Genomic DNA, 57,242 nt, shown 5'->3' with positions numbered 1-57,242 from the left:
ATGGGCCAGGATGGCGCCGTTATCGGCGGGCAACTCAAAGCCCGCGTCGTACAGAATCTGCATGCGGGCCTCTTCCATGAGGCGGAAATACAGCGTGTTGTTCAGATGATTCAAGGCGTCAGAGTCGCCCCAACGCAAAGGCAATTCCACTTGATGGGTATCGCCCACCGCCAGAATCCGCGCAGACAGATTGTCCGGGTTCACCAATTACTCCTGAAGGCTAAAAGAAATACGAAGGCGTGCACGGCCTCCGCCTGCAATACAATCGCCGATAATACTTCCAGCCAAATATGGAATACATACGGGGAGCTTTGCAAATGTCTGAACGCGAGTCGATGGAATATGACGTGGTCGTGGTTGGCGGTGGACCCGCCGGCCTGGCCACCGCAATCCGTCTAAAGCAGCTGGCCGCTGAAAAGAATCAGGAAATCGGTGTCTGCGTCCTTGAGAAGGGTGCGGAGCTGGGTGCGCACATCCTGTCTGGCGCCGTGATGGACCCGCTGGCCCTGACCGAGCTTATCCCCGACTGGAAGGAAAAAGGCGCGCCGTTGAACGTGCCCGTCACGCAGGACAAGTTCCTGTTCCTGTCCCAGAACGGCGCACGCGCCACGCCGAACTGGCTGCTGCCCCCCTGTTTCCACAACGAAGGCAACTACATCGTCCGCCTGGGCGACGTCGTCAAGTGGATGGGCGAGCAGGCCGAAGCGCTGGGCGTGGACATCTTCCCGGGCTTTGCCGCGGTTGAGGTGCTGTACGACGAAAACGGCGCTGTCCGCGGCGTGGCCACCGGCGACATGGGTGTCGCCCGCGACGGCTCGCACACCGACCACTACCAGCCCGGCATGGAACTGCATGCGCGCTACACCGTCTTCGGCGAAGGCGCGCGCGGCCAGTTGGGCCGCCAGCTGATCGAACGCTTCAAGCTCGACGACGGCCGCGACCCGCAAGCCTACGGCATCGGCATCAAGGAAATGTGGGAAGTCGACCCGGCGCAATCCAAGCCGGGCCTCGTCATCCACACAGCCGGCTGGCCGCTGGATTCCGACACCTACGGCGGTTCGTTCCTGTACCACCTGGACAACAACATCGTGGCCGTCGGCATGATCGTCGGCCTGGACTACGCCAACCCCTGGCTGTCGCCGTTCGACGAATTCCAACGCTACAAGACGCACCCCGCCATCCGCGGCACGTTCGAAGGCGGCAAGCGCATTGCCTACGGCGCGCGCGCCATCACGGCAGGCGGCCTGCTGTCCTTGCCCAAGCTGACGTTCCCGGGCGGCGCGCTGGTTGGCTGCGAAGCCGGCTTCCTGAACGCGTCCCGCATCAAGGGCAGCCACGCCGCCATCAAGTCCGGCAAGCTGGCCGCCGAAGCCGCGTTCGACGCGCTCGTCGCCGACCGCCGCCAGGATGAGCTCACCGCCTACCCGAAGGCCTTCGAAGCCTCGTGGCTGCACGCCGAATTGAACAAGGCGCGCAACTTCAAGCAGTGGTTCAAGAAGGGCCGCACCATCGCCACGGTAATGACAGGCGTTGAGCAACTGCTGCTCAAGGGCAAGATGCCCTGGACCCTGCGCCACAGCAAGCCCGACCACGCCTGTCTGCAACCGGCATCGCAATGCGCCCGCATTGACTACCCGAAGCCCGACGGCAAGCTCACCTTCGACAAGCTCAGCTCGGTGTTCATCTCGAACACCAACCACGAAGAAAACGAGCCTATCCACCTGACCTTGAAAGACCCGTCTGTACCGGTGCAGGTCAACCTGGCCAAGTACGGCGGCCCGGAAGCGCGTTACTGCCCCGCTGGCGTGTACGAGTTCATCAAGGACGACCACGGCGCCGACCGCTTGCAGATCAACGCGCAGAACTGCGTGCACTGCAAGACCTGCGACATCAAGGACCCCACGCAGAACATCGTCTGGGTGGCGCCGCAAGGCGGCGAAGGTCCGGTGTACAGCGGCATGTAATCAGGGCTAGGGCGCCCCCGGCTAGGTGCCCCCGGCTAGGGGCGCCCGGCCAGGGGCGCATCCCCTGCCACAAGGCACCTCTTGGGGTGCCTTTTTTTCAGGCGGCACATCATGACTGAACGCATATTGCTCATTGGCTGCGGCGATCTTGGCCAGCGCGTGGCCCGGCGTTTCCTGGCGCGCGGCGACCACGTGCACGCACTGCGCCGCCACCCGCCCGCCGACGACAGCGGCATCCAATGGCTGCAAGGCGACATCACGCGCGCCGACACCCTGCCCACGTTGCCGCAAGGCGTGACGCGGCTGATCCACCTGCCCGCCCCGGGCGGGCGCGACGAGGCCTTGTATCGCGGCGTTTTCATCGACGGCGTGCAGAACGTGCTGAACGCATTGGATACGTCCGAACTCAAACGCGTGGTGTTCGTGTCATCCAGCGCGGTGTACGGCGAACACCAAGGCGACTGGGTCACCGAAGACACGCCGCCCGCGCCGCAAGGCTTCAACGGCAAGGTGCTGCTTGAAGCGGAAGCCGCGCTGGCCGCGCGCGGCCTGTCGTCCACCGCGCTGCGGCTGGCGGGGCTGTACGGACCAGGCCGGCTGCAATTGATCGAGCGGCTGCGCAGCGGCGCGGCAGGCGCGCCGACACAGCCTGAACATTGGGCCAACCGCATCCACATCGACGACGCGGCCGCCGCCGTGGTGCATCTGGCGCTGTTGCCCAAGGTTGATCCGGTTTACATCGGCTGCGACGACACGCCGCTGCCGCTGCACACGCTCTACGCCGAGCTTGCAGCCATGATCGGCGCACCCGCGCCGCGTATCGCCCCGGCCCCCGCCAATGTGGGCAGCAAGAAGCTTAGCAACGCACGGCTGCGCGCCAGCGGCTTCACGCTGCAATGGCCAGATTCCCGCCAGGGGTACGCGGCGCTGCTGGCGGACACGGGCTGACACCGGCACAGTTCGGCGTGCATCGAATCGTTGATGGCAAAGGTGGCGAATACTGTCCCGATCTGATTTGCTCAAGGAACCCACCCCATGATCGCCGTGATATTCGAAGTTGAACCCGCCAACGGCAACCCCGATCCCTATCTGCACATTGCCGCCAGTTTGATCGACGAACTCAAGACCATCGACGGCTTCATCTCGGTGGAACGTTTTCAAAGCCTGAGCACGCCGGGCAAGCTGTTGTCCCTGTCGTTCTGGCGCGATGAAGACGCCGTCAAGCGCTGGCGCTCGCTGGAGTCGCACCGCCGCGCCCAGGAAGCGGGACGCGGCGGCGTGTTCCAGAACTATCGGCTGCGCGTGGCGCAGGTGCTGCGCGACTACGGCATGAACGCCCGCGACGAAGCGCCCGCCGACAGCCGCAGCCGGCACGGTTGATGCGTCAGGCGGCTACCGTTTCGGCCAACGCCACGCTGGCAGCCAGCGCAACGCGATGCGTGGCGCCGGATGCCGCCACCGCCGTCATGGCAGGCGCGGCCACGTCCGCGTTGTGGGACGGATCAAAGTAGTCCGCATCGGCGCGGCGCGCGCCAGCAGGCAGGTCGCGCACTTCCACACGGAATCCTTCCGCCGCATTGCCGCGCAATTCGGGCACGGCCTGCAACAGCCGGCGCGTGTACGGATGCGTCGGATGATCGAACACTTCGTCGCGCGATCCTTCCTCGACGATATGCCCGCGCAACATAACGACCACGCGGTCAGCGATCTGCTCAACCACGCCCAGATCGTGCGAGATCAGCAGGCAGGCAAAGCCATAGGAACGCTGCAAAGACATCAGCGTTTCCAGCACCTGCTTCTGCACGGTCACGTCCAGCGCCGACACGGGTTCATCCGCGATGATCACTTCCGGCCGCATCACCAGCGCCCGCGCAATCGCAACGCACTGGCGTTGCCCGCCCGACAGCTCATGCGCATAGCGCTCGGCATAGCCGTCGCCCAAGCCCACATCGCGCAACGCCTGATCCACGCGCTGTTGCCGGGCATCTGGCGTGATGCCCGCCTCCAAACGCAGCCCCTCGCCCACCAGCGCGCCGATGGTCATGCGCGGATCGAGCGACGAGTACGGGTCCTGGAACACCATCTGGATGCGGCGGCGCGCCGTGCGCCAGATGCTGCCCTCGCCGCCAGGCGGCAACGCTTGGCCATCCAGCGCAATGCGCCCCTGCGCCTGCGGCACCAGGCCCAGAATCGACATCATGACAGTGGTCTTGCCGCTGCCCGATTCGCCAACAATGGCCAGCGTCTCGCCCGGGGCCACCTGAAAGCTCGCCTGATGCACGGCGCGCACGGTGCGCTTGCGGCGCCAGCCGCCACGCACGGCGTAGTCGATTGCCAAGCGCTCCACTTGCAGAATCGGCGCAGCGGTTACGGGCGCACGCGCCGGGCCGCGCTTGGGCAGCGCATCCAGCAGGCTCAAGGTGTACGGGTCCGCCGGACGCGACAGCACTTGCGACACCTCGCCCATTTCCACCGCGCGGCCCCGGCACATCACCAGCACGCGCTGCGTGTAAGCGGCCACCAGCGCCAGGTTGTGGCTGATGAAGATCAGCGCCGTGCCTTGCTCGCGCGTCAGCTCGACCATCAGGTCCAGTACTTCCTTTTGCACGACGCAATCCAACGCCGTGGTGGGCTCATCGGCAATCAGCAAGCGGGGTTTCAACAGCATCACACCGGCCAGCAGAATGCGCTGCCGCATGCCGCCCGAGAACTCGTGGGGATACCGCTTCATGCAATCGCGCGCATCGCGCACCCGCACGCGTTCAAGCATCTGGATGGCGGCGTCCCACGCCGCGCGGCGCGTCATGCCTCGGCGCAAGACCAGCGCTTCGATCAATTGTTCGCCCACGCGAAACGCCGGGTTCAAGGACACCATCGGTTCCTGGAACACCATGCCGATACCGGTGCCGCGCGTGGCCTGCCAATCGCGCGCGCTTTGCGGCAGCACGTCTTTTCCGTCGAACAATGCCTGGCCGTGGGTGATGCGCGCGGCATCCGGCAACAAGCCCAACAGCGCCTTGCCGATCAGCGTCTTGCCGCTGCCGGATTCGCCCACGATGGACAACGATTCGCCCGCATGCAGATCGAACGACACGCGGTTGACGACGGGCGCGGCGTCGCGCTTGCCGGGAAAGCGGATTTCAAGATCGCGGACGGCCAGCAGGGGCTCGGACGTCGCGCCAGGGTTCAAGCCACGAGCGTTCATGCCATCACTCCACGCATGCGGGGGTCCAGCCGGTCGCGCACGGCATCGCCCAGCAAGTTGATGCCCAGCAAGCTCAACGAAATCATCGCGCCGGGAAACAGCGCCAGCCAGATCGCCTGGTCCATGGCGTTGCGGCTTTCGGACAGCATGCCGCCCCAAGTGGCCAGCGGCGGCGGCACGCCCAGACCCAGAAAGGACAGCGCGCTCTCCGCCAACAGCGCCGAGCCGAAAATCGACGTCGCAAAAATCAGCAAAGGCGCCACGCAGTTGGGCAGAACGTGGCGAAACACCGTCCACAAGCCGCTATGCCCCGTGGCGCGCGACGCGATGACGAAGTCGCGCTGCCGCAATGACAACGCCGCGCCGCGTGCAATGCGCGACACCGACGGCGAATACGCCAGGCCCAGCGCCAGAACGACGCCCCACTTCGACGGGCCGAGCACCGTCATGATGCCCAGCGCCAACAGCAAGCCGGGAAACGCCATCATCGACTCAACCAGCACGCTGATGCCGCGATCCACCCAGCCGCCCGCATAGCCCGCCGCAACGCCAATCGTCGTGCCCAGCACCAGCGCCAGCAACACCGAAAATACGCTGACCGCCACGCTGACGCCCGCGCCCGCCATCAGCCGCGACAGCACATCGCGGCCGAACTCGTCGGTGCCCAGCCAATACTCTGCCGACGGCGGCGAAAAGCGCGCCAGCAGGTCGCCTTCCAGCGGATCGTGCGGCGTGTACACCAGCCCGACCAGCGCCAGCAGCACCACGCCCCCGACCAACACGCCGCCCAGGACGGCATTGGTGTGTTTGAAACCCGGTTTGATACCCGTCATGACGGTTCCTATTGAAGCTTCACGCGCGGGTCGAACAGCGGATACAGCAGATCCACCACCAGATTCACCGCCACGTACAACAACGCAATAAACAGCAGGCAACCCTGCACCACGGGGTAGTCCCGCGCATAGATGCTTTCCACCAGCAGCCGGCCGATGCCGGGCAAGGTGAACACGGTTTCGATGACCGCCGCGCCTGACAGCAGATGGCCCAGCATCAAGCCGATGACTGTCAGCGTGGGGCCGAAAGAATTCGGCAGCACGTGGCGCAGCATCACGCGTTTCTCAGGCAGGCCCTTGGCGCGCGCATGCGCCACGTATTCCAGCCGCAGCGTCTCGATGGTGCTGGCGCGCATCATCCGCGTGATGGCTGCAATTTCCGTCAACACAATCGCGCATACGGGCAGCACCAGATACTTCAGCGCGCCCACGCCGCCTTGCGCCAGGGATTCAAAGCCATACACCGGCAGCCAATTCAGCTTTACGCCGAACAGCCAGATCAAGAGGATGCCCACCCAGAAGCTGGGCATGGACACGAACAGAATGGAGGTGGACACGATGGCCGTATCGGCGCGCCGGTTCTGCCGCCACGCCGCGATCATGCCGGCGGGAATGGCCACCAGGCAGGCCAGCAAAGTGGCCGTCAACACCACCTGCGCCGTCACCGCAAAATGCGTCAACACCAGATGCATGACGGGTTCGCGCCGGGCGATCGACATGCCCAGATCCCCCTGGAACGCGTTCGTGACCCAGATCAGGAACTGCTTGGCCACCGGCTGGTCCAGCCCCAGCGCGTGGCGCATTTCGGCCAGCAGCGCGGGGTTGTCGATGTCGCCCAGCATCAGCGACGCCGGGTCTCCGGGAATGGCGCGGATCATCGCGAACACCAGCACCGTCACCACGATGACCGTGGGCACCGCCGCCGCGATGCGCTTCGTTAGATAGCCCAGCACGGCGCCTCAGTTCTTGGTGACGTTGAAAAAACGCGGCTTGCGCAGCGGCCAGCCGGTAAAGCCCTGCAACTGGCTCGACACAACGACATAGCCCGGCTTGTTGTAGTACATCAAAAGCGGCGTATCGCGCAGCATCAGCGTGTGCAGCTTGTCGAACGCCTGCTTGCGCACAGCCGGGTCGGATTCGGCTTCGATGCCTTCCAGAATGGCGGCGGCTTCGGGGCTTTCCCATTGCGCCATGGGCGTCTTCGCCTTGTCGCCGATCACGTCGCGGAACATCAGCGCGGGCTCGGTGCGCGCGGAATAGGCGAACGCCATCAACTGGAATTTGCCTTCGCGAAAATTCGTCACCTGCGTGCCCCACTCCAACATGTCCAGCTCGGTCTTGATGCCGGCCTTGTTCAGCAATTGCTGCGTGACGACGGCCACGCGATACAGGTACGGGTAGCGCTTGTTGGCTTGCAGCTTCAACGATTCGCCGCGGTAGCCGGCGGCCTCCAGCAGGCGCTTGACCTCTTTCAGATTCTTTTCGTAACCCGCGCGGTCAGCGTCCGAGTAATAGACGCTTGCCGCCGGCACCAGCGACGGGTTGTAGGCGGCCTGGCCGTTGTTCAACGCGCGGGCGATGGCCGGAAAATCCAGCGCCAGCGCAATGGCGCGGCGCATGTTCGCATCCGACAGCAACGGCGCGCGCGTCTGCATCAGCAGGTTGACGGTGTCCAGCCCTTGCTCGGTGACGATGTTCCAGCGCGGGTCTTTCGCGGGCAAATTGTCTTCGTCGGCGTTGTAGGCATCGACCTGGCCCGCCATCAGCGCCGCCTTCTGCGCGGCCGCGTCGGGAATCACCACGAAGCGCACATTCGCCGATGCCGTCTTCTTGCCGGCCATGCCGCTGGCCGCTTCGCTGCGCGGTGTATAGCCCGCGTACGGCGTCAACAGGACGTATTGCTCTTTCTTCCATTCGGCCAGCACGTACGGGCCGGTGCCGACCGGCTTGACCCAGTTGCCGTCGGCGCCCACGCTTTTCGGGCTAAGCACCGGCATCGGGCATTGCACACTGGCCATCTGATCCAGGAACAGCGCGTAAGGCTGGTCCAGTTTGAACACGACGGTGGCCGCGTCGGGCGTTTCCACGCCGACGACCTTGGCGCCCTTGGTGCCGTCGTACAGGTTCTTGCAGCTGTACTCGGACTTTGCGCCGGTCAGGTAGTCGTAGCTCCATTTGACGTCGGCCGAGGTCATGGGAGAGCCGTCATGGAACGTCACGCCGGGGCGCAACGTGAAGGTGTAGCTGCGCTTGTCGGCGGACAGCGTCCAGCTGTCGGCCAGCATCGGCGCCACGCTCATGTCGGCACGCAACGCGACCAGCGCTTCAACCACATGCGCCAGCACGTTGTCGGTGGAGGTGTTGCGCGAGCGGCCGCCCGGCACGGACGTCGGCGTGCCCGAGCCTTCCGCATAGCGGATCTCGGGCATGGGGGCCGGGGTTTGCGCTTGGGGTTGCGCTGGGGTTTGGGTCAGCCCCGGCAGGCCCGTGAAGGCGCCGGCCAGGGCTGCGGATAACATCAGCACGCGCTTTACGCGCAAGGCTTGCAGAGTCATGGAATGTCCTTAAAGCGCGGCTCAGAACAGCCGGTACTCAACGAAGTTGCGGCCTTCATAGGGCTTGCGGGCGATCCACATCACGCCACTTTCCGGCTCCATGAGGGTGGTGGCCACCGTGGCCGAAATGCTGTCGAAGCTGGCGGCCTTGGGCGAACGCAGCACGCCATCGGGCGCGGCGAAGTCGTCCGCCAGAATGCGTTTGACGGTGTCCCAGTCAACGCTGCCTTGGGCGCGGGCCAGCATGGCTTGCACGCGCCGCTGGCGGTAGATGGAATCGGGGTTGGCGGCCAGCCCCTTGTCGAACAGCTTGGCGCGCGCGGGCGGGCTCACCCAATGGTTGGCGTGCACCAGCAGGCCGTCTTCGGGCGTGACCCAGAAGATTTCGTCGGGCGCGCACTCCAGGTCCACGGCCTCGCCTTGAGCCTGCGCCAGCATCAGGTTGTTGGAGCAGAAGCGGCGCGACGCCCACAGCACTTTCATGGCGTTGCAAATGTTGGTGGATTCCAGCATCTTGCGGCGCACCAGCACCAGCGGCACGTCGGCCGGGCGCTGGTAGTCCTGCTCGCAGGACAGGAAATTGCCCGATAGCGATACGCCCGCGCTGTTGAAGCCGTGGCGCGCCAGGCTGCCTGCTTCGGTGAACATCAGCAGGTCGGGGCCGTCTTCGCGGCGCATGCGCAGCACGATGCCGGTGTCGACGCATTCTTCACGCCAGTCCCAGTTATGCGCGTGCATCAACTTGCCGCCCGCCGCGGCTTCGGGCAGCACGATGAGGCCAGTGCAGCCATCGTCCAGCCCTTTTCTGGCACGGCCCAGCTCGGCGTGGCCGAACATCATTTCGGTGCGGCAGTTGATCACCACCACGTCTTCCAACGTCTGGCCCGCCCCGTCGGCAATGCCGCGCAGCTCTTCCAGATAGGCGGCGTCGTAGTCCCCCACCACCGGCACCATCGCGGCGGCCAGTTCCTTCAGACGGGCCGCGCTCACGCCACGGCGCTCCAGCTGGCCCCGGTACAAGGCCACGCTGCGCGCCACGCGCTCCGGCACGGCGGCGCCATGCTGGCGGCCACGTTCATAAGGACTGCCCTGGACGTCGACCAGGGGAAACGGGGTAGGCATTGTCACGCTCGCAACACTCCGAATAAGGCCGGCCAAGCGGCCTGCAAGAAAACGGTCAGAATCGACGGCCAGATTTTGTACTAATATAGATAAAAGTTCAATATTAGGGTTTGCCCAGCCTGACCGAAAAAGAGCGGTATCCACTACGGTTCCCAAGTGCGGGTCTCAAGTAACATTCTTCCTTTGCTGCCCACGCCACCTCCCCACGCGCCATGTCCACCGCCGCCCCTGCTCGCCCCACGCCGCTGCAAGTCGACCTGGCGCGCCATATTGCGCAAGACATCGTGGCGCGGCGGCACCAGCCGGGCGACCACCTGTCTGAAGAAACCCTGGCCGCGGCCTATGAGGTATCGCGCACGCCGGTGCGCGGCGCGCTGCGGCTGCTGGCCGCCCAGGGCCTGATCACGCACCGGCCGAACAGCGGCTACACGGTGGCGGAACACGCGGCGGGATCGGCGCCCGCCATCGAAGGCGCAGGCCCGTCGCAAGACGAGCTGACCCGCCGGCTGATCGATGACCGCGCCGCGCGCGAGCTGCCCGAAACCTTTACCGAACGCGATCTGCTCCAACGCTATGACGTGCCGCGCAGCGTGCTCGCCAAGACCTTGCTGCAACTGTCGGCAGATGGGCTGATCGAAAAACGCAAAGGGCACGGATGGCAGTTCGCGCCATCGCTGGAAAGCGCCGAGGCGCTTAGCGAGAGCTACCGTTTCCGCATGACGATCGAATGCGCGGGCCTGCTGGAACCCACGTTCCGCGTAGACAAGGCGGCGCTTGCGCGCATGCGCGCCGCGCACGAAGCCCTGATTCAGCGCGACGATGCCGGCATTTCGGCCACCGAGTTCTTCGGCCTGAATGCGTCGTTCCACGAATTGCTGGCGCGCTTCTCGGGCAACCGCTACATCCTGCAAGCGGTGCAGCAACAGAATCAATTGCGCCGTCTGGAAGAACACGCGGCGTTCTATCGCGACGCCCGCTTCGTGAACTCCAGCAACGAACACCTGCAAATCATCGAAGCGCTGGAAGCCGGCGACCAGGAATGGGCGGCGCAACTGATGCGGCGCCACCTGAAGACGTCGCTCCAAGCCTCCTGATTCCCCTGCGATTTGACCTGCCCGCCCCTCTGGCCGGGCAGGATGGCGCACGCCTGTATGCAGCGGCTGCCTGACTGCCAGTATTGTATTTATAGTTTCTTTAATACAAAATAGCCGAACCTGAACTTACCCCAAAGCAGGATCGTCATGTCTTCAACCCCCACCCTTCCCTCTCATTCCGACGCCTACTGGATGCCGTTCACTGCCAACCGGCGGGTCAAGCGCAATCCGGTTCTGTTCGCCGCCGCCGAAGGCATGCACTACATCCGCCCTGACGGCCGCCGCGTGCTGGATGGCATTGCGGGCCTGTGGTGCGTGAACGCGGGCCATCGGCGCCCGGAAATCGTGGAGGCCATTTCGCGCACGGCGTATGAACTGGATTACGCGCCCTCGTTCCAGATGAGCCACCCGCTGGCCTTCGAACTGGCCGATGCGTTGTGCGAGGAAGCGCCTGCCGGCTTTTCCAACGTCTTCTTTTCCAACTCCGGATCGGAGGCGGTGGACACCGCCCTTAAGATTGCGCTGGGCTATCAGCGCGCACGCGGCCAGAGCCAGCGCGTGCGGCTGATCGGGCGCGAACGGTCGTATCACGGCGTGGGCTTCGGCGGCTTGTCGGTGTCGGGGATTGCCGGGCATCGCAAGCCCTTCGGCAATCTGCTGCCTTATGTGGACCACCTGCCGCACACCTATGACCGCCAGCAGATGGCTTACACGCGCGGCCAGCCGGACTGGGGCGCCCACCTGGCCGACACGCTGGAACGCATCGTGGCCCTGCATGACGCATCGACCATCGCCGCCGTCATCGTTGAACCGGTAGCGGGTTCCACGGGCGTCATCGTGCCGCCGCGCGGCTATCTGCAACGGCTGCGCGAAATCTGCGACGCGCACGGCATCCTGCTGATTTTCGATGAAGTGATTTGCGCGTTCGGCCGTATCGACGGCGCCTTCGCGTCGCCGTACTTCGGCGTCACGCCCGACATCATCACCAGCGCCAAGGGCCTGACCAACGGCGCCATTCCGATGGGCGCCACGCTGGTGCGCCAGCACGTGTACGACGCCTTCATGCAAGGGCCGGAAAGCGCCATCGAGCTATCGCACGGCTATACGTATTCGGGCCATCCGGTGGCCTGCGCCGCCGGGCTGGCCACGCTGGATATCTGCCGCCGCGAAGGCTTGTTCCAACGCAGCCAGGAGTTGTCGCGGTACTGGGAGGATGCGGCGCACAGCCTGAAGGGGCTGCCGCATGTGGTCGACATCCGCAATATCGGCCTGCTGGCCGCCATCGAGCTTGCACCGCTAGAAGGCCAGCCCGGCCAGCGCGCCTATGCCGTGCACAACGCCTGCCTGGAACGCGGCTGCCTGATCCGGTCGGCGGGCGACACCATGCTGCTGTCGCCGCCGCTGATCATCGAGCGCACTCAGATCGACGAGCTGTTCTCGGTGCTGGCGGACGTGTTGCGCGCCAGCGCCTGAAGGGCCGGCCGCCGTTCAGCGAAGGTGCTTCGCCACCGCCTGGATGACCCGCTGCACATCGTCAGCGGACACTTCCAGGTGCGTGACCAGGCGCGTCGGGCCGTCATAAACGGCGCGCAACAGGATGTCTTCATTGGCGAGTGCGGCCGTCAAGGCATCACAGCGGGCCGGTTCGAATTGCACGAACAGCATGTTCGTGTCCTGGCTCAGCACCTTGACGCCACGAATGCCGCGCAAGCCCTCGGCCAAGGCACGGGCATTGGCGTGGTCGTCGGCCAGCCGGTCCACGTTGTGCTCCAGCGCATACAGGCACGCCGCCGCCAGCACGCCCGACTGGCGCAGGCCGCCGCCCAGCATCTTGCGCCAGCGGCGCGCGCGCGAAATCAGCCCCTGGCTGCCCACCAGCACCGAACCCACCGGCGCGCCCAACCCTTTCGAAAAACAGATAGAGACCGAGTCGAACGGCTCGCACATATCAGCCAAGGGCTTGCCGCTGGCCACGGCCGCGTTGAACACGCGCGCGCCGTCCAGGTGCGTGCCCAGGCCCACCGAACGCGCCCAGTCGGTTGCGGCCTGAATGTAGCTGGCCGGAATCAGCTTGCCGTGGAAGGTGTTCTCCAAGGCCAGCAAACGCGTACGGGCGAAGTGCGGATCACCTTCAGGCTTGACCGCCGCAGCCAACTTTTCCAGCGGCAGCGAGCCATCTTCCGCGTGTTCGATCGGCTGGGGCTGGATGCTGCCCAACACTGCCGCGCCGCCGCCTTCGTACTTGTAGGTGTGCGCCAGCTGGCCCACCAGGTATTCGTCGCCCCGGTCGCAATGCGCCATCAGCGCCGCCAGATTGCTTTGCGTGCCAGACGGGAAGAACAGGCCGGCCGCCTTGCCGGCACGCTCAGCCACCGCCGACTGCAAGCGGATCACGGTGGGGTCGTCGCCCATCACGTCGTCACCCAACGGGGCGGAAACCATCGCCTGCAACATGGCCGCGGATGGCCGGGTGACAGTGTCGCTACGCAGATCAATCATGGGAAGTCCTTGGGGAAATAGAAGAGGATTCAGAGGCGGAATGCAAAGGCGGAATGCAGAGGCGCAATCAGGGTGCAAAATCAGGATGCGCAATCAGGATGAACGCGCGGCAGGCGCGGCACGGCTCACAACAAATATGCCGGCCAGGATCAGCACCATGCCGCCCAGCTCCCCCATCGAGGGGCGTTCGGACAGGACCACCCACGCCAGCAGCATGGCCACAACCGGCACGCCAAGACTCGACAGCCCGGCAATCGACGCGGGCACGCGGCGCACCACCTGCAACCACAGCAGCCAGCCCGCCGCCGTGGCGATCAGCACGATATAGGTCATGCCCGTCCACAGCTGCCAGCCCCACTGCGCCGTTATCTGCGGAACCAGATAGGCCACAGGCACCATGACCAGCCCGCCAAACAACATCTGCCAGGCGGTAAACGTCATCACGTCGGGCGCGTGGCGCTCGAACATGCGCTTGGACAGCACCGTGCCAATACCCCAGCACAAGCCGCTGCCCAGGCCCAAGAGTACGGGCCGGATATCGCCCAGCCCATTCCAGGGTTCCACAAAGCAGACCAGTCCGATGGCGGCCAAGCCGATGCCCAGGCCGTGACGAATCGACGGGCGCTCACCCAGCAGCCACCATGCAAACAGCACCACCCAGAACGGCATCGTGTACGCCATCAGCGACACCTTGCCCACGCCGCCCGACACCAGCGCGGTCTGGACGAACCCCTGAAAGCCCGCTGTCTGCGTCAGGCCGATCAGCAGGGTCAGCTTCCAGGGCGGCATGCCCAGCGGACGCCGGGTGACGATGGCCATCGCGAACAGCACCAGGCTGCCCACCACGTAGCGCAACGCCACGAAGTCGAAGGGGCCGATGTAAGGCACGATCAGTTTCATCGCGATCCAACTGCCCGCCCAGACCACGATGGTGCTGAACATCAGGGCTAGCCCTGCGCGATCGAAACTGCTGCGGCTCACTTCCATGGCTCCGTCTTGTAAGGGGAAAAGAAAAGACGCCCGGACCAGCGATTAACCGGTGCGGGCGTCTGACATTATGCTCCTGTCATAAAGAGCGTAACGGGCCATTCATGGCCAGATGCGATTACAAGGGCTTGGCCAGCTGCTCCAGAATGGCCGGATTTTCAAGCGTGGACACGTCTTGCGTGACTTCCTCGCCCTTGGCCACGACACGCAGCAGGCGGCGCATGATCTTGCCCGAACGCGTCTTGGGCAGGTTGTCGCCAAAGCGGATGTCCTTGGGCTTGGCGATGGGGCCGATTTCCTTGGCCACCCAGTCGCGCAGCAGCTTGGCGATGGCTTGCGCCTCTTCGCCTTCCGGGCGCGCCTGCTTGAGCACCACAAACGCCACCACGGCTTCGCCGGTCGTGTCGTCGGGGCGGCCGACCACGGCGGCTTCAGCCACCAGCTCGTGCGACACCAGCGCCGATTCCACTTCCATCGTGCCCAGACGGTGGCCCGACACGTTCAGCACGTCGTCGATGCGGCCCATGATCCAGAAATAGCCGTCCGCGTCGCGTTGCGCGCCGTCGCCGGCCAGGTAGTAACCGCGCAGTTCCGACGGAAAATAGCTCTTCTTGAAGCGTTCCGGGTCGCCCCAGATGTTGCGGATCATCGCGGGCCACGGGCGCTTGATGACCAGGAACCCGCCATTGCCCTTTTCGACGTCGCCCCCGGTTTCATCGACGATGGCGGCGGCGATGCCCGGCAGCGGCAGCGTGCACGAGCCCGGCTTGGTCGGCGTGGCGCCCGGCAGCGGCGTGATCATGTGGCCGCCGGTTTCGGTCTGCCACCACGTATCGACGATCGGGCAGCGTTCGCGGCCGACGTTCTTGTGATACCAGATCCAGGCTTCGGGGTTGATCGGTTCGCCCACCGTGCCGATGATGCGCAGGCTGTCCAGGTCGTAGTTCTTGGGATGCGCGTCGGGCGTGGCTTCGGACGCCTTGATCAGCGAACGAATGGCGGTCGGCGCGGTGTAGAAGGTGGTGACCTTGTGGCGCGCGATCATGTCCCAGAAGCGGCCGGCGTTGGGATACGTGGGCACGCCTTCGAACACCACCTGCGTCAGGCCGGCGGCCAGCGGGCCGTAGGTGATGTAGGTGTGGCCGGTCACCCAGCCCACGTCGGCCGTGCACCAGTAGACGTCGTCCTTGCGGGCGTCGAAGGTCCACTTCACCGTCAGCAGCGCCCACAGCAGATAGCCTGCCGACGAATGCTGCACGCCCTTGGGTTTGCCCGTGGAGCCGGAGGTGTAAAGAATGAAGAGCGGGTGCTCGGCGTTGACCGGCACGGGCTCGCAGGTGTCGGGCTGGTTGGCCTCGACGTCATGCATCCAGAGATCGCGGCCTTCGTTCCATGCCACCTTGCCGCCGGTGCGGCGGTACACGATGACTTTGGAGATGGCCTCGCAACCGCCCATGGCGATGGCGTCTTCCACGGCGGGTTTCAGCGGAATGGTCTTGCCGCCGCGCACCTGCTCATCAGCCGTGATGACCAGCGACGCGCCCACGTCCACGATGCGTTCTTGCAGGCTCTTGGCCGAAAAGCCGCCGAACACCACCGAGTGCGTCACGCCCAAGCGCGCGCAGGCCTGCATGGCCACGACGGCTTCAATCGACATGGGCATGTAGATGATGGCGCGGTCGCCCTTCTTGTAGCCCAATGCCTTCAAGCCATTGGCGAAGCGGCACACGCGCGCCAGCAGTTCGCGGTAGCTGACCTTGTTCACCGTGCCGTCATCGCCTTCGAAGATGATGGCGGTCTTGTCGGCGTTGCCGTTGGTCAGGTGCACGTCCAGGCAGTTGGCGGAGACGTTCAGTTCGCCATCGCCGAACCAGCGGTAGAACGGGGCGTCGGATTCGTCCAGCACCTGCGTGAACGGCTTGGTCCATTGCAGGTTGTCGCGGGCCTGGCCAGCCCAGAAGCCGTCGAAATCGTTCTCGACCTGGGCGCACAGCGCGTTATAGGCGTCCATGCTGGGAATCGCCGCGCCCTGCGCCGCACGCTCGGGCGGCGGGAAGACGCGGGTTTCTACCAGTACGGACTCAATAGCATTCGACATGATCTTGTCTCCAATCGGTGATTTTGTTGTTGATGCCGCTGTTTTGCATTTTTCTTATTCACCCACCACCGTATCGCCACGCTCTTACGGGCACCTTACGCAAAATGCGGGCCGGAGCCCGCAAACCCGCCTGAACGCAGCAACCTGACGATGCGGACTTAAGGCAAACACGCCGAAACGGCGTTGACTCAAGCGGCACAACAAGCAAACAACGCACCTGCATAGCAGTGCAAAGCAAACAGCTTGAGGCATCGCGTGCTGCACGCGATGCCTCGAAGGCAGTTCATAAGGATAGCAGCCCGATCAGGCGCGCGGCACTGGGCGCGCGTGAAGATCAGATGAAGATCACATCAAGATCAAATGACGATCAGATCGCGGCGCGGCGGGCCAGGCCGCGCTTCATGTCTACGCGCGACAAGAGGATGAGTCCGCCCACGAAGAACAGGCCCGTCACCAGGATGGCCAGGCGATGATCGCCGTGCGTCAGCCACGTCACCATGCCGTAGGTCAGCGGACCAATGACAGCGGCCAATTGCACCGCAAAGGTCCACAGCGAGAAGAACTCGGCCAGGCGTCCGGCAGGCGCCAGCGCGCCGGTCATGGCGCGGCCCGCGCTTTGGGTCGTGCCCATGCACAGCCCGGCCAAGGTGGCGGCCACCCAGAACACGGGCGCGGTCGTGGCCGCGTACGCCACCAGCACCATGACGATCCAGCCACACAAGGTAATGGCCAGCGCGGGCTTATGGCCGATGCGGTCTTGCACATAGCCGAATGAAAACGCGCCCACCGCTGCGCCGATGTTCACCGTGAACACCAGCAGCATGATCTGCGGCGTGGTGAACCCCATGACCTCGGACGCGTAGACCGCGGCCAGCGTGATCACCACCGCAATGCCCGCCTGATAGCAGGCGATGCACATCAGCAGCCGGCGGAATTCGGGATAGTGCTGTCCGGTCTCGCGCCACGCATAAGCCAGTCGTTTGAGCATGTGCAGCGCTTCGGGCTTGTCTGCCTGCGGGCGCGTGCGTTCCTTCAGCATGAAGAAAGACGGCAGCGCGGCCAGCGCAAAGACGGTGGCCGTTACGACGATGACCCACGGCACGAAATGTTCCGCCGTCATGCCACGCGCTTCGGCCTGCGTCACCACAACCAGCGACAGCCCCAGCGTGAGCATGCCGCCGAAATAACCGAAGCTCCAGCCCCAGCCCGACACCCGCCCCAGCGCTTGCGGCCGGGCCAGTTCAGGCAGGAAGGCGGCCACCACGGATTCCCCCACGCAGTAGCAATAGTTGGAGACGACGATGGCGGCCAATGCCAGCCAGACATCGCCTGGCCCCGCTTGCGTCAACACCAGTGTGGCCGCCACGCAGCCGATGGTGCTGGTGTAAAGCAGGCGGCGCTTGCTGCCGTTTGCGTCCGCGCGCGCACCCAGCGTGGGCATCGTCAGCATGATGAGCAGATAGGACAGCGACAACGCCGCGGTCCAGGCCAGCGTGGCCCATGGGGCACGCCCACCGACCACGCCAACGAAATAGGTGCTGAACACCGCCGTGAGGATCACGGTGGTGTAGCCGGAATTCGCGAAGTCGTACATGGCCCAGGCCCAGACTTCGCGTTTTTTCACGCCGGGGTTCAACGGGCTGGCGCCCGTGTCCCCGGCGTTCGGCGCGGAACCGTCAGGCGACGGCTCCGGCAGGTTCGTCTGACTCACAGGCCCAGCGCGGCGATGCCAGCTTGAGCGATCAGCACGTCTTCGGTCGACTTCACGCCCGACACGCCGACTGCGCCCACCACATGGCCGTTGACGGTAACCGGCACGCCGCCTTCCAGCATGCCTTCGATCAGCGGCGCCGACAGAAACGACACGCGGCCGTTGTTGATCATTTCTTCGTAGATGCGCGATTCACGGCGGCCCAGCGCGGCGGTCTTGGCCTTGGCGGGTGCAATGTGCGCCGAGATCGGGGCGGCGTCGTCCAGACGCAGCATGCCGAGCAGGTGGCCACCGTCATCGACCACCGAAATGGTCACGGCCCACTTGTTTTGCACGGCGTGTGCTTCGGCCGCGGCGAGGATCTTCTTGACGTCTTCGGCGCTCAGCACGGGTTTGGTATTCATTGCAGCGACTCCTTGATCTGTTCCAGGGCGGTTGGGTCTTCAATGGTCGTCAGGTCTCCGGGATCGCGGCCTTCGCACACGGCGACGATCGCACGGCGCAAGACTTTGCCGGATCGGGTCTTGGGCAACGCGCCCACAAATCGGATCCGGGCGGGTCTAGCCACCGCTCCCAGCTGATCTTCCACCAGCCGCATGATATCGCCTTCCAGCTGCTTTGCCCCTTCGGCGGTCTCGGCCCCGGCGGGATTCTTCAACACCGCGAAGGCCATCGCCACCTGGCCCTTCAACGCATCGGCCACGCCCACCACCGCGCATTCCGCAATTCCGCTATGGCTGTTGACCGATTCTTCAATCTCGCGGGTGCCCAGCCGGTGGCCCGCCACGTTGATCACATCATCGGTGCGGCCCAGGATGAACCAGTAGCCGTCGGCGTCCACCCGCCCCCAATCAAAGGTCGAATACACCTGGCGCCCGGGGATGGACGTGAAATAGGTCTGCACAAACCGTTCGTCATCGCCCCAGATGGTGGACATGGCGCCCGGCGGCAGGGGCGGCACGATGGCCACGACGCCCTTTTCGTCCGGCCCCAGGTCTTCGCCGGTGGACTCGCTGACAATGCGCGCGTCGAATCCATAGACGGGAAACGAGGGGCTGCCAAAGCGGGTGGGCACGTTCTCCACGCCGGGCTGGGCCGACAGAATGGGCCAGCCGGATTCGGTCTGCCAGTAGTTGTCGATGATGGGCTTGCCCAAGCCGTCGGCAATCCAGTGCGCGGTCGGCTCATCCAGCGGCTCGCCCGCCAGGTACACAGCGCGCAGGCTGGAGACGTCGTGGCGCTTGAGCAGCGCCGGGTCCTGGCGTTTGAGCACCCGCACGGCCGTTGGCGCCGAAAACAGCGTGTTCACGCCAAACTGCTCCACCAGCTTCCACAGAATGGCGCCGTCGGGGCGCACGGGCGTGCCTTCGTACAGCACGGTCGCCTGCCCGGCGATCAAGGGGCCGTACACAATATAAGAGTGGCCAACCACCCAGCCGATGTCGCTGGTGCAGAAAAAAGTGTCGCCCGCACGGCCGTTGAACAGGTATTCCATGGATGACGCCAGCGCCACGGCATAACCGCCCGTGTCGCGCTGCACGCCCTTGGGCTTGCCGGTGGTGCCAGACGTATAGAGGATGTAGCTGGGCTCGGACGATTCCAGCCACTGCACCGGCACCCGCGCACCGCGATGGCGCGCACGCAACGTCGCGTAGTCCAGGTCACGGCCCGCCACGGGTTCAAACGGCGCCAGGCCGCGGTCAAACACGACGACGGCGGCAGGCGGCGACTTTGCCAGCCCCAGCGCCCGGTCAAGCAGGGGCTTGTACGGCACGACCTTGCCCCCGCGCGACCCGCCATCCGTACACACCACCACCTTGGGCGCCGCGTCGTCGATGCGCTGGGCCAGGTTGACTGACGCAAAGCCGCCGAACACCACCGAGTGCACCGCGCCAATGCGGGCGCAGGCCAGCATCGTGAACACCGCTTCCGGCACCATCGGCATGTACAGCAGCACCCGGTCGCCCCGCCCCACGCCCAGCTCCTTGAGCATGGCGGCTGCGGCGTTGACCTCTTCGTAGATGTCCTGGCGCGTGTAGATCTGTTCGCGATCCACCTCGGTGGACACCCAGATCAAGGCGGGCTTGTCAGCCTGCGTGGGCAGCCAGCGGTCGACGGCGTTGTAGCAAAGATTGGTCTTGCCGCCTACAAACCACTTGGCGAATGGCGGTTTGGAGAAATCCAGGACAGACTGAAACGGCGTCTCCCAATGCACGCGCCCGGCCTCCTCGCGCCAGAACGCATCGCGGTCATGCAATGATCTGTAATGGAAATCCCGGGTTTTTTGCATTTGTGTCTCCTGGTATTGTTCATACGCCTTAAGGCTGATTGATTTCTTCTCGAATCTTTTGGTCATTCTGGTAGGCGAACCTTGCACGAGGCTTGCCACAAGTCAAAAAGTTCCGCCAAATGTCCACGCTGCATGGAATCATTACCGATCTGTCCAAGAACGGTAGTGAAAGTTTGGTAGAATCCCCGCGAAGTTGTAGATAATTGTTGATTTTGCTGACATTTCGGCCCGATCCACGGCTAATCCCGTGGTTTTTGCTGTCATCCGGCAGGTCATCCCAGGCGAATGCATCGACACTCCATAATCGCGCGATTCAATTCATCCACTGGCCAGGCAAAGCGCGGGCTGCGTACGCTCGCGTTGATGGCATGTGTGGCCGGCCTGGCAGGTTGTGCTGGCACTAACCAGAAGTCAACCGCCCATACGTCCGAGATTGATCCGTACGAAATGGAATGGGTAGCCACCGCCGATGACCCCATCGGCATGCTGGTGGTGCAAAAATTCAAGCGCGAACGTCAACGCCAAGCCCAATCGGGCGTCAACAGCGACAACGCCATGGTCAGCGAAGCCCTGAACTACCTGGGCATCCGCTACCGCTTCGGCGGCAGCACCCCCGACACCGGTTTCGATTGCAGCGGCCTCGTCGCCTACTCGGCCGAACGTTCGCTGGGCCTGAAGCTGCCGCGCAACGCTGCCGAAATCGCCCAGCAAGGCGTGTCGGTCGCCAAGAACGAACTCAAGGCCGGCGACCTGGTCTTCTTCAACACGATGGGCCGCCGCTACTCGCACGTGGGCATCTACCTGGGCGACGACCGCTTCGTGCACTCGCCCAGCGCCGGTGGCGTCGTGCGTGTCGAAAGCATGACCATGGCCTACTGGACCAAGCGCTACAACGGCGCCCGCCGCCTGGACAACAGCCTGATGGCTTCCGCCCGCGCCGCAAACTGATTCGGTTCCTGGCATCGTCGCACAAGCGATGCGCCAGGCGCCATCCCCCAAAAACAAAACGCCGTCAGACATCAGTCTGACGGCGTTTTGCTTTTGCTCTTCGCGGTCCAGGGCCTATCGCCCTTTCAGCCGCAGGCCGTTTCGGCCTCCCCAGTGTTTTTGTGTTCCAGCGGCAAAACAGGCATTCAGTGGACGGTGCCAGCGCGCGGGCACAGGCCGCACTGCTGCAACGCTTGCTGCATGCTGCATACCGAACGGCGACAAGCCACGACCCGGATGCCGCCACGCTGCGCGGCGTTGCGGAAGGTCTTCATGACGTTGTGTCCAAGGAAGTCGGTCAGCAAGATGACCAGTTGCGTGCCGGAAGGCAGTTGAAGCGTCTTCTTCTGGTGCGAAGGATCGCGGCCACTGATGTGGTGCGTGATCGAAATATTGTGTCCTTTCAGCAGATCCGGAATATTGCCCAGTCGATCTGCGCCAACTACTACTGCACTGAGTCCTGCCGTCATGATGAACCTCACTGGTCGTTGAGTCTGGATGTAATGATAATGATTCCTATTTTTTAGTCAACTTAAATGAGATCGGTTCTTATTTAATTATATTTATGAGCTTATCAAAAGGGATAGTGAGATTTGCTATTAGCCAGGGAACTCGCGGCTCTCCAGCCGGTCGCCCCGTTTCAGGGGCAAAAAAAAGCGCGGCATCTCAAGACGCCGCGCTTCTTTTTGCCGTGCAAGCCAGCCGTCCAATCCGCTTACTTCGGCGCGCCCTGCACCGCCTCGGTCACGACGGCGCGAGTCAACGACGGCGCCAGCATTTCCAGGAAGGTGTAGACGTAGTCGCGCAGGAACACGCCCGACTTCACGCCCACACGGGTGGTGTGCGTGCCGAACAGGTGACCCACGGGCAGGCCAACCAGATTGGAGTCGCGGCGCGGGTCATAGGCCACGCCAGCAATGATGCCAATGCCCAGGCCCACGTCGACATAGGTCTTGATGACGTCGGCATCAATGGCTTCCAGCACGATGTCCGGGTGAATGCCCTGGTTGGCGAACACTTCGTCGATTGTGCTGCGGCCCGTGAAGGCGCGGTCGTAGGTCACGATGGGGAATTCGGCCAGTTGCGCTAGCGACAGGCGCTTGGCGGCGCTGGAGGTCAGCTCGGCCAAAGGATGATCCGGGCGCACCACCACGGTGTGCTCCCAGGCGTAGACGGGCAAGGTGGCCAAGCCGGGCGTCAAGGCCAAGGACTCGGTTGCCAGCGCCAGGTCGGCCTGCTCGTGCAGCACCATTTCCGCCAACTGCGCGGGGCTGCCTTCAGCCAACGACAAGTGCACCTTGGGGAATTGCTTGCGGAAGGCGGGAATCACGCGGGGCAGCAGATAGCGCGCCTGCGTGTGCGTGCACGCAATCACCAAACCGCCTTCATCGCGGCGGGCGAATTCGTCGCTGACCTTCTTCAAATTGTCGACTTCGCGCATGATGCGGTCGATCACCTGCGACACCGCCAGACCCGGCTTGGTCAGGCCTTTGATGCGCTTGCCATGGCGTTCGAAAATCTTGATGCCGAGCTCATCTTCGAACTCGATGATGGCCTTGGACACTCCGGGCTGCGAGGTATAGAGCATCCGGGCGGCTTCGGTCAGGTTGAAGTCGCGCCGGATGGTTTCGCGCACAAAGCGAAATTGCTGGAGGTTCATAAAATTGGCCCCTGATAGATGGGCCAATTATAAGTAATAAGGGCGCCTCGTTATATAACTTATTAATATAAGCTTAGGAGCAAGGCGTCCCCCTTTCAGCGCATCGAGATCGTGGTGTTCACGGTCTTGGCGTGTGCGGACCAGCGCGCCGTCACGGTCTTGGTCTGCGTCCAGAACTGAACCGCCTGCTTGCCGTTGGGGCCCAGGTCGCCCAGCTTGGAACCGCGCGAACCTGTGAAGCTGAACCACGCCACCGGCACGGGAATCGGCACGTTGATGCCTACCTGGCCCACGTCGATGTTGTTCTGGAAGTAGCGCGCCGCGCCGCCGTCCTGGGTGAACAGCGCCACGCCGTTGCCGTTGGGATTGCGGTTGATGAACGCCACCGCGTCTTCCAGCGTTTCGACGCCGACGCAGCACAGGACCGGTCCGAAGATTTCTTCGGTATAGATGGTCATGTCTTCGTTCACGCCGTCGAAAATCGTCGGGCCCACGAAGTTGCCCTGCTCAAAGCCCGACACCTTCAGGTTGCGGCCATCCAGCAGCAGTTTGGCGCCTTCGTCCACGCCCTTTTGAATCAGGCTTTCGACACGCTTCTTGGCATTGGGCGACACCAGCGGGCCCAGATCGGCTTCACGATCGGTGCCCGAGTTGACCTTCAGCTTCTTCGAACGCTCGACAAAGTCGGGCAGCCAGTTGCGGGCATCGCCCACCAACACGGCAACCGATGACGCCATGCAGCGCTGGCCGGCTGCGCCGAATGCCGCGCCCACCAGCTGGTTCAGCGCCACTTCGGGATCGGCGTCCGGCAGAATCACGCAGTGGTTCTTGGCGCCCATCATCGACTGGCAACGCTTGCCGGCCGCCGATGCGCGGTTGTAGATTTCCGTGCCGACACGGGTCGAACCGATGAACGACACGGCCTTGATGTCCGGGTGTTCGCACAGGCCGTTGGCCGTATCCGGGCCGCCATGCACCACGTTCAGCACGCCCGGGGGCAGGCCGGCTTCCAGCGCCAGCTGGGCCAGGAACAGGGACGCGGTCGGGTCCTGTTCAGAGGGTTTCAACACGAAGCTGTTGCCGCAGGCCACAGCGATGGGGAACATGAAGCACGGCAGCATCACCGGGAAGTTGAACGCGGTGATGCCCGCGCACACGCCCAGCGGCTGGATCAGGGTGTAGACGTCGATGCCGGACGCGGCGTTCTCGGCGTACTCGCCCAATTGCAGGTTGGCGATCGAGCACGCGTGCTCCACCACTTCCAGGCCACGGCCGATCTCGCCCTCGGCGTCCGGCAGCGTCTTGCCGTGTTCGCGCGTGATCATCTCGGCCAGCTTGCCGGTGTTGGCGCGCAGCAGCTCCTGGAACTTCAGCATGACGCGCATGCGCGTGCCCTGCCCGCTGTTGCGCCAGGTCTTGAATGCTTCCTTGGCGTTGGAGACGGCCAGGTCCAGTTCTTCGCGGGTCGCGAAGGGCACCTTGGCAACGACCTCCTGGGTGGCGGGGTTGATCACGTCTCGCCATTCGGTGGTTTGGGACTGCACAAGCTTGCCGCCGATCAATAGCGGAACGCGGGGGACTTCACTCATTTGATGCTCCTCACACTGCGTAGTCGATGCGGATGAATCCGCGTTCATGAATCGTCAAACACGCCGGCCGGACAATGGCCCGGCCAGCGCGCCAGGCTTATTTCTTCACCAGCGGGCAGCTCGAATCGGCCAGGGGCTGGAAGGCTTCGGCCGCCGGAATGGTGGCCACCAGCTTCGAATAGTCCCAGCCGCCCTTGGAGTCCGCGGGCTTCTTCACTTCGTACAGGTACATGTCGTGGATGACGCGGCCATCGGGGCGGATCGATGCGTTGCGCATGATCGGGTCCTTGATGGGCAGTTCACGCATCTTGTCGGCCACGACCTTGCCGTCGGTGCTGCTGGCGGCGGCTGTCGCGCGCAGGTAATGCAACACGCTGGAATACACGCCGGCCTGCGTCATCGTGGGCTTCAGGCCACGGAAGGCTTTTTCGAAGCGCGCGGACCAGGCGCGCGAGGCGTCGTCGTAATCCCAATAAAAGCCGTCCACATACGACAAGCCTTGTGCGCTTTCCAGCCCAAGGGCGCGCAAGTCCGACAGGAAGATCAGCAGCGACACCAGCCGCTGCCCGCCCGCCACGATGCCAAATTCGCGCGCCTGCTTGACGGCGTTGACCGTGTCCTGCCCGCCGTTGGCCAGCGCCACGACCTGTGCCTTGGAGCTTTGCGCCTGCAACAGATAGGACGCGAAGTCAGGCGCGTTCAAGGGATGGCGCACGCTGCCGGCGACGGTGCCGCCCAGCGCCTTCACGGCCTTGACCGTGTCCGCTTCCAGCGAATGGCCAAAGGCGTAATCCACCGTAATGAAGTACCAGGACTTTCCGCCAGCACGCACGGTGGCCTTGGCGCCGCCCGCGGATTGCGAATAGGTGTCGAACATCCAATGGAAGCCAACAGGCGAGCATTCCTTGTTGGTCAGCGCCGTCGTGGCCGGGCCGGAGAACATCACGACCTTGTTCTTTTCGCGCGCAATGCCTTGCACGGCAAGCGCCACGGCAGAGTTCGTCAGGTCGGCAATCGCCGTCACGCCGTCGCGGTCAAACCATTCGCGCGCTTTGGCCGCGCCCACGTCCGCCTTGTTCTGATTGTCGGCGGAGACCAGTTCGATCTTCATGCCCTTGCACTCGGCGGCCAGGCAATCGTCAATGGCCAATTGCGCCGCCGCGACCGAACCCGCCCCGCCCATCCCGGCGTAGGTGCCGGACATGTCCGTCAGAATGCCGATCTTCACTGGCGGCTTGTCGGCCGCCTGCGCCTGGCTCACCAACAATGCGCCCAGACACAAGCCTGCGGCCAGCCCGCGTGCGTGCAATTTCATGGATTTGTCTCCTGAGTGTTATGCGCTGATGTGTAGCGTTATGCGCCGTCTTTGCGGCCTGCGACTCTCAGGGCAATGCCCCGAGGCCTGCCGGCCCAGTGTAGATGTGTGAAAATCAACAAGCAACACCAGAAATGCACATTCCTTGTGCATTCATGCACAAGCAGTATTGGGTTCGGCGCCGCGCGCCATAAGGATGAAATCGTGTTGGATTGGGACAGCCTGCGGTACTTTCTGGAAGTGGCCCGCACCCAGCGGGTGAGCGCCGCCGCACGCAAATTGGGGGTGGAGCACACGACAGTGTCGCGCCGCATCCGGGCCCTGGAAACCGAGCTCGACACCCTGCTGTTCGAAAAATCGCGCAGCGCGGGTTTTGTGCTGACGGACGACGGCCAGCGCTTGTTCGTCCACGCCGAACAGATGGAAAGCACGGTGCATACCGCGCGCGAAAACTTGTCGGGAATCGGCCAGGCCTTGTCGGGCCATTTACGCATTGGCGCCACCGAAGGCTTCGGCAGCTATGTGCTGACACCGCTTGCGGCCGACTTCCAGCGCCGCTATCCGCACATCACGCTGGACATCCTGCCGGTGCCGCGCTTTGTCAGCCTGTCAAAGCGCGAAGCAGACCTGGCCATCACCATCGAACGCCCCCAGCGCGGACCGTATGTGTGCAGCAAGCTGTGCGATTACACCCTGCGCCTGTACGGCACGCCCGGTTACCTGGCGCGCCACAAACCGATCGCAACCCGCGCGGATCTGGCCGAGCACACGTTCATCGGCTATGTCGACGAACTGCTGTTCAGCGAGCGCCTGCGCTATCTGGAAGATTTGCTGCCGGCCAGCAAGGTGGTGCTGCGTAGCACCAGCGTGGTGGCGCAGTATCACGCCGCGCTGCAAGGGCAGTCGCTGGCCATCCTGCCGTGTTTCATCGCCGCGCAAGACCCGCGGCTGAAACCGGTGCTGGAAAATGAAGTAGAGATCACACGATCGTTTTGGATGTACTGCCACGAAGACCTGCGCAAACTCAAGCGCGTGACAGTCTTGTGGGAGTTCATCCGCAAGTCGGTGCTGAAGAATGCCGACCTGCTGGCCGGCAAGCGCGGCACGATGAAATACCTGCCTTGACGTTGGAAAGGCAGGAAAGGCAGGGGCGGCAGGAACAGCAGAACGGCAAGATAGGCGCGAGGGCCGCAGCCCCCCGCATCAGCCGCTCGCCTGATCGTTACGTGGGGGCCGCGCTGTTGGCGCCGTTCTTGGGCGCCTTCACTCGCAAGCGTCGCATGAGCAGGAACACGGTCAGCAGCGCCACCGCGCCATGGATGGCCCACACGCCCACGCCAAAACTGAGCTTGCCGTTGGAAATCCAGGCGCGCGACAGGTTGATCAGGTTCATATAGAGCAAACCGACCAGACCCGCGATCAGCAAATCGCCCGACCGGCCCAGGCGCGGGTTCACCGCTCCCAGCGGAATGGCCAGCAACGCCAGATTCAGCGCCGCCAGCGGCAACGAGATCCGCCACATCACTTGTGACCAGCTGCTGTCGGTGTTGTCCGCCACCAGCTGCATCGTGGTGCGCGCCTTGGACGAACGCTCGGCCGCAGCCCGCGCTTCGCCGATCGGGTCGCCCCCCGCCTTGCTTTCCAGACGCAGCCCGTATTTATCGAAGTGCACCAGCCGGATCTCAGGCGTGCCGGGCTTCAGGTCATAGCGGTGGCCCTCGCCCAGCACCAGGAAACGGTCGCCATTGGGCAAGGTTTCGCTGTGGGCGCTGCTTGCGGTCAACACGCTCAACCATTCAGGGCCGGTCTCGCGCGCGAACACGTTACCCAGTTCGTCAGAGGGCGTGATGGGGTCTTCGGAGAAGAACACGCGGTTGCCGCCGGACGATTCCGCGAACTGCCCAGCCGTGACCTTGGACAAGTCGGAACGTTGTTCAAAGCGCTCGTGGTATTCGCCGATCTGGCGGTACGCCCAAGGCGCGGCCACAAGCGTCAGGCCCGCCACCGCCAAGGCAACGGGAACGGCCACGCGCAGCACGGGCTTTAGCCAATCCGCCAGCGACAGGCCGCTGGCGAACCACACCACCATTTCGGATTCACGGTAGTTGCGCGTGACGGTCGTGAGCACCGCGATGAAGATCGAGACGGCCAGGATGGTCGGCAACGCAGTGATGGTCGACAACGCGGCCAGCACGAGAACGACGTCGGCTCCGATGTTGCCGCCCGCGGCTTCACCGAGCAGGCGCACAAGGAGCACGCTGAGCCACACGATGAGCAACGTGGAAAAGACAACGCCAGCGTGACTGGTGATCTCGCTGACGACAGAGCGTTTAAATAGAGACATGGGAGAATATGCGGGATAATCGACCGCATCATACACAGACGCACACGGGAAACCCTCATGGAATTTAGCACACAGACCACTGCTTCCCTGCACCAAGTTAAAACCGCCGCCCTGGCTGTCGGGGTGTTCGCGGATGGCGTGTTGAGCCCCGCCGCCGACATCATCGACCGTGCATCCAACGGCGCCGTGCGCGCCGTGGTCAAGGCCGAGTTCCGCGGACGCGCCGGCTCCACCCTGACGTTGCGCGCATTGCCCGGCGTTACCGCGCATCGCGTGGTGCTGGTGGGCCTGGGCAAGCAAGATGAATACTCCGCCCGCGCGCACGCGTCGGCCGAGCAGGCATTCGCCTCGGTCTGCGTTGCCGCCCAACTGACCGAAGGCGTGTCCACGCTGGTCGCCAATGCGATCGCGGACGTGCCCGTCATTGCTCGCGCCCGCAGCGCCGCCATCGCAGCCGGCAACGCCACCTATCACTACGACGCCAGCTTCGGCAAACCCGACCGCGACGCCCGCCCCAAGCTGAAGAAGATCGTTCAGATCGTCGAGCGCGCCGAGTCCGCCCAGGCCCAGAAGGGCTTGCGTGAAGGCAACGCCATCGCCAACGGCATGGAGCTGACCCGCACCCTGGGCAACCTGCCCGGCAACATCTGCACCCCGACCTACCTGGGCGACACGGCCAAGCGCCTGGCCCGCGAGTTCAAGTCGGTGAAGGTGGAAGTGCTGGACAAGAAACAGGTCGAAGCGCTGGGCATGGGCTCGTTCCTGTCCGTCGCACGCGGCTCCGCTGAACCGCTGCGCTTCATCGTGTTGCGCCACGCGGGCGCCAAGGCGGCTGCCAAGAAGGCCGCCAAGTCGGCGCAAGGCCCGATCGTGCTGGTGGGCAAGGGCATCACGTTCGACGCCGGCGGCATCTCGCTCAAACCCGCCGCCACCATGGACGAAATGAAGTACGACATGTGCGGCGCCGCCAGCGTGCTGGGTTCGTTCCGCGCACTGGCCGAGCTTGAGCTCCCGCTGGACGTCGTCGGCATCATCCCCGCTTGCGAAAACCTGCCGAGCGGCACGGCCAACAAGCCGGGTGATGTCGTCACCAGCATGGCCGGCCTGACCATCGAAATCCTGAACACCGACGCCGAAGGCCGCCTGGTCCTGTGCGACGCCCTGACCTACGCCGAACGCTTCAAGCCGGCCGCCGTCATCGACATCGCCACGCTGACCGGCGCTTGCGTCGTGGCGCTGGGCAACGTCAACACCGGCCTGTTCTCCAAGGACGACGCTCTGGCCGAGGCCCTGGCTTCTGCCGGCCGCCAGTCGCTGGACACCGCCTGGCGCATGCCGATGGACGACGCCTATCAAGAACAGCTGAAGTCCAACTTCGCCGACCTGGCCAACATCGGCGGCCCCCCGGCCGGTGCCGTGACCGCAGCGTGCTTCCTGTCGCGTTTCACCAAGGCCTATCCGTGGGCCCACCTGGACATCGCCGGCACCGCGTGGCGCGGCGGCAAGGACAAGGGCGCCACTGGCCGCCCCGTGCCCCTGCTGATGCAATACCTGCTGGACCAGGTTTGAAGCCCTTGCAACGGAACCGGGCATGACGCGGATCGACTTCGCCTTCGGCGCGCCCGACCGCTTGCGTACCGCCTGCCAGGTGGTGCGCAAGCGCTTCCTGGCTGGGCAGCGGCTGGTGGTGTACTGTAAAGACGGCTCGCGCTTGGCCGCGTTTGACCGCATGCTGTGGGCGTTCGACGACACGGCTTTCGTGCCGCACGTGCTGGCCAATGACCCGCTGGCGTCCGAAACGCCCGTGGTGCTGACGGCAGGCGATCCGCAACAAGCGGCGCTGGCCGCCCGGCCCGCAGACAGTGGCGACACGTCCCCGCTCTGGCTGCTGAATCTGGACAACGACTGCCCGCCCGGCTTTGACGCCTTCGAGCGCCTGCTTGAAATCGTGTCGGATGACCCGGACGACAAGCAGGCCGCCCGTCAGCGCTGGCGCGTCTACCAGAACGCCGGCCACACGCCGCAAAGCCACGATCTCAGCCGCCAGCCCCCTGGCGCCTGATTGCCCCATCCGGCACGGCGGGCCATCGCCCCGCCCGCCACGCCATTTGAAAACTTCGGGAGTTCCCATGCCCGCTCGCCCCACTGATCCCGGCATCCCTACCTTGACCCAACGGGCTGAGCCGACGCTGCACGCGCCCCTGGGTCCGGCGGAGCCCGACGCCCCCCTGCTGACGGATCTGGCCGATGACACGGATGCTGACGACGCATTCCCGCTGCTGACCGATGTCGCCGATGGGCAAGGCCATGATTGGGATGTGGACGAGGCGCCGGCCGTCTACGCCGCCGCGCTGCAAACGCCCGCCCCCGCCGCTCTACCCGACGCCTCGGTGCTGTCCGCCCGCCTGCAAGCCGAGGTAGAACAGCTGATGCGCCGCGCCCTGGCCGACGCCATCGACCACATGCAAACGCGCATGGATGCTGAATTACCGGGTATCGTTGCCCGTGTGCTTAGCGAGGTAAAACCCGGCTAACGCCCGGCGCGAAAAACGCGTCCGACAGCCGGTCTAAATCTTCCAAAAACTGGATTCTTCAGGGAACTGTAAGGTATCCTTCCCATCTAAGCCTTCTAGGCAATCACCATTTTTGCCGTACACAGGAGTTCTCCATGAACGAATATCGTCCGTCCCCTTTTAATCGTTCCGGCTCGGTTGCCGGCGCGCCGGGCGAGGTCGCTCGCAACCAGGTCCTGCGCAACACCTACTGGCTCTTGGCGCTTTCGCTGATCCCCACGGTGCTGGGCGCCGCGGTCGGCCTCTACACCGGCATCAACCGTGTCATGGGCGCAAGCCCCGGTCTGTCCGCCATCGTGTTTCTGGTCGGCGCATTCGGCATGATGTTCGCCATCGAGAAAAACAAGAACAACTCGATGGGCGTTGTCCTGCTGCTGGCCTTCACGTTCTTCATGGGCATCATGCTGTCGCGCTTGCTCGGCTTCGTGATGGGCTTCAGCAACGGCTCGCAGCTGGTCATGACGGCCTTCGGCGGCACGGCAATCGTGTTCGGCACGATGGCCACGCTGGCCACCACCATCAAGCGCGACTTGTCGGGAATGCAGAAATTCCTGTTCATTGGCGCCGTCGTGATTCTGGTCGCAGCCCTGGCCAACATCTTCCTGCAACTGCCGGCCCTGATGCTGACCATCTCGGTGATGGCCATTGTCATCTTCTCGGCCTTCATGCTGGTTGACCTGCAGCGTGTCGTGAATGGTGGCGAAACCAACTACGTGTCCGCCACGCTGGCCATCTACCTGGACGTCTACAACGTCTTCTCGAACCTGCTGATGCTGCTGGGCATCTTCGGCGGCAACCGCGAGTAATCGCCGGTCGCAAGACTCAGCAAAAGGCCTACATTCGCATGTAGGCCTTTTTTTATTTCGGCTTTTCACCAGGAGCGCTTTCCATGCCCGACCGCCGCCGATTCCTTCAGACCGCTACCTGCGCCGCGCTGCTGGGACCCGCCGGCGCCGCGCGTGCGCTCAGCGTCAAACAGGCCATGCTCAGCCGGGCGATACCCGCGTCCGGCGAGCAAATTCCCGTCATCGGTCTAGGCACGGCCGACACCTTCAACGCACCGCCCGACGACGCTGCGGCGATGGCGCCGCTGGCCCAGGTGCTGGACACCTTCATGAAGGAAGGCGGCTTCCTGATCGACACCGCCCCCAGCTACGGCCAGGCCGAAGCCGTCGTGGGCGCCTTGCTGGCGCGTCATGGCGGCCTGCGCCAACAGGTGTTTCTAGCGACGAAGATCGGCACGACCGGCCGCGAATCCGCCATGGAACAGGTACGCCAGTCCCAGAAGCGGCTGCGCAGCGATAAGCTTGACCTCATCCAGGTCCACAACCTGATCGACACCCGCAACCAGCTGGCGCTGCTGCGAGAGCTCAAGCAGCAAGGCGTCACCCGCTACGTCGGCATCACGCACTACACCGACTACGCGCATGACGAACTGACCCAACTGGTTGAAAGCGAGAAACCCGACTTCCTTCAGATCAACCTGTCCGTGGGTGCGCGCAGCGCCGAAAAGCGCCTGCTGCCTGCCTGCCAGGCTAACGGCGTGGCGGTGCTGATCAACCGTCCGTTCCAGGACGGCGCTCTGTTTCGCCAGGTAAAGGGCCGCGCCCTGCCTGCCCTGGCCGCGGAAATCGGCTGCACCTCGTGGGCGCAGCTGTTCCTGAAATTCATCATCGGACACCCCGCCGTCACCGCCGTCATTCCCGCCACGTCCAAGCCAGCCAACATGGCCGACAACGTGCTCGCCGGGTTTGGCCGGCAGCCCGACGCCGCCATGCGCGAACGCATCGCCGCCCTGCTGGCTTAAGCGATGGCTGACGCCCCCTACTCCCTGCGCCAACGCGCGGCGCGGGCGCTGGGCATCCATGAAGACGAAATCGCGCCCGCCGCGTGCGGCTTCGCGTTCTTCTTCTTTCTGTTCTGCGGCTATTTCATGCTGCGCCCCATCCGCGAGACGATGGGCATCCAAGCCGGCGTGAATCAATTGCAATGGCTGTTCACGGCAACCTTCGTGGCGACGCTGGCAGTGGTGCCGTTGTTCGGCTGGCTGTCCGCCCGGGTGCCGCGCGCCACGTTGTTGACGTGGGTCTACAGCCTGTTCGCCCTGACCATGGCGGGGTTTGCGGCCTTGCTCTATCTTCGGCCCGACAGCGTGTGGGCTGCGCGTGCGTTCTATGTGTGGCTGTCGGTGTTCAACCTGTTCGTGGTCTCTATCGCGTGGAGCCTGATGGCCGACGTGTTCCGCATGGAATCGGCCAAGCGCCTGTTCGCGCTGATCGCTGCGGGCGCCAGCGCGGGCGGGCTGTGCGGGCCGTTACTCGGCGCGTTGTTGGCGGGCGCGCTGGGACCGGCCGGTCTGCTCTTGTTATCGGCCCTGTTGCTGACGGCCACGTTGCCCCTGAAGCAGTGGCTGCTGCGCTGGCGCACCGAAACGCGCATGGAAATTGGCCCAGAGGATATGCAGCAACCCATCCAGGGCGCCATCCTGGCTGGCATTTCCCGCATTTTCCGGTCGCGCTTCCTGTTGGGCATTTCGCTGTTGGTGATTTTGCTGGCCACGCTGAATACCTTTCTGTACATGGAGCAGGCGCGGCTTGTTGCGGACACGTTCCCCACCACGGCCGAACGCCTGCGCGTGTTCAGCGCGCTGGACTTCACCGTGCAGACGCTGGCGCTGCTATCGCAACTCTTTCTGTCTGGCCGGATTGCCGCGCGCCTGGGGCTGCGCTTTCTATTGACTGCGGTGCCGCTCGCCGTAGGGGTGTCATTTCTGGCGCTTGCCGCCTTTCCTGTCTTTGGCGTTCTGGCTGCCGCGATGATCCTGCGCCGCGCGGGTGAATATGCCCTGATCCGGCCGGGGCGCGAAATGCTGTTCACCGCGGTGCCAGCCGAAGATAAATACAAAACCAAGAGCGTCATCGACACCGTGGTGTACCGGGGCGGGGATGCCGCCAGTGGATGGGTCAAGGCTGGCGTGGACACGCTTGGCTACGGCGCCGCGCTGATTGCGCTGCTGGGCGCAGCCGTTGCCCTGGCCGCCGCGGCAGTGGGCTACGGCTTGGGGGCCAAGGCCGACGCAAAGCAGAAATACAACCGTTAGATTTTTCCAAACATCCATCTTATAAAAACAAACGGCATACACGGATGACGACCGCACAATGGCGCAGCTCTCAACGCCTCGGGAATCGTCATGAAACGCACTGCCTGTCTTGCCGCTGTGTTGCTTTGCCTTGCCGGAACGGGCGCGCACGCCGACTATCCGGCCCGCGCGATCACGCTGATCGTGCCCGCCGCCGCAGGCGGTAATGCGGATATCACCGCCCGGCTGATCGGCCAGGAAATGAGCCGGCAGCTGGGTCAACCCGTCGTTGTGGAAAATCGCGTGGGCGCGGGTGGCCGCATCGGCACGCAGGCCGTCGTGCGAGCCGCCGCCGACGGCTACACCATCGGCTACGCCCACGTTGGCACGCTGGTGCTGCATCGCTTTTTATTCAAGCAGCAGCTCTATGACCTGAACCGCGATATCACGCCGATCGGCCTGGTGGCTGAAACGCCGAACGTCATCGTGGTGAACGCCGCGTCGCCGTACCGCGACTTGAAAAGCTTCATCGAAGCCAGCCGCGCCCAGCCCGACCGCCTGACCATGACGTCGGCAGACCCGGGCACGACCAGCGAAGTGGGGGTGAAGCTATTCATCGCGCAAACCGGCGCTGCCGTGCGCCAGATTCCCTACAAGGCAACAGCGGCGCAACTGTCCGACCTGCTTGGCGGCCACGTCGATTCCATGATGGAAAACCTGCCTCCCTTGATCGGCAATCTGAAAGACGGCCGACTGCGTGCGCTGGCGGTAACGACCAAGTCGCGCGCCGCGTCCAACCCCGATGTGCCGACGGTGGCCGAACAGGGCTACCCCAACTACGAGCAATCGGCCTGGAGCGCATTGATTGCACCGGCCGGCACGCCGCCCGCCGTCGTCGCCAAATTGAATGCCGCCATGAACCAGGCGTTGCGATCAGAGAGCGTCGAAAAAGAACTGCGCAGCCGTTCGCAGGAACCCCTGGGAGGCACGCCCCAGGATGTACAAACCCAGATTCGCAAGGAGCTGCCCAAATGGGAAAGCATCATCAAGGCCGCTACGCTGGATTGAACCGGGTATGCGCCCCCGCCGGAGGCGCCGCATGGTCCGCGTAAGCCGCGAAGATTTTTCCGTTGCCGCCGCCACCAACGAGTCGGCGTACCGCCGCGTCACCATTCCCATGCTGCGCGTTGAGGCGGGCCCCGGCCCGGCCGTGGCCCTGATTGCCGGCGTGCATGGCGATGAATGGGAAGGCCAGGCGGCCATCCTGGACTTGTGGCACCACCTGCCCACGGTTTTGCAACGCGGCACCGTCTATCTGCTGCCCGCCGTCAATGCCGAAGCCTCGCTGGCTGGCACCCGGCTATCACCCAATGACGGCGGCAATTTGAACCGCGCCTTCCTGGGCGCGCCGGCGCGTGGCTATACCGAAAGCGTGGCCGCCGCCCTGGAAGCGAAGCTGTTGCCGCGCATCCAGGCCATGGTCGACGTGCACAGCGGCGGCGCGTCACTGCGCTATGTGCCGTCGTCCGTCATCACGCGATACGGCGACGACGCCTTCGACGAACGCCTGCCGGCGCTGGCGCGCGCCTTCGGCTTGCCACACTGCATGTTCTTTCGCGGCAATGAAGCCGGCTCGATGCCTGCTGCCGCCAGCCGCCACGGCGTGTTGCGCCTGAGCGCAGAAATTGGAGGCGGCCGGGAAACCCGCAGCAGCCTTACCGATGGGTGCCGGGATGGGCTGTTGGGTTGCCTGAGCGAACTGGGCCTGTTGCCGAACGCGCCGCGCCCGACGTATCCCGCCGTTCAGACTTACGACCTGGACGTGCCTGCCGCCACCCTGCGGGCAAGCGATGCCGGTGTGTTCGTGCCCAGCGTCGAGCTGGGGCAGATCATCACGGCGGGCCAACGCATTGGCCGTTTGATTGAGCCTGCCCGGCCCGATAAGCCCATGCAGGGCTTGCTTAGCCCGCAGACGGGCACCGTGGTCTGCCTACGCGCCATCGCCCGAAGCGACCCGGGCGATTGCCTGATTCAAGTCGCGCCCGCCCGTCCCCTGGACTCCCTTGCTTCACAATACTGACCCATGCAGATGAACCCTAGATTGTCCGGCCTGCGTTGTATCCGTTGCGCCAGCCTGTGGCCCCCCGGTGACTACCCCGAAGGCTGCCCCACTTGTCTGGCAGCGGGCCACCCCGCCACCTTGGAATGCCGCTACACGTCCACGGACACGGACGATGCGATTCCCTTGCCGGTGCTGGCGCCGGTGACGCTGGGCGAAGGGGCCACGCCCTGCCTGGACGCCGCAAACCTTGCACAAGCCGAAGGCGTTGGCCAGCTTTGGCTCAAGTGCGAAGGCGCCAACCCCACCGGCAGCCACAAGGACCGGATGGCGGCCCAGTTGGTGTCGCGCGCGGCCTTAAGCGGCGCTACCCGCGTGGCGGCCGCGTCCAGCGGGAACGCTGGCGTCTCGATCGCCGCGTATTGCGCCGCCGCCGGCTTGCACGCCGATATCGCCATCACCCGCAACTGCCCGCCCCTGCAACGGGAGGCCATGGAACGCTTCGGCGCCACGCTCAGCGCCTTTGACGACAGCCTGGCGCGCTGGCCCTATGTGGAAGACTTGTGCCGCAACCACGGGGCGTTTGCCGGCACCAACTACCTGAATCCGCCGGTCGGCACGCATCCCTATGGCGTCGAAGGCTATAAGCCCATCGCGCAGGAAATCTTCGATCAATGCGGCGCGCCCACGGACATCATCGTTCCCACGGCGCGCGGGGATCTGCTGTGGGGAATTTTCCTGGGGTGGCAGCACCTGTTCGACACCGGGCGCATCGCTCGCCTGCCCCGCCTGCACGCCGTCGAGCCGTATGCGCGCTTGTCGCAGGCCCTGGCTACGGGCGATGCGCGCGGCCTGTGGGAAGGCGCAACGGAGCAGTATTCGATTGCAGGTGGCACCTGCACGCTGCAATCGCTGGCCGCGTTGGAACGGTCGGGGGGAACGCCCGTAGACGTGTCTGACGCAGCAGCCACCCAAGCGCAGCAGCGTCTGGCACGCAAGGGGATCAGCGCCGAGCTGTCTTCCGCCGCTGCCCTGGCGGCCGTGTCCCAGCTGCGCCGCGCGGGCGTGTTGGATGCCGAGTCTTCGGTCGTACTGATGGTGACTTCCGACGGACGTCGCGGCTGATCTGTTGTCTGCCGCTGGTTCCTGCAACAGCGCAGGAACCGGCGCTAGACGCCGAAGCGATCCACCAGCGGAGCCAGCACGCCGCGCAGGCAGGTGGCCCAGAATTTACCCGCTTCGGACAAGGGCCGGCTGCCATGCAGAATCATGTGGCATTCAAAATGCACCAAGGCGGTAAGCGGTCGATAGGAAAGCCCTGCGGCCTCCATGCCCACCGCCGTCGCCGGGTTGGCGATGCCCACACCGTGCCCGGCCAGCGCCAGTTGGCACACGGTGCTGGAATACGGGGTCTCGATCGCCACGCGCAGGCTCTGTCCCGCTTGACGCAACAACGCATCCAATCGTTTGCGCGAGCCATCCTCGGCGTTCAACGCAATCACATCTTCGTCAGCAAGGTGGGCAAAATCGACACGCTCCACGCGCGATAACGCATGCCCCGCCGGAAAGACGGCCACGGCGCGCAAGCTGGCCAGCCGATGCCCCCGCAACCCTTCCAGCTCGGACTCATCGGCCACCATGGCCAGGTCGAGTTCGCCCGACACCACCATGTCGCGCAGGGTATTGGAGTCGCGAATTTGCAGGTACAGCGGCGTATCGGGATAGCGCTCGCGGAAACGCGAGATGGCGTCGCTGACGATGGCCCCGCTATAGGCGTGGATACAGCCGATGCGCAATCGCGGTTGGGCCGCGCCCCGGATCGCGCGGATTTTGCGCCCCAGGCTTTCCAGGCCCACATTCAGGCGGCGGATTTCCTCGTACAGCAGTGTGGCTTCCGGCGTGCGCTGCATGCGCTGGCGCACGCGTTCGAACAGGCGCAATTCAATGCTGGCTTCCAGTGCCGCCAAGGTGGCGCTGACCGTCGCGGGCGACACGTCCAGCCGGCGCGCCGCCGCGGTCACGCTTTCCGTTTCATAGACGGTGCGAAACGTCTCGACCTGTTTTAGCGTGAAGGTCATAGGCGGGGCGACACGCGCTCAGATGCGTTGCAGATCCATCAGCACGCGCCGCGTGGACAGCGGACGGCCGGCAAGAATCTCGGACAATCGCTCACGCAGATCGCGCCGCAATGCGGGCTCGATCGTGGTGTCTTCGAAATCGGGGGCGGCCTCATCGACGCCATAGCCGGTTTCGCGCAGCAGCGTCCATTCAAAGCGGCGCAAGGCCCCAGCGGCGCGCGTGCCATTGGACAACTGCTGCAAGGCCATGTCGTAGGCATCGAACAGCAAGGGGTGGGCGTCTTCGCGTGGCAGCAAACGCAGCAGCAGCTCGTTCATGTACCAGGCGGACATCAGCGCGGTGCCCGTCAGCGGACGGATGCCGGCGATCTCGGCGCGCGTCAGCGTCTTGACGTCGCCATTGCCGGTCCAGGACAGCAGCAAGGGCTGAAAGGCCGACAAGACGGGGCGCAGCACGGAGTACGGGCGCTTGGCGCCCTTGGCGACCATGGCCACACAGCCATGATCGCGGGAGAACGTTTGAACAATAAGGGAAGTTTCACGCCACGCAGTGGCGTGCAACATAAATCCCGGGCGGTCCTGGACGCGAGGCGCCCGTCTACTCATAGCCCAGATCGCGGAGCGCACCCTCGCGGTCGGACCAGCCCTTGCGCACCTTGATATAGACCTCCAGGTGCACGGGCTTGTCCAGCAGCTTGGCGATGTCTTGCCGCGCCTCCGAGGCGATGCGCTTCATGTGCATGCCGCCCGTGCCCAGCAGGATGGGCTTGTGGCTGTCGCGCTCGACCACCACGCAGGCGTTGATGCTGGCGCCCTTGTCGGTTTCTTCCCATTGCTCGATGACGACGGTACAGCCGTACGGCAGTTCGTCGCCGACCAGGCGGAAGATCTTCTCGCGCACCAGTTCGGCGGCGATGAAGCGCATGGGGCGATCGGTCAGCGTGTCTTCTTCGAACATCGCCTCGCCTTCCGGCAGGCGGGTCGCGATTTCTTCCAGCAGTTGATCCAGCTGCTGCTTCTTCGTGGCGCTGACGGGCACCACGGCGCCGAACGGATGCAGCGCCATGATCTTGGACACGAATGCGAAGAGATCATCGCGATTCTTCATTTGGTCAATCTTCGAGACGACCAGAATCGTGCGCTCGGGGTTGGGCAACAGCGGCAGCAGCTTCGCGTCGCCTTCCGACCACTTGCCGGCTTCGACCACATGCACCACCACGTCAACGTCGGCCAAAGCCTGCGTCACCACGCGGTTCATCATGCGGTTCATGGCGCCGCCATGGCGCGTCTGGAAACCAGGGGTGTCAACGAAAACGAACTGCTCGTGCTCGCGGGTCAGCACGCCATGAATGCGGTGGCGCGTGGTCTGCGCCTTGCGCGACACGATGGAAATCTTGGAACCGATCAGGGCGTTCGTCAGCGTGGACTTGCCCACATTGGGGCGGCCAACGATGGCAATAAAGCCGGTACGAAAAGGGGTATCGCTCATTTAGTCTCTTGAGCCACTGCCACAGGCAGCGACAATTGCGCGGTTTTGCGCGCCTTGCCCGACTTGCGGGCAGCCTTGGTGGCCGGGCTGATGGCCAGCGCGGCCTCCAAAGCCAGCTTGGCCGCCGATTGCTCGGCGGCACGGCGGCTGGCGCCGGGCGCCGTAACCTTGATCTCGAGCGCCGGAATGGCACACTCGACTTCGAACTGCTGGCTGTGAGCCGCGCCATGCGTGGCCACCACCGTGTACAACGGCAGCGCCAGCTTGCGGCCTTGCAAGAATTCTTGCAGCAAGGTCTTGGCGTCCTTGCCCAGCGTTTTGGGGTCGACCGAGGCCAGTACCGGCTGGTACTGGCGCACGATCACGCGACGCGCGGCATCAAAGCCCGCATCCAGGAAGACGGCGCCGAACAGCGCCTCGACGGTATCGGCAAGAATCGACGGACGGCGGAACCCGCCGCTTTTCAATTCGCCTTCGCCCAGGCGCAGATACTGCGACAGCTCCAGCCGTTGGGCGATGTCGGCCAGCGAGGCCTGCTTGACCAGATTGGCCCGCAGCCGCGACAAGTCGCCTTCGTCGATTTTGGAATAGCGTTCAAACAGCATGGCGGCCACAACGAAGTTCAGCACGGAATCCCCAAGGAATTCCAAACGCTCGTTGTGACGCGCACCATGACTGCGATGCGTCAGTGCCTGTTCAAGCAAGGCTGGATCACCGAAGTGGTGATCCAGGCGGTTTTCTAGCGTGGCTAGCGACATAATCAGTTGAACCGGCCAATGCGGCTGAGATCGCTGAAATTCATCCAGATGAAGAAGGCGCGTCCGACGATATTGGATTCCGGAACGAAGCCCCAGTATCGGCTGTCTGCGCTGTTATCCCGATTATCGCCCATGGCGAAATAACTGCCTTCGGGTACTTTGCAGCGTACCCCATTGCGGCTGTATTGGCAGTTCTCGCGGTGAGGAAATTGCCACATCGGCGAATAATTTTGCGGCTTGCCTTCATCTAGCAGAATCTTGTGCTCAACGTCGCCCAACTTCTCTTTATATTGTGCGATATACGACACACGATCCGGCTCGAAGTAGTCGCCGTCGCGCACATGCGGCACCAATTCGCCGTTTACGTACAGTTTTTTGTCCAGATAAGCGATCTCGTCGCCAGGCAGGCCGACCACGCGCTTGATGTAATCCACGTCCGGATCAACCGGGTAGCGGAACACAAACACATCGCCGCGCGCGGGCTTGCCGATGTCGACGACCTTCTTGTCGATGACGGGCAAGCGCAAGCCATAGCTGAACTTGTTCACCAGGATCAGATCGCCAGACTGCAAGGTCGGCAACATCGAACCCGACGGAATCCGGAACGGCTCGACCACGAACGAACGCAGCATGAACACGAACAGGATGACGGGAAAGAAGCTGACGGCGTATTCGATCCACCACGGCACGCGGCGGGCGGCGTCACCGGCTTCGCGGCGCAGCCGCTCGGCTTCGTGCGCGTCGCCGATCAGGGCCGCATCGTACTGCGCCATTGCCGCTTGCGCCCGTGCTTCACGGCCACGCCGTAGCACTGCCAGATCAAGCACCCAGATAATGCCGGTCAAGACCAGCAGAACAAACAGGATCAGGGCAAAGTTCCAACTCATCAGCTAACCGCCTTCTTTTGGTTCTACTTGTCTTCCACTTGCAGGATGGCCAGGAACGCCTCCTGCGGAATCTCAACGCTACCCACCTGCTTCATGCGCTTCTTGCCGGCCTTCTGCTTTTCAAGCAGCTTCTTCTTGCGCGAGATGTCGCCGCCATAACACTTAGCCAACACGTTCTTGCGCAGCGCCTTCACGTTTTCACGCGCAATGATTTCGGCGCCGATGGCTGCCTGGATCACCACGTCGAACATCTGGCGCGGGATCAGGCCACGCATGCGGGTCACGACATCACGGGCGCGATGGCGCGCATTGCTGCGGTGGACGATCACGGCCAGCGCATCAACGCGGTCGTTGTTGATCAGCAAGTCCACGCGCACCACATCAGCCGAGCGGTACTCAAGGAACTCGTAGTCCATCGAGGCATAGCCGCGCGACACCGACTTCAGCTTGTCGAAGAAATCCAGCACGATTTCCGCCAGCGGGATCTCGTACACCAGGTGAACCTGACGGCCGTGATAGCTCATGTTGACCTGCGAGCCGCGCTTGTTATTGCACAGCGTCATCACGGGGCCGACATAGTCCTGCGGCATGAACAGCGTGACCTTCACGATGGGCTCGCGAATGTCCTGGATCTTGCCCACTTCCGGCATGCGCGACGGGCTTTCCACCGTGATGACGGAGCCATCGCGCTGCTCGACTTCATACACCACCGACGGCGCGGTGGTGATGATGTCCATATCGAATTCGCGCTCCAGGCGCTCTTGCACGATTTCCATGTGCAACAGGCCCAGGAAGCCGCAGCGGAAACCGAAGCCCAGCGCTTGCGAGACTTCCGGCTCGAACATCAGCGCGGCGTCGTTCAGCTTGAGCTTGTCGAGCGAATCGCGCAGTTGGTCGTATTCAGAGCTTTCCACCGGGTACAGGCCGGCGAACACCTGCGGCTTCACTTCCTTGAAGCCCGGCAGCGCAGCGGCGGCCGGCTTGTTGGCCAGGGTGACCGTATCGCCCACCTTGGCGTCTTCCAGCTGCTTGATGCCGGCGATGATGAAGCCGACCTCGCCCGCCGACAGATGCGGGCGCTGCTGCGACTTCGGCGTGAACACACCGGTCTGCTCGCACAGGTGGGTGGCGCCCGAGGCCATCAAGAGGATCTTGTCCTTGGGCTTGAGCACGCCATTGATGATGCGCACCAGCATGACCACGCCCACGTAGTTGTCGAACCACGAGTCGATGACCAGCGCTTGCAGCGGCGCGTCGGGGTCGCCCTTGGGCGCCGGCACGCGGGCCACAATGGTTTCCAGAATTTCGTCGATGCCCATGCCCGTCTTGGCGCTGGCCAGCACGGCTTCAGAGGCGTCGATGCCGATGACGTCTTCGACTTCCTGGCGGGCGCCTTCGGGATCGGCCTGCGGCAGATCCATCTTGTTCAACACGGGCACCACTTCCACACCCAGCTCGATGGCGGTGTAGCAGTTGGCGACGGTTTGCGCTTCCACGCCTTGCGACGCGTCCACCACCAGCAGCGCGCCTTCGCAGGCCGACAGCGAGCGGCTGACTTCATACGAGAAGTCAACGTGCCCCGGGGTGTCGATCAGGTTCAGGTTGTAGATCTTGCCGTCCTGCGCCTTGTAGTGCAGAGCGGCCGTCTGGGCCTTGATGGTAATGCCGCGCTCGCGCTCGATTTCCATGGAATCGAGCACCTGCGCCGACATTTCGCGATCCGCCAATCCGCCGCAGCGCTGGATCAGGCGATCGGCCAAGGTCGATTTGCCATGATCGATGTGGGCAATGATGGAGAAGTTGCGAATATGCTGCATGCTTGAAATTATAAGGGACGGAACACTCGGCACTAAGCCGGAAGACACCGCCGCCGGAGTACGCACGGCTGACGAGAGGGGCGCTGGCGGGCAAAGCCCGGGCAAAACGAGGGGGCGCCAAGCGCCCCCTCTTGCGGCAACCAGCCATTTTAGCTGGTCTTGGGCAATTTTTTTTGCCTAGGGACCAGCCCCTGGCAAAAAGCCCCTGTCAGGGGGCCTGTCGCCCTGTTACTTCGAGGCGGGCACTGCGACCCACTGCGTCTGATCGCCTCGGCGAACCAGCAACCCTGCGGCGCGCGTCTTATCCAGCTTGCCCACGAGCTCGGCGAACTGTTTGGCGCCGGTGACGTCAGTGTCGTTCAGAGCCAACACAATGTCGCCTTCCTGCAAGCCGGCCTTGCCTGCTGCGCCTTCAGCCACCTTGACCTGAACGCCGCCCTTGATGCGCAATTTCTTCTGCACATCGGCCGGCACATCCACCACGCCCAGACCCAGAGCGTTGGTCACTTCCGGCACCGGTGCGGGCTTCTTGCCAGCGGCGGCGGTCTTCTCGGTCGGGATTTCACCGACCTTGACCGACAGCGTCATGCTCTTGCCCTTGCGCCACACTTCCATGTCGGCTTTGGTGCCCGGCTTGGTCTCGCCCACGATACGCGGCAGGTCAGACCAGCGCTTGATCGGTTCATTGTTGAACTTGAGGATGACGTCGCCCGGCTGCACGCCAGCTTGCTCGGCGGGGCCTTCGGCTTCCACGCTGCTGACCAGCGCGCCTTCGGCCTTGGGCAGGCCAATGGCTTCGGCCACATCCTTGCCCACTTCACCGATCTGCACGCCCACACGGCCGCGCGTCACCTTGCCCGTGGCGCGCAATTGGTCCACCACACGCATGGCTTCGTCGATCGGGATTGCCAGCGAAATGCCCATGAAGCCGCCGCTGCGCGAGATGATCTGGGAATTGATGCCCACGACCTCGCCATCCAGGTTGATCAGCGGGCCGCCGGAGTTACCGGGGTTGACCGCCACGTCCGTCTGGATGAACGGCAGGTATTCACCGGTGTCGCGACCGATGGCGCTGACGATGCCCGACGTGACCGTAGAATCCAGGCCAAACGGCGAACCGATGGCCAGCACCCATTGGCCCTTCTTCAGCTTCTTGGGGTCGCCAATGACCAGCGGAATCATGTCTTTGGCTTCGATCTTGATCAGCGCCACATCCGTGCGCTCGTCCGTGCCGATGACCTTGGCCTTGAACTCGCGGCCGTCGGTCAGCGTGACGTAAATATCCGTGGCGTCGACCACCACGTGGTTGTTCGTCAGGATGTAGCCATCGTCGGACACAAAAAAGCCAGAACCCACGCCGCGCGGTACGGTGCGCTCTTCAGGTTGTGAAGGCTGCGGGCGCTGGCGGGGAGTGGGCGACTGGCCCGGGGGCTGCATGTCGGGGCCGAAGAACCAGCGGAACAGTTCATACGGGTCGGTGCCGTTGCCGCCAGGACCAGGGCCGCGCACGGGCACGGTGGCCGTCGTGCGGATGTTCACGACCGCGGGATCGGCCTTTTCAACAATGCCCGTGAAATCGGGCAACGCCACGGTCGGCGTCTGCGCGACCGAAGCGGGCACGTAGGCCGTGGACAGGAAAACCCCTGCTGCCACAGCCGCCAGAAAGCGCCGGAAAAAAGCGTTCGACACCGTCATTGCTTTCATAAGTAACTCCGAAATTGCTGCTTGCTGGCCGAGCCGCAGGTCACTTGGACCCAGCAGCCCCGGCCGCCGGCGCTGCTGCCGCAGGTGCGGCGGGCACATATTCTGTCGCTTCCGCCAACTGTTCCAGCGTCGCCACGGGCACTTCGCCCACGGCCGTCAACCAGAAGTCTGCGATGCGCGTGCCATAGACCGTAATGGAGCCGCGTTGGGCGGCGCCGTGCGGCGGATGATGACCGCGCTGGCTGTCGTAAGGCTCGATGAACACCGAGATTGCCGCCAACCCGTCGGACAAGACCATCTGGCTGACCGTTGCGCCGCGCCCCATCGAACGCGCCACCTGCATGATCACCTTGAAGCCCTTGGGCGCAGGAATGCGCCAGCCTTGGGCCATCAGATCGACCGGCGTCATCGAAGGCTCAAGCACCTTCCAGTCGCGCGTGCTCCAGCGCGAGGTCAACAACTGCGGATCAACTTCCGAGCCCAGGCGCAACGACGTGAACGACACCTGCTCAACCACGCCACGCGCGGCGTTCAGCGTCTGCGCTTTCAGCAAGAGATTGGTTTCGACGTCGGCACAAAGGCGATAACCGTAACGCAGCTTATCCAGCGGCTCGATCGTGATCAAGCGGCATTCGCGGCCTGCCACACGATGTAGCGCGGGTTCTGTACGGATTTTGTAGTGCTCGGAAAGATTGGCCGGATCGCCCAACAGCAAGCCGGGAAAGCGATCGCCGCGGCGACGCTCGATCAGCACGGTCTTGCGCTCGGGGATCAGGCACTGAACGTCTTCGTTATGTCGCAGGTACTCGCGCGGCTGGCCGTCCAGAATCTCCAGACGCTCGCGCTCGCCGGTACCGTCCAAAACGTGCACCAGGCGCGACGATTGGATCATCTCGCCTTGCTGATACATGAACACGCCCGCGTAGTCCTGCTTGCGGGCGGCCTGTTGAATACGCGACAAGAGCTGAACGACGTCGTCCGTGGCCGGCGCCGGGTCAGCGGCGCGCGCAGGTTCGTGCGCGGCCAGAAAGGCGGCCAGCAGGGTGGCGGCGAACCAGCCAGCGCGGTGTGCGTGCCAGGAGGCGACGCGCGGCCAACGAGTTGGTAACACCACCGCCATCAACGCCCCGCTCCGACGTCGAACGAGACCTGACGCACGGCGCTGGGACCCGCCATCTGACGATGGGCCTCCAGGTAGTCGCGCAGACCCGAATCATCGGCGGAGGCAGAGGCGGGAGTGCCGCTGGCATCGGCCAGCACGCGCACTTCCGTGGCGGGCGTGCCCGTCAGGTAGGGCTGCGCGACCCAGGCGACCGTGGCAACGGCTGCCGCCACCGCCAGGCCGGACAGGCCAACGCGCAATGGCGAACGGCGCCGAGGCGCCGCCACGATAGGCAATTCAGCGTCGAGCGCTCGCGCCAGGCGCGACTGGAAAGCCGCGCTGGGCGTCAATGCCAGATCAGAATTACGTAGGGAATCACCGATCAAATGATAGGCGTCCCAGGTCTGACGTCCTTCCTTGGACAACAGACTGGGAAATATATCGTCGGAATCTTCTCCGTCCATCCAGGCGGAAACCGATTCCTCCCAGGAGGATTCGGTGATTTCAACGGACTTGGCTGCGGTTTGCATGACTGCCACTCCTTACCAGCGACGCTCGGCATCGGTGCCAAGCAATGGACGCAATTTGGTCGCAATGGCTTCTCGCGCACGAAAAATGCGGGAGCGCACCGTACCGATCGGGCAATCCATGCTCTGGGCGATGTCTTCGTAACTCATACCTTCGATTTCACGCAGGACAATTGCGGTGCGCAACTCTTCGGGCAATTCCTCGATCGCCGCGTTCACCGTCTCGGCGATTTCGCGGCTGGCAACCATGGATTCCGGCGTGCTTATATCGGTTAGGTTGTCGGTTTCGTTAAAAGTTTCACCGTCTTCCGTTTCTATCGCGTTGGGCGCGCTGGGACGCCGGCCTTGCGAGGCCAGCCAGTTGCGCGCCGTATTGATGGCGATACGGTACAGCCAGGTGTAGAAGGCGCTATCCCCCCGGAACTGGGGTAAGGCCCGATAGGCCTTGATGAACGCTTCCTGGGCCACGTCCTCGATTTCCGAGGGGTCGCGGATCATTCTGGCCAGCAGTCGGAGAATCTTGCGCTGGTACTTCAGCACCAGCAGATCGAATGCCTTTTTGTCGCCCCGCTGAACGCGCGCGACCAATTCTGCGTCGACTTCGCGTTCGCTCATGACGCCTCCTGCGGGCGTGCCGCCGTGCGCGCGCGCCGCGCCGTGCCCGTCAGCAGGCACAGACGCCGCCAGGACTCAGGTCGCAACGTCCGCTGCCAGACGGTGAGGGTAATGGTGCTATTTGTAAAGGCCGTACTCCCGGTGGGCAAAGGCTGCAAAGTGAGCGTCAGCCAGCGCGAGCCGCGCTGCTGATGCCGCAGCTCGGCATCTTGCCAGCCTTGCGGCAAACATACCTGCCAGCGCCCCGCTCCGGTTGCCGTGCGTAATGCCGATACCGGGGACGGGCCACTTCGTGCCGAGTGTAACAGCCCGGCGGGCATAAGCAGCAGCGCGATTATCGCGCCCGCTGCCCATGCCATGCCGTACCAGGACGCCACGGTCAGCACGGATGCTGCGGTGGCCGCGAGCGCCAGCGCGCAAAGCGTGCTGACGCGGCGCGGGCGCTCCACAGGCACCTGAAACGACCAGCGCCCTGCGTCGGAGCCTGCCAAATCAGACCCGGCGCACGGCCATGGAGCCGTTGGTGCCGCCGAAGCCGAACGAGTTGGACAGGCCGACCTCGATCTTCATCTGCCGCGCTTCATTCGCGCAGTAATCCAGATCGCATTCCGGATCTTGATTGAAGATGTTGATCGTGGGAGGCGAAACCTGGTTGTACACCGCCAACGTGGTGAACACGGCCTCGATGCCGCCGGCCGCGCCGAGCAAGTGCCCGGTCATGGACTTGGTCGAATTGACCACCAGCTTCTTGGCGTGATCGCCGAACGCCAGCTTCAGCGCTTCGGTTTCGTTCTTGTCACCCAGAGGCGTGGACGTGCCGTGTGCGTTGACATACTGGATGTCGTCGGCATTCAGGCCACCGTTGCGCAGCGCGTTGATGACGCCGCGGCGCGGGCCATCCTTGTCCGGAGCCGTGATGTGGTGCGCGTCGGAGCTCATGCCGTACCCGGCGAGCTCACCATAAATGCGCGCGCCACGCTTCTTGGCGTGTTCGTACTCTTCCAGCACCAGTACGCCTGCGCCTTCGCCCAGGACGAAACCGTCGCGGTCGCGATCCCAGGGACGCGAAGCCGTCTGAGGATCATCGTTACGGGTCGACAAGGCGCGCATGGCAGCAAAACCGCCAATGCCCAGCGGCGACACGGTCGACTCAGCGCCGCCTGCCACCATGACGTCCGCATCACCGTACTCGATGAGGCGAGCAGCGTCGCCGATGCAGTGCAGGCCGGTCGTGCAAGCCGACACGACAGCGTAGCTGGGGCCCTTCATGCCGTAGGCAATGGACAAATGACCGGAGATCAGGTTGATCAGCGAACCCGGCACGAAGAACGGAGAGATCCGTCGCGGACCCTTGGCCATATATTCGACCTGGGTTTCTTCGATGCGCGGCAAACCGCCGATACCGGAACCCACGATCACGCCAATGCGCTCGGCATTGGCTTCAGTGACTTCCAGGCCGCAATCGCGCCATGCCTGCATCCCGGCGGCCAGGCCGTAATGGATGAAGGTATCCATCTGGCGGGCTTCTTTGGACGAGATATAGGTGCTGATGTCGAAGTCTTTGACTTCGCCAGCAATATGCGTGGTGATGGCCGAGGGATCGAAACGGGTGATGCGGCTGATGCCAGAACGTCCGTTGACGATATTGTCCCAAGCGGTGGTCAGGTCGCTTCCTACGGGCGAAACGATACCAAGGCCAGTGATGACGACACGTCGCTTCACGGATGACTCCTCAAACAGACAAAAGAAAGGCGGCTTTCGGGATGCGCTGCTCGTGTGATCCACGCGAAAGCGGGTCGGGCTTTACAACGCCCTTCCCGCACGCGGACCACACGGCAAATTCCTGAAACCGCCCCGTTTCCTGATTGGCCCCGAAATTCGGGCAACCAGAAGGATATAGGCTGAGCTTACTGCTTACCGTGCGAATTGATGTAGTCAATCGCTTGTTGCACGGTCGTGATCTTTTCGGCCTCTTCGTCGGGGATCTCGGTCTCGAATTCGTCTTCGAGCGCCATGACCAGTTCGACCATGTCGAGCGAATCGGCACCGAGGTCGTCAAGGAAGGAGGATTCGTTCTTGATCTCGGCTTCGTTCACGCCAAGTTGTTCAGCGACGATCTTCTTGACGCGCTGTTCGATGCTTTCCATGCAGATCTCCAATTGGGAAAAATCCCGCGAATTATAGCCAAGCGTAGAGGAAAGCAACGCCTGGCCGTGACAAAAATAACACCGCGCACTGGATCTGTTGCCCGAGAGGGATCAGAAATACCGGTATGCGGCGCTTCCGGTGAATCACGCACAGCCCCGCCCGGAACCCGGTGGAGGCACGGCAGCCTGGGCCGCCTTGCGCGCAATTCGTGATTTATTGCATGTACATCCCGCCGTTGACGTGCAGGGTGGTGCCGGTAATGTAACCCGCTTGAGGCCCGGACAAAAAGGCCACCGCATGGGCGATGTCTTCGGGCGAACCCAAACGGCCCAGCGGAATCTGCTGCAGCAAGGCGGTGGTCTGGCTCTCAGCCAGCGCACGCGTCATGTCGGTGTCGATGAAACCCGGTGCGACGCAGTTCACGGTGATGTTGCGGCTACCCAACTCACGAGCCAGCGCGCGCGACATTCCTGACACGCCCGCCTTCGCGGCAGCGTAGTTGGCTTGGCCGGCGTTGCCGCTCGAGCCCACCACGGAAGTCACGTTGATGATGCGTCCCCAGCGGGCCTTCATCATGCTGCGCAACACGGCGCGCGACAGGCGGAACACCGACGTCAGGTTGGTATCCAGCACGGCCGACCAATCGTCGTCCTTCATGCGCATGGCGAGCGTGTCGCGAGTGATGCCGGCGTTGTTGACGAGGATGTGCGGACCACCGCCTTCCTTGCCCAGCGCGTCGATCAGGGCGTCGCAGGCTTCGGCGTCGGTCACGTTCAGCACCACGCCCCGGCCGCCAAACGGCGCCAGCGCTTCGGTGATGGCGGCCGCGCCCGATTCGGACGTGGCGGTGCCCACAACGGTTGCGCCGCGCGCAGCCAATTCCTGGGCGATGGCGCGGCCGATGCCGCGCGTGGCGCCGGTCACCAGCGCGATCTTGCCTTGCAGTTCGATCGAGTTATCCATGTCTTTAATTTCCGTTAACGACGGCCAACGCGGCTTCAAGCGAAGCGGGGTCGGTGATGGCCAGGCCGGTAAGTTCGGGGTCGATACGCTTGGTCAAACCGGCCAGCACCTTGCCGGGACCGCATTCGATGACGTGCGTGACGCCTTGCGCCTTCATGGCGCGCAGGGTTTCAACCCAGCGCACAGGATGCCACGCCTGGCGAACCAGCGCATCACGGATGGCGGCGGGGTCGGTGGGGGACGCCACGTCGACGTTATTGATGACTTGAATCTGGGGCGCCGACACCGTCACGCCGGCCAGCGCACCAGCCAGCACATCGGCGGCGGGCTTGAGCAGGCTGGAGTGGAACGGGGCGGACACGGGCAACAGCAGCGCGCGCTTGGCGCCCGCAGCCTTGGCCAGCTCGCAAGCGCGTTCGACGGCGGCCTTGTGGCCCGCGATCACAACCTGGGCGGGCGCATTGAAGTTCACGGCTTCGACCACTTCACCTTGCGCGGCGGCGGCGCACGCGGCACGCACAGCATCGTCGTCCAGACCCAGAATGGCGGCCATTGCGCCCGTGCCGACCGGCACTGCGGCTTGCATGGCGTCAGCGCGCACCCGCACGAGGCGCACGGCGTCTTCCAGCGCAAGCGCGCCGGCGGCCGTCAGCGCGGCGTATTCGCCCAGGCTGTGGCCGGCGACGACATCAGGCTTGCGGCCGCCCGCTGCGGACCAGGCGGCGTAGAACGCAGCACCTGCGGTCAGCATGGCGGGCTGAGTGTTCGTGGTCAGGTTGAGCTGTTCCACCGGCCCTTGGGCGATCAGCGCGCCCAAATCCTGCCCCAGCGCTTGCGAGGCACGGGCGACGGTATCGGTAACGGCGGAAACGTCCGACCAGGCATCCAGCATGCCGACAGCTTGCGAACCTTGGCCGGGAAAGACAAAAGCGATTTTCATGAGTGACCGGTTTGATTGATTCAGTATCTGTGAGGAATGTCAGGCGCGCTCTCCAGGCGGCAGCGCATTGCGCCGCGCAGCCCGGACGCGCCCTTACATGCGGGCGAGCACCGAGCCCCAGGTGAATCCGCCGCCCACGCCTTGCATCAGAATGAGCTGACCGGGTTTGACGCGGCCATCGCGGCGCGCGGCATCCAGGGCCAGCGGCACGCTGGCCGCAGAGGTGTTGGCGTGGCTATCAACGGTAATGACGACTTTTTCAACGGGCACGGCAAGCTTGCGCGCCAGGAAATTCAGGATGCGAACGTTGGCCTGATGCGGGATCAGCCAATCGACCTCGGCAAGCTCGACACCCGCTTCGGCGCAGGTATCGCGCGCCGAGCGGTCCAGCACCGTGACCGCCTGCTTGAACACTGCCTGGCCGTCCATGCGCAGGAACGGATCGCCCGTGACGTCGCCATAGGCCACGTTGCCCGCGGCGCTCAGAATCTTCATCTGGCTGCCGTCGGCGTGCAATTGCGCGGCCATGATGCCGGGCGTGTCGGAGGCTTTCAGCACCACCGCGCCCGCACCGTCACCGAACAGCACGCAGGTGCTGCGATCGTTCCAGTCCAGGATGCGCGAAAACACTTCCGCGCCGATCACCAGCGCACAACGGGCACGGCCCGCGCGGATGAAGCTGTCAGCGGTAGTCAGCGCATAGACGAAGCCGCTGCACACGGCTTGCACGTCGAACGCGGCGGAACCCTTGGCGCCCAGGTTGGCCTGCACCAGGCAAGCCGTGCTGGGAAAGACGAAATCGGGGGTAGACGTGGCGACGATGATCAGGTCGATGTCGGACGCTTCAACGCCCGCATCGGCCAGCGCGCGGCGCGAGGCTTCGGTGGCGAGCTGGCTGGTCGTGACGCCACGCTCGGCAAGGTGGCGCTGACGGATGCCCGTGCGCTCGACGATCCATTCATCGGACGTGGCGATATCGCGCGTCGCCAGTTCCGCTGCCAGTTCGTCATTCGAAACCACGCGTTCCGGCAGGAAGCTGCCGGTGCCCGCGATCACGGAATATTTCATTGCGGTATCCATCAAGCGGTGTCCCCAGCCACGTTCTGCGAGGGCGTTGCGACGCCCTCTTCTGATTGAACGCGCTTGGTAATCTGAGCGACCGTCTGAGCGGTGCGCTCCAGCAGTTTACTCACTACAGCTTCGCGAGCTCGTTGCAACGCAAAACCGTAGGCGTAGACATCCGCGGAACCGTGGCTCTTGATGACCACGCCGCGCAAACCCAACAACGCGGCGCCATTGTAGCGACGGTTGTCGACGCGATTGCGCAGACGGTTGAGCACCGGCTTGGCGATGGCGCCGGCCAGCAGGGTAAAGATGTTGCGTTTGAACTCTTCGCGAATGATGCTGGACAGCATCTTCGCCAGCCCTTCAACGGACTTGAGCACGACGTTGCCGACGAAACCGTCGCAAACGACGACGTCGACCGTGCCCTTGAAGATGTCATTGCCTTCCACGTTTCCGTAGAAATTCAAGGGGCTGCCGCGCAGAAGCTCTGCCGCTTCTTTGACGACTTCATTGCCCTTGATGACTTCTTCGCCGATGTTGAGCAAGCCCACAGTGGGGTTCTCACGATGGTCCACCGCCTGCGAGAGTGCGGCGCCCATGATGGCGAATTGCAGTAGGTGCTCGGCCGAACAGTCCACATTCGCACCCAGGTCCAGCACCGTGGTGGCGCGGCCCGTCTGGTTCGGAATGGACGTGGCGATCGCGGGGCGGTCAATGCCGTCCAGCGTCTTGAGCACGTAGCGTGAAATGGCCATCCACGCACCGGTATTGCCCGCGGAAACGCAGGCGTCGGCGCGCCCGTCCTTGACGGACTGGGCGGCCAGGCGCATGGAGGAGTCTTTTTTGCGGCGCAGGGCGACCTCAACCGGGTCGTCCATGGTGACGACTTCAGAAGCCGCCACGATTTCCATACGATCGCGCGCCACGTCGCGGTGCTCGGAGAGCGCCGCTTCGATAGCGTCGGGAAGCCCGACCAGCAACAGCCGGGTATCCGGAAATTGCCGGGCGAACTCGATCGCAGCCGGAATCGTGACGGGCAGACCGAAGTCTCCGCCCATACAGTCTATGGCGATGCGTATCACGGGTGCCAGGTATCAGCGCGTAGCCGAATTGGTCCGAGTACGAGTTCGGCCCGGGGGCCTTATTCGTCGGCCTTGGTCTTCAGGACCTTGCGGCCACGGTAAAAGCCGTTGGGGCTGATGTGGTGACGCAGGTGCGTTTCACCGGTGTTCGGCTCGATGGCGGTCGACGGAGCAACCAGAAAATCGTGCGAACGGTGCATACCGCGCTTGGAGGGGGACTTCTTGTTTTGTTGAACGGCCATGATGACTCCTAGAAACGGGGCGCATTGTACGCGATGCGGCCCGATGTTGATCTCAATCTTTGTGCTTCAGTTGTTCCAGCACCGCAAACGGCGACGGACGCTTGACAGCGGGCTCTTCAGGAGCTTCGCTGACTTTGGCCTGCGCGCCCGGGCATACATCATGCTTGGGCACATACGGAACGCTCAGAATGAGCTCATCTTCAATCTGGGCCAGCAGATCAAAATGATGTGAACCCACCACCTTTTCAGGTTGGCTGGACACAAAACCATTTCCTTCTTCGTCTTCATCGTCCTCGCGGGAATAACCATCGGTTTGATCACCGTTGGTGAAACCATCATCGAGATCAGCTTCAGACTTAACCAGCTGCAACAGGACATCGCTATCGACCGGATACACGAACGGCACATTGCACCGCTGGCACACCAGCACCGGGTTCGCTTGCACGTGAACGTGCAGCAAGGGCCGGCCAAGCATCAAACCAGATTTGCCCACCTCACCCCGCACGGACCAAGTCACAAGCCCGGCGTCGCCCAGCGGTTGTTCGGGTAACCCTTCAACCGCGCGCGAAAACCGCACAAGAGGTATGGTGCCATGCGCTTCCTTGCCACTATGGGCAAATGCGAATGCATCGATGCGCTTAATGATCAGTCCTTTGCAGATGTCTTCTGCATTTACGGGTTGCGCCACGTGCCCAGAGGCTCTTTGGTGCAAAAATCCCGCAAAACGTTAGATAATACTGCGACTTACGCTTAACCGTCAAATACCGCATGCCTTCCAAGCCTAGCCTGATCCTCGCGTCCAGCTCGCGTTACCGCAAAGAATTGCTGTCGCGCCTGCGACTGCCCTTTTCGACCATTTCACCCGATGTAGACGAAACGCCACACCCGGGGGAAACGCCTGCGGCGCTGGCATTGCGCCTGTCGGTTGCGAAGGCCATGGCGGTTGCCGCCAAGCACCCGGGCAGCCTTGTGATCGGCTCGGATCAGGTCGCCACCGTGGACGGCGCGCCGATCGGCAAACCGGGGGATTTCCTTCGCGCCCAGGCGCAATTGCGCGCCCTGTCGGGTCAAACCGTGGAGTTTCACAGCGCACTGGCCGTGACGGATGGCCAGCGCGTTGAAAAAGCAGACATCATCACGCGCTGCCGCTTCCGCCAACTGTCGGATCACGCTATCGACGCCTATCTGCGGGCCGAAGAACCTTACGATACTGCAGGCAGCGCCAAGGCGGAAAGCCTAGGCATCGCGCTGATGGAGAGCATCCAGAGCGACGATCCGACCGCCATTATCGGCCTGCCGCTGATCGAACTCACCCGCATGCTGGGCTTGTTCGGGCTGGACCCGCTGGACGCACCGGGCGCGCCGGCATGAGCGGCGCGCTGCACCTGATTCCCGTCAGCCTGGGTGACGCGCCGGCCGAACGCTGGCTGCCCGCTGAAGTTCGCGCATTGGCCGGACGGCTGGACACCTACATCGCCGAAAACGCCAAGACGGCTCGCGCCTTCCTGAAACTGATCGGCACCACCCGGCCGCTGCAGGAAATCACCATCCACACGCTGACCGACAAGGTGGACGCCGCCCAGATCAAGACCTGGCTCACCCCCATCAAGCAAGGCGCGGAAATCGGACTGGTTTCCGAAGCCGGCTGCCCGGCCGTGGCGGACCCCGGCGCCAAGGTCGTGGACGCTGCCCATCGGCTGGGCATCACCGTCAAGCCCTGGGTTGGCCCCTCTTCCATTCTATTGGGCCTGATGGCCAGCGGCCTGGACGGCCAGCGCTTCGCCTTCCACGGCTATGCGCCGGTCGATCCGGGCGAGCGCGCCAAGCAGCTGAAAGCCTGGGAACAGCACTCTGCCAAGCACAACCAGACCCAACTGCTGATCGAAACGCCGTATCGCAACGCCGCCATGTTCGCGACGCTCCTGGCCAGCCTGAAGGGCGACACCAAGCTGTGCGTGGCGCGCTCGGTTACGACAGCCGATGAATGGGTCGTGACGCACACGGTGGCCGACTGGAAGAAGCTGCCCGCCCCGCAACTGGACAAGCTGCCCACGCTGTTCCTCTACCTGGCCCGCTGACCATGTTCCGCCTTATCACCACCCTGCTGGCGACAGCAGTGCTGGCCGGCTGCGCCACGCGCGGCCCGGCCGGACTGGACCTGGACACCTCGGTCACCGCCGTCAGCCAGGCCAGCCGCGTGCGCAGCATCGTTGTGCACTACACCACGGTCGACGACGCGACCTCAATGAAACTGCTGTCGCGCGGCAAGGTCAGCGCGCACTATCTCATCAACGATGCCGGGCGCGCCTATCGGCTGGTCGATGAAAACCGGGCTGCCTGGCATGCCGGCGCCAGCTCCTGGTACGGCAACATTGCGATGAACAGCACGTCCATCGGCATCGAAATCGTGAACCCCGGCTGGACGGAAGGCCCGGACGGCAAACCCGTCTGGCACGCCTACAACGACCGTCAGGTGCGGGCGCTGACGATACTGCTGCGCGACATCATCCAACGCCACGGCATCGCCCCTGAGAACGTTGTGGGCCATAGCGATATCGCGCCGCAGCGCAAGGTTGATCCTGGCCCGCTGTTCCCGTGGAAAACGCTGGCCGCAGCCGGCATTGGACGCTGGTACGACGAAACCGGCGCCGCCGAGCATCTGACGCGCCTGCAAGCGCAAGGCGTGCCGGACGTGGCCTGGTTCCAAGCGCAATTGCAGCGCCTGGGTTACGCCAGTCCGCAAAATGGCGTGTTGGACCCGGCCACCATCAACACGCTGGCGGCATTCCAGATGCACTACCGCCCGGCGCGATACGATGGCCAGCCCGACGCGGAAACCGCCGCGATCATGTTGGCGATTCCGTAGGGAACGGCGAAGCAGGCTGGCGAACGTCAGCGCCTGTGCCGCCACCACGCCACGATCCGCCAGCCCAGCAGCAAGGCCAGCACCGCCGCATACAGGGCGGGCTGCGCCAGATCGTTCTTGCCTGCCTTGTGCCACCAGTAATGCAGCACCGCCAACAGGCCGATGGCGTAAATGGCACGGTGCAGCTGCTGCCAGCGCTTGCCCAGCTTGCGCATGGCCCACTGCGTGGACGTTGCCGCCAGGGCGGTCATCAACACGAACGCCGCAAATCCCACCGTGATGAAGGGGCGTTCGCCGATGTCTTGCAGCATGGCGGCCGGGTCCAACCCGCGATCCCACCAGACCCAGGCCGTGAAATGCATGGCGCCGTAGAAGAACGCAAACAAGCCGCACATGCGGCGCAGGCGCACCAAGGCGGGCTGGCCGGTCAGGCGGCGCAACGGGGTGATCGCCAGGGTGACCAGCAGGCAGACTAGCGTCCACGTGCCCGACGACCGGGTCAGAAACTCAACCGGGTTCGCAGTCAGGCCGTTATTCACGCCCAACCAGATCCAGCGCGCGAACGGCGCCAGGCCCAAGAGAAACAAGACAGGCTTGAACCGCCCCACCGTCTTGGCGGACAACTGTGTCTTGCGCGGCGGCGCCACCGAAGACTGCGTTGAAACGTCAGGCATGAGCGCGCTCAGTAGTTCGCTTTCAGGTCCATGCCCTGATATAGCGACGCCACTTGCTCGCCATAGCCGTTGAACATCAAGGTCTTGCGCTTGGGGCTGAACAAGCCGTCTTCGCCGATGCGGCGTTCCGTGGCCTGGCTCCAGCGCGGGTGCGGAACGTTGGGGTTCACGTTGGCGTAGAAACCATATTCCTGCGGCGCGGCCTTGATCCAGGACGACACCGGCAGCTTTTCCACCAAGCGGATCTTCACCAAGGACTTGGCGGACTTGAAGCCGTATTTCCACGGCACGGCCAAGCGCAGCGGCGCCCCGTTTTGATTG

The 57,242-nt window shown here is 63.9% G+C and carries 56 protein-coding genes (2 of these 56 cut by a window edge); 19 read left to right on the top strand and 37 right to left on the bottom strand.

The annotated features are described in order from the left end of the window. Positions 1-204, bottom strand: the beginning of a protein-coding gene (locus tag HV765_RS09680; protein ID WP_054423953.1) for an acyl-CoA thioesterase. It extends 246 nt beyond the left edge of the window; only the first 204 of its 450 coding nucleotides appear in the window; its start codon is at positions 202-204; the stop codon falls past the left edge of the window. A 113-nt stretch (positions 205-317) separates the two neighbouring features. On the opposite strand from HV765_RS09680, the gene HV765_RS09675 reads away from it, so the two are divergent. The 3 genes from HV765_RS09675 (at position 318) to HV765_RS09665 (ending at position 3,344) form a co-directional block, all read left to right on the top strand. Then, a complete protein-coding gene (locus HV765_RS09675) occupies positions 318-1,964 on the top strand; it encodes an electron transfer flavoprotein-ubiquinone oxidoreductase (protein WP_054423955.1) in 1,647 nt (548 codons plus the stop codon). A gap of 111 nt (positions 1,965-2,075) precedes the next feature. Continuing rightward, positions 2,076-2,912, top strand: a complete 837-nt coding sequence (locus tag HV765_RS09670) for an NAD-dependent epimerase/dehydratase family protein (protein ID WP_175169621.1) — start codon at positions 2,076-2,078, stop codon at positions 2,910-2,912. 87 nt (positions 2,913-2,999) lie between these two features. After that, positions 3,000-3,344, top strand: coding sequence for an antibiotic biosynthesis monooxygenase family protein (locus tag HV765_RS09665; RefSeq protein WP_054423959.1), 345 nt, complete (start codon positions 3,000-3,002; stop codon positions 3,342-3,344). Positions 3,345-3,348: 4 nt separating this feature from the next. On the opposite strand, the gene HV765_RS09660 is transcribed toward HV765_RS09665, so the two are convergent. Genes HV765_RS09660 through HV765_RS09640 form a run of 5 tightly spaced genes read right to left on the bottom strand, consistent with a single transcriptional unit; the run spans position 3,349 to position 9,679 of the window. Then, the gene (locus HV765_RS09660; protein WP_175169620.1) at positions 3,349-5,169 is read right to left on the bottom strand and encodes a dipeptide ABC transporter ATP-binding protein; all 1,821 of its coding nucleotides are present in this window, start codon (positions 5,167-5,169) and stop codon (positions 3,349-3,351) included. After that, positions 5,166-6,002: an ABC transporter permease gene (locus tag HV765_RS09655; RefSeq protein ID WP_054423964.1), complete on the bottom strand. Its 837-nt coding sequence runs from the start codon at positions 6,000-6,002 to the stop codon at positions 5,166-5,168. The genes HV765_RS09660 and HV765_RS09655 overlap by 4 nt, the downstream gene beginning before the upstream one ends. Positions 6,003-6,010: 8 nt before the next feature. Then, positions 6,011-6,955, bottom strand: coding sequence for an ABC transporter permease (locus HV765_RS09650; RefSeq protein ID WP_054423966.1), 945 nt, complete (start codon positions 6,953-6,955; stop codon positions 6,011-6,013). A gap of 6 nt (positions 6,956-6,961) precedes the next feature. After that, positions 6,962-8,557 (bottom strand): ABC transporter substrate-binding protein, encoded by a 1,596-nt coding sequence (locus HV765_RS09645; RefSeq protein ID WP_175169619.1) that lies wholly within the window; start codon positions 8,555-8,557, stop codon positions 6,962-6,964. A 21-nt stretch (positions 8,558-8,578) separates the two neighbouring features. Then, on the bottom strand, positions 8,579-9,679 hold the full coding sequence (locus tag HV765_RS09640; protein WP_175169756.1) for a C45 family autoproteolytic acyltransferase/hydrolase: 1,101 nt from the start codon (positions 9,677-9,679) through the stop codon (positions 8,579-8,581). Positions 9,680-9,891: 212 nt separating this feature from the next. On the opposite strand from HV765_RS09640, the gene HV765_RS09635 reads away from it, so the two are divergent. Together HV765_RS09635 and aptA are read left to right on the top strand one after the other, a co-directional pair. Then, positions 9,892-10,773, top strand: a complete 882-nt coding sequence (locus tag HV765_RS09635; protein ID WP_175169618.1) for a GntR family transcriptional regulator — start codon at positions 9,892-9,894, stop codon at positions 10,771-10,773. Positions 10,774-10,920: 147 nt separating this feature from the next. After that, entirely contained in the window at positions 10,921-12,246 is a 1,326-nt protein-coding gene (aptA, locus tag HV765_RS09630) for an omega-aminotransferase AptA (protein ID WP_175169617.1), read from the top strand. A gap of 15 nt (positions 12,247-12,261) precedes the next feature. On the opposite strand, the gene ltaE is transcribed toward aptA, so the two are convergent. From ltaE to HV765_RS09600, 6 genes are all read right to left on the bottom strand, one after another. Next, entirely contained in the window at positions 12,262-13,272 is a 1,011-nt protein-coding gene (gene ltaE, locus HV765_RS09625; RefSeq protein WP_175169616.1) for a low-specificity L-threonine aldolase, read from the bottom strand. Between the two features lie 93 nt (positions 13,273-13,365). After that, positions 13,366-14,253, bottom strand: a complete 888-nt coding sequence (locus tag HV765_RS09620) for a DMT family transporter (protein ID WP_156336619.1) — start codon at positions 14,251-14,253, stop codon at positions 13,366-13,368. Positions 14,254-14,377: 124 nt separating this feature from the next. Further along, a complete protein-coding gene (gene acs, locus HV765_RS09615) occupies positions 14,378-16,357 on the bottom strand; it encodes an acetate--CoA ligase (RefSeq protein ID WP_054423977.1) in 1,980 nt (659 codons plus the stop codon). A gap of 367 nt (positions 16,358-16,724) precedes the next feature. After that, positions 16,725-18,068, bottom strand: coding sequence for an MFS transporter (locus HV765_RS09610; RefSeq protein ID WP_054423979.1), 1,344 nt, complete (start codon positions 18,066-18,068; stop codon positions 16,725-16,727). After that, a complete protein-coding gene (locus tag HV765_RS09605; RefSeq protein WP_006218075.1) occupies positions 18,065-18,472 on the bottom strand; it encodes a heme-binding protein in 408 nt (135 codons plus the stop codon). The genes HV765_RS09610 and HV765_RS09605 overlap by 4 nt, the downstream gene beginning before the upstream one ends. Beyond that, on the bottom strand, positions 18,469-20,424 hold the full coding sequence (locus HV765_RS09600) for a propionate--CoA ligase (RefSeq protein ID WP_082387099.1): 1,956 nt from the start codon (positions 20,422-20,424) through the stop codon (positions 18,469-18,471). The genes HV765_RS09605 and HV765_RS09600 overlap by 4 nt, the downstream gene beginning before the upstream one ends. Before the next feature lie 219 nt (positions 20,425-20,643). Here HV765_RS09600 and HV765_RS09595 point away from each other — a divergent pair, with 219 nt between their 5' ends. After that, positions 20,644-21,306: a C40 family peptidase gene (locus HV765_RS09595; RefSeq protein ID WP_054423983.1), complete on the top strand. Its 663-nt coding sequence runs from the start codon at positions 20,644-20,646 to the stop codon at positions 21,304-21,306. Positions 21,307-21,491: 185 nt separating this feature from the next. Here HV765_RS09595 and HV765_RS09590 read toward each other — a convergent pair whose 3' ends face one another. From HV765_RS09590 to HV765_RS09575, 4 genes are all read right to left on the bottom strand, one after another. Further along, positions 21,492-21,815, bottom strand: coding sequence for a DUF2325 domain-containing protein (locus tag HV765_RS09590; protein WP_035212827.1), 324 nt, complete (start codon positions 21,813-21,815; stop codon positions 21,492-21,494). Positions 21,816-22,060: 245 nt separating this feature from the next. Next, positions 22,061-23,005 (bottom strand): CysB family HTH-type transcriptional regulator, encoded by a 945-nt coding sequence (locus HV765_RS09585; RefSeq protein ID WP_054423985.1) that lies wholly within the window; start codon positions 23,003-23,005, stop codon positions 22,061-22,063. 95 nt (positions 23,006-23,100) lie between these two features. Next, complete coding sequence (locus HV765_RS09580; RefSeq protein ID WP_054423987.1) at positions 23,101-24,594, bottom strand: CoA-acylating methylmalonate-semialdehyde dehydrogenase; 1,494 nt, start codon at positions 24,592-24,594, stop codon at positions 23,101-23,103. Positions 24,595-24,691: 97 nt separating this feature from the next. Beyond that, on the bottom strand, positions 24,692-25,909 hold the full coding sequence (locus HV765_RS09575; protein WP_054423989.1) for an ABC transporter substrate-binding protein: 1,218 nt from the start codon (positions 25,907-25,909) through the stop codon (positions 24,692-24,694). 204 nt (positions 25,910-26,113) lie between these two features. Here HV765_RS09575 and HV765_RS09570 point away from each other — a divergent pair, with 204 nt between their 5' ends. After that, complete coding sequence (locus tag HV765_RS09570) at positions 26,114-27,034, top strand: LysR family transcriptional regulator (protein ID WP_054424692.1); 921 nt, start codon at positions 26,114-26,116, stop codon at positions 27,032-27,034. Between the two features lie 97 nt (positions 27,035-27,131). On the opposite strand, the gene lptF is transcribed toward HV765_RS09570, so the two are convergent. Beyond that, the gene (lptF, locus tag HV765_RS09565; RefSeq protein WP_054423991.1) at positions 27,132-28,253 is read right to left on the bottom strand and encodes an LPS export ABC transporter permease LptF; all 1,122 of its coding nucleotides are present in this window, start codon (positions 28,251-28,253) and stop codon (positions 27,132-27,134) included. Between the two features lie 57 nt (positions 28,254-28,310). On the opposite strand from lptF, the gene HV765_RS09560 reads away from it, so the two are divergent. From HV765_RS09560 to HV765_RS09520, 9 genes are all read left to right on the top strand, one after another. Then, complete coding sequence (locus tag HV765_RS09560) at positions 28,311-29,822, top strand: leucyl aminopeptidase (protein ID WP_175169615.1); 1,512 nt, start codon at positions 28,311-28,313, stop codon at positions 29,820-29,822. Positions 29,823-29,844: 22 nt separating this feature from the next. Next, positions 29,845-30,315, top strand: a complete 471-nt coding sequence (locus tag HV765_RS09555; RefSeq protein ID WP_054423995.1) for a DNA polymerase III subunit chi — start codon at positions 29,845-29,847, stop codon at positions 30,313-30,315. Between the two features lie 67 nt (positions 30,316-30,382). Then, positions 30,383-30,787 (top strand): hypothetical protein, encoded by a 405-nt coding sequence (locus HV765_RS09550; protein WP_054423997.1) that lies wholly within the window; start codon positions 30,383-30,385, stop codon positions 30,785-30,787. Between the two features lie 134 nt (positions 30,788-30,921). Then, positions 30,922-31,632, top strand: coding sequence for a Bax inhibitor-1/YccA family protein (locus HV765_RS09545; protein ID WP_054423999.1), 711 nt, complete (start codon positions 30,922-30,924; stop codon positions 31,630-31,632). Positions 31,633-31,715: 83 nt separating this feature from the next. Further along, a complete protein-coding gene (locus tag HV765_RS09540) occupies positions 31,716-32,633 on the top strand; it encodes an aldo/keto reductase (RefSeq protein WP_175169614.1) in 918 nt (305 codons plus the stop codon). A 3-nt stretch (positions 32,634-32,636) separates the two neighbouring features. Continuing rightward, entirely contained in the window at positions 32,637-33,926 is a 1,290-nt protein-coding gene (locus HV765_RS09535; protein WP_175169613.1) for an NTP/NDP exchange transporter, read from the top strand. A gap of 90 nt (positions 33,927-34,016) precedes the next feature. Next, positions 34,017-34,973 carry a Bug family tripartite tricarboxylate transporter substrate binding protein gene (locus HV765_RS09530; RefSeq protein ID WP_175169612.1) on the top strand — a complete coding sequence of 319 codons (957 nt, stop codon included), beginning with the start codon at positions 34,017-34,019 and terminating at the stop codon, positions 34,971-34,973. 31 nt (positions 34,974-35,004) lie between these two features. Then, positions 35,005-35,985 (top strand): M14 family metallopeptidase, encoded by a 981-nt coding sequence (locus HV765_RS09525; protein ID WP_175169611.1) that lies wholly within the window; start codon positions 35,005-35,007, stop codon positions 35,983-35,985. A gap of 3 nt (positions 35,986-35,988) precedes the next feature. Further along, entirely contained in the window at positions 35,989-37,089 is a 1,101-nt protein-coding gene (locus tag HV765_RS09520) for a pyridoxal-phosphate dependent enzyme (RefSeq protein WP_175169610.1), read from the top strand. A 44-nt stretch (positions 37,090-37,133) separates the two neighbouring features. Here HV765_RS09520 and HV765_RS09515 read toward each other — a convergent pair whose 3' ends face one another. The 18 genes from HV765_RS09515 to HV765_RS09430 form a co-directional block, all read right to left on the bottom strand. Then, a complete protein-coding gene (locus tag HV765_RS09515) occupies positions 37,134-38,042 on the bottom strand; it encodes a LysR family transcriptional regulator (RefSeq protein ID WP_054424011.1) in 909 nt (302 codons plus the stop codon). Between the two features lie 18 nt (positions 38,043-38,060). Next, positions 38,061-38,648, bottom strand: a complete 588-nt coding sequence (gene recO, locus HV765_RS09510) for a DNA repair protein RecO (protein WP_054424013.1) — start codon at positions 38,646-38,648, stop codon at positions 38,061-38,063. Continuing rightward, complete coding sequence (gene era, locus HV765_RS09505) at positions 38,641-39,531, bottom strand: GTPase Era (RefSeq protein ID WP_054424015.1); 891 nt, start codon at positions 39,529-39,531, stop codon at positions 38,641-38,643. Before era ends, recO begins: the two co-directional genes overlap by 8 nt. After that, positions 39,528-40,289, bottom strand: coding sequence for a ribonuclease III (gene rnc / locus HV765_RS09500; RefSeq protein ID WP_006218051.1), 762 nt, complete (start codon positions 40,287-40,289; stop codon positions 39,528-39,530). Before rnc ends, era begins: the two co-directional genes overlap by 4 nt. Before the next feature lie 2 nt (positions 40,290-40,291). Next, positions 40,292-41,176 (bottom strand): signal peptidase I, encoded by an 885-nt coding sequence (gene lepB / locus HV765_RS09495; protein ID WP_175169609.1) that lies wholly within the window; start codon positions 41,174-41,176, stop codon positions 40,292-40,294. Between the two features lie 23 nt (positions 41,177-41,199). Continuing rightward, the gene (lepA, locus tag HV765_RS09490) at positions 41,200-42,993 is read right to left on the bottom strand and encodes a translation elongation factor 4 (RefSeq protein WP_054424018.1); all 1,794 of its coding nucleotides are present in this window, start codon (positions 42,991-42,993) and stop codon (positions 41,200-41,202) included. Positions 42,994-43,221: 228 nt separating this feature from the next. Beyond that, positions 43,222-44,697 carry a DegQ family serine endoprotease gene (locus tag HV765_RS09485; RefSeq protein ID WP_175169608.1) on the bottom strand — a complete coding sequence of 492 codons (1,476 nt, stop codon included), beginning with the start codon at positions 44,695-44,697 and terminating at the stop codon, positions 43,222-43,224. Positions 44,698-44,737: 40 nt separating this feature from the next. Next, entirely contained in the window at positions 44,738-45,817 is a 1,080-nt protein-coding gene (locus tag HV765_RS09480; RefSeq protein ID WP_175169607.1) for a MucB/RseB C-terminal domain-containing protein, read from the bottom strand. Next, positions 45,817-46,329, bottom strand: a complete 513-nt coding sequence (locus HV765_RS09475) for a sigma-E factor negative regulatory protein (protein ID WP_054424024.1) — start codon at positions 46,327-46,329, stop codon at positions 45,817-45,819. The genes HV765_RS09480 and HV765_RS09475 overlap by 1 nt, the downstream gene beginning before the upstream one ends. Positions 46,330-46,341: 12 nt before the next feature. Continuing rightward, a complete protein-coding gene (gene rpoE / locus HV765_RS09470) occupies positions 46,342-46,941 on the bottom strand; it encodes an RNA polymerase sigma factor RpoE (protein WP_006218045.1) in 600 nt (199 codons plus the stop codon). A gap of 492 nt (positions 46,942-47,433) precedes the next feature. Continuing rightward, positions 47,434-48,663, bottom strand: coding sequence for a beta-ketoacyl-ACP synthase II (gene fabF / locus HV765_RS09465; RefSeq protein WP_175169606.1), 1,230 nt, complete (start codon positions 48,661-48,663; stop codon positions 47,434-47,436). 185 nt (positions 48,664-48,848) lie between these two features. After that, complete coding sequence (gene acpP, locus HV765_RS09460; RefSeq protein WP_003813816.1) at positions 48,849-49,088, bottom strand: acyl carrier protein; 240 nt, start codon at positions 49,086-49,088, stop codon at positions 48,849-48,851. A 214-nt stretch (positions 49,089-49,302) separates the two neighbouring features. Beyond that, complete coding sequence (fabG, locus tag HV765_RS09455) at positions 49,303-50,052, bottom strand: 3-oxoacyl-ACP reductase FabG (RefSeq protein WP_054424028.1); 750 nt, start codon at positions 50,050-50,052, stop codon at positions 49,303-49,305. A gap of 4 nt (positions 50,053-50,056) precedes the next feature. Then, the gene (gene fabD, locus HV765_RS09450) at positions 50,057-50,992 is read right to left on the bottom strand and encodes an ACP S-malonyltransferase (protein ID WP_054424031.1); all 936 of its coding nucleotides are present in this window, start codon (positions 50,990-50,992) and stop codon (positions 50,057-50,059) included. A gap of 93 nt (positions 50,993-51,085) precedes the next feature. Beyond that, a complete protein-coding gene (locus HV765_RS09445; protein ID WP_054424033.1) occupies positions 51,086-52,072 on the bottom strand; it encodes a beta-ketoacyl-ACP synthase III in 987 nt (328 codons plus the stop codon). After that, positions 52,072-53,139: a phosphate acyltransferase PlsX gene (plsX, locus tag HV765_RS09440; RefSeq protein WP_054424035.1), complete on the bottom strand. Its 1,068-nt coding sequence runs from the start codon at positions 53,137-53,139 to the stop codon at positions 52,072-52,074. Before plsX ends, HV765_RS09445 begins: the two co-directional genes overlap by 1 nt. Positions 53,140-53,198: 59 nt before the next feature. Further along, entirely contained in the window at positions 53,199-53,381 is a 183-nt protein-coding gene (gene rpmF / locus HV765_RS09435; RefSeq protein ID WP_006218037.1) for a 50S ribosomal protein L32, read from the bottom strand. A gap of 52 nt (positions 53,382-53,433) precedes the next feature. Beyond that, positions 53,434-54,030, bottom strand: coding sequence for a YceD family protein (locus tag HV765_RS09430; RefSeq protein ID WP_054424694.1), 597 nt, complete (start codon positions 54,028-54,030; stop codon positions 53,434-53,436). A gap of 119 nt (positions 54,031-54,149) precedes the next feature. Here HV765_RS09430 and HV765_RS09425 point away from each other — a divergent pair, with 119 nt between their 5' ends. From HV765_RS09425 to HV765_RS09415, 3 genes are read left to right on the top strand one after another with little or no spacing between them, the layout of a single operon-like run. Next, complete coding sequence (locus HV765_RS09425; protein ID WP_054424037.1) at positions 54,150-54,752, top strand: Maf family nucleotide pyrophosphatase; 603 nt, start codon at positions 54,150-54,152, stop codon at positions 54,750-54,752. After that, positions 54,749-55,459, top strand: a complete 711-nt coding sequence (locus HV765_RS09420; RefSeq protein WP_175169605.1) for an SAM-dependent methyltransferase — start codon at positions 54,749-54,751, stop codon at positions 55,457-55,459. Before HV765_RS09425 ends, HV765_RS09420 begins: the two co-directional genes overlap by 4 nt. A 2-nt stretch (positions 55,460-55,461) precedes the next feature. Next, complete coding sequence (locus HV765_RS09415; protein WP_054424042.1) at positions 55,462-56,247, top strand: N-acetylmuramoyl-L-alanine amidase; 786 nt, start codon at positions 55,462-55,464, stop codon at positions 56,245-56,247. A 26-nt stretch (positions 56,248-56,273) separates the two neighbouring features. Here HV765_RS09415 and msrQ read toward each other — a convergent pair whose 3' ends face one another. Further along, entirely contained in the window at positions 56,274-56,921 is a 648-nt protein-coding gene (gene msrQ, locus HV765_RS09410; protein WP_175169604.1) for a protein-methionine-sulfoxide reductase heme-binding subunit MsrQ, read from the bottom strand. Between the two features lie 8 nt (positions 56,922-56,929). After that, positions 56,930-57,242, bottom strand: partial view of a protein-methionine-sulfoxide reductase catalytic subunit MsrP gene (gene msrP, locus HV765_RS09405; protein WP_054424696.1) — the 3' portion only. The gene runs 650 nt beyond the window's last position; 313 of the gene's 963 nt are visible here — the last part of the coding sequence; its start codon lies off the right edge, out of view; it ends in the stop codon at positions 56,930-56,932.

It is taken from the genome of Achromobacter kerstersii, assembly GCF_902859595.1.
GTDB lineage: Bacteria > Pseudomonadota > Gammaproteobacteria > Burkholderiales > Burkholderiaceae_B > Achromobacter > Achromobacter kerstersii.
Note: the sequence above shows the minus strand (reverse complement) of the source record. Positions and strands in the feature narration are given on the sequence as shown.

Bases quoted from the DNA above. Each gene is read 5' to 3' on its own strand.
- fabD (WP_054424031.1), bottom strand. From the start codon at position 50,992: ATGAAAATCGCTTTTGTCTTTCCCGGCCAAGGTTCGCAAGCTGTCGGC.
- lepB (WP_175169609.1), bottom strand. From the start codon at position 41,176: ATGAGTTGGAACTTTGCCCTGATCCTGTTTGTTCTGCTGGTCTTGACC.
- HV765_RS09655 (WP_054423964.1), bottom strand. From the start codon at position 6,002: ATGACGGGTATCAAACCGGGTTTCAAACACACCAATGCCGTCCTGGGC.
- HV765_RS09515 (WP_054424011.1), bottom strand. From the start codon at position 38,042: ATGACCTTCACGCTAAAACAGGTCGAGACGTTTCGCACCGTCTATGAA.
- HV765_RS09530 (WP_175169612.1), top strand. From the start codon at position 34,017: ATGAAACGCACTGCCTGTCTTGCCGCTGTGTTGCTTTGCCTTGCCGGA.
- HV765_RS09555 (WP_054423995.1), top strand. From the start codon at position 29,845: ATGACGCGGATCGACTTCGCCTTCGGCGCGCCCGACCGCTTGCGTACC.
- msrQ (WP_175169604.1), bottom strand. From the start codon at position 56,921: ATGCCTGACGTTTCAACGCAGTCTTCGGTGGCGCCGCCGCGCAAGACA.
- ltaE (WP_175169616.1), bottom strand. From the start codon at position 13,272: ATGATTGATCTGCGTAGCGACACTGTCACCCGGCCATCCGCGGCCATG.
- rpmF (WP_006218037.1), bottom strand. From the start codon at position 53,381: ATGGCCGTTCAACAAAACAAGAAGTCCCCCTCCAAGCGCGGTATGCAC.
- HV765_RS09600 (WP_082387099.1), bottom strand. From the start codon at position 20,424: ATGACCAAAAGATTCGAGAAGAAATCAATCAGCCTTAAGGCGTATGAA.
- HV765_RS09675 (WP_054423955.1), top strand. From the start codon at position 318: ATGTCTGAACGCGAGTCGATGGAATATGACGTGGTCGTGGTTGGCGGT.
- HV765_RS09545 (WP_054423999.1), top strand. From the start codon at position 30,922: ATGAACGAATATCGTCCGTCCCCTTTTAATCGTTCCGGCTCGGTTGCC.
- HV765_RS09670 (WP_175169621.1), top strand. From the start codon at position 2,076: ATGACTGAACGCATATTGCTCATTGGCTGCGGCGATCTTGGCCAGCGC.
- HV765_RS09425 (WP_054424037.1), top strand. From the start codon at position 54,150: ATGCCTTCCAAGCCTAGCCTGATCCTCGCGTCCAGCTCGCGTTACCGC.
- HV765_RS09420 (WP_175169605.1), top strand. From the start codon at position 54,749: ATGAGCGGCGCGCTGCACCTGATTCCCGTCAGCCTGGGTGACGCGCCG.
- lptF (WP_054423991.1), bottom strand. From the start codon at position 28,253: ATGTCTCTATTTAAACGCTCTGTCGTCAGCGAGATCACCAGTCACGCT.
- rpoE (WP_006218045.1), bottom strand. From the start codon at position 46,941: ATGAGCGAACGCGAAGTCGACGCAGAATTGGTCGCGCGCGTTCAGCGG.
- lepA (WP_054424018.1), bottom strand. From the start codon at position 42,993: ATGCAGCATATTCGCAACTTCTCCATCATTGCCCACATCGATCATGGC.
- aptA (WP_175169617.1), top strand. From the start codon at position 10,921: ATGTCTTCAACCCCCACCCTTCCCTCTCATTCCGACGCCTACTGGATG.
- rnc (WP_006218051.1), bottom strand. From the start codon at position 40,289: ATGTCGCTAGCCACGCTAGAAAACCGCCTGGATCACCACTTCGGTGAT.
- HV765_RS09415 (WP_054424042.1), top strand. From the start codon at position 55,462: ATGTTCCGCCTTATCACCACCCTGCTGGCGACAGCAGTGCTGGCCGGC.
- HV765_RS09485 (WP_175169608.1), bottom strand. From the start codon at position 44,697: ATGAAAGCAATGACGGTGTCGAACGCTTTTTTCCGGCGCTTTCTGGCG.
- HV765_RS09665 (WP_054423959.1), top strand. From the start codon at position 3,000: ATGATCGCCGTGATATTCGAAGTTGAACCCGCCAACGGCAACCCCGAT.
- HV765_RS09590 (WP_035212827.1), bottom strand. From the start codon at position 21,815: ATGACGGCAGGACTCAGTGCAGTAGTAGTTGGCGCAGATCGACTGGGC.
- era (WP_054424015.1), bottom strand. From the start codon at position 39,531: ATGAGCGATACCCCTTTTCGTACCGGCTTTATTGCCATCGTTGGCCGC.
- HV765_RS09660 (WP_175169620.1), bottom strand. From the start codon at position 5,169: ATGAACGCTCGTGGCTTGAACCCTGGCGCGACGTCCGAGCCCCTGCTG.
- HV765_RS09525 (WP_175169611.1), top strand. From the start codon at position 35,005: ATGGTCCGCGTAAGCCGCGAAGATTTTTCCGTTGCCGCCGCCACCAAC.
- HV765_RS09535 (WP_175169613.1), top strand. From the start codon at position 32,637: ATGGCTGACGCCCCCTACTCCCTGCGCCAACGCGCGGCGCGGGCGCTG.
- HV765_RS09445 (WP_054424033.1), bottom strand. From the start codon at position 52,072: ATGGATACCGCAATGAAATATTCCGTGATCGCGGGCACCGGCAGCTTC.
- HV765_RS09550 (WP_054423997.1), top strand. From the start codon at position 30,383: ATGCCCGCTCGCCCCACTGATCCCGGCATCCCTACCTTGACCCAACGG.
- fabG (WP_054424028.1), bottom strand. From the start codon at position 50,052: ATGGATAACTCGATCGAACTGCAAGGCAAGATCGCGCTGGTGACCGGC.
- HV765_RS09595 (WP_054423983.1), top strand. From the start codon at position 20,644: ATGCATCGACACTCCATAATCGCGCGATTCAATTCATCCACTGGCCAG.
- HV765_RS09480 (WP_175169607.1), bottom strand. From the start codon at position 45,817: ATGGCGGTGGTGTTACCAACTCGTTGGCCGCGCGTCGCCTCCTGGCAC.
- acpP (WP_003813816.1), bottom strand. From the start codon at position 49,088: ATGGAAAGCATCGAACAGCGCGTCAAGAAGATCGTCGCTGAACAACTT.
- HV765_RS09475 (WP_054424024.1), bottom strand. From the start codon at position 46,329: ATGCAAACCGCAGCCAAGTCCGTTGAAATCACCGAATCCTCCTGGGAG.
- HV765_RS09580 (WP_054423987.1), bottom strand. From the start codon at position 24,594: ATGAGTGAAGTCCCCCGCGTTCCGCTATTGATCGGCGGCAAGCTTGTG.
- HV765_RS09520 (WP_175169610.1), top strand. From the start codon at position 35,989: ATGCAGATGAACCCTAGATTGTCCGGCCTGCGTTGTATCCGTTGCGCC.
- HV765_RS09635 (WP_175169618.1), top strand. From the start codon at position 9,892: ATGTCCACCGCCGCCCCTGCTCGCCCCACGCCGCTGCAAGTCGACCTG.
- HV765_RS09560 (WP_175169615.1), top strand. From the start codon at position 28,311: ATGGAATTTAGCACACAGACCACTGCTTCCCTGCACCAAGTTAAAACC.
- HV765_RS09645 (WP_175169619.1), bottom strand. From the start codon at position 8,557: ATGACTCTGCAAGCCTTGCGCGTAAAGCGCGTGCTGATGTTATCCGCA.
- HV765_RS09540 (WP_175169614.1), top strand. From the start codon at position 31,716: ATGCCCGACCGCCGCCGATTCCTTCAGACCGCTACCTGCGCCGCGCTG.
- recO (WP_054424013.1), bottom strand. From the start codon at position 38,648: ATGAGTAGACGGGCGCCTCGCGTCCAGGACCGCCCGGGATTTATGTTG.
- acs (WP_054423977.1), bottom strand. From the start codon at position 16,357: ATGTCGAATGCTATTGAGTCCGTACTGGTAGAAACCCGCGTCTTCCCG.
- HV765_RS09605 (WP_006218075.1), bottom strand. From the start codon at position 18,472: ATGAATACCAAACCCGTGCTGAGCGCCGAAGACGTCAAGAAGATCCTC.
- HV765_RS09575 (WP_054423989.1), bottom strand. From the start codon at position 25,909: ATGAAATTGCACGCACGCGGGCTGGCCGCAGGCTTGTGTCTGGGCGCA.
- HV765_RS09585 (WP_054423985.1), bottom strand. From the start codon at position 23,005: ATGAACCTCCAGCAATTTCGCTTTGTGCGCGAAACCATCCGGCGCGAC.
- HV765_RS09640 (WP_175169756.1), bottom strand. From the start codon at position 9,679: ATGCCTACCCCGTTTCCCCTGGTCGACGTCCAGGGCAGTCCTTATGAA.